The organism is Tardiphaga sp. GW822-FHT04G09, from assembly GCF_058800725.1.
The window spans coordinates 56561-112528 of sequence record NZ_JBXAMO010000004.1; the positions used below are offsets into that span (position 1 = coordinate 56561).

The window sequence follows — 55968 nt, forward strand, 5'->3', positions numbered from 1 at the left end:
AAATACTGGCCGTGACTCTCGGAATTTTTCACCGGCCCAACGCCGTCATCGGCGCCATGCAGCACAATGGTCGGGACATCGATCTTCGGCTGCGCTGCCAATTGCGTTTCCAGAAAAGCATAGTTTGGATCGCCGGCGACGCTGCCGGTCCGATGCATGTAGGAATGCACGACCACATCGACGAAATCGTCATTGTCGAAAGCCAGCGCCGACCGTTCGAAGGTTTCGTCGTCGAATGCCCAGCCGGGCGACCACATCTGCCACAACAGTTTCGCTAGTGCGTTGCGGTTCTGGACCAGACCGTTACGGCCGCGTTCGGTATGGAAATAATATTGATACCATTGCCGTGCTTCCTGCTCGGGCGCGAATGGTCGCGCTGCGTTCGTCAGGTCCTGGATGTTGTAGCCGGTGCAGCTGACGAGACCGTGCACGCGTTCGGGCCACAGCGCCGAGACGACGCAGGCCGCCCCAGTCGTAACCGGCGACCACGGCCTTGCCGATGCGCAGCGCGTCCATCAGCTCCAAAAGATCCTGCCCAAGCGCGGCCTGCTGTCCGGAGCGAATGGTCGCGCTGGAAAGAAACCGCGTTGGCCCATAGCCGCGCAGATAGGGCACGATGGTACGAAAGCCGGCGGCGTTGATGATGGCGACCGCGTCGTCATAGCCTCTGACGTCGTAGGGGAAACCGTGCATCAGCAGGACGGGCAGGCCGCCCTCCGGGCCGCTGTGTTCATAGGCGATGTCGAGAAGAGGAGTTTGGATGCGCGCCAGTTCAGCCAAGTTGCTCTCCCGCCGAAGTCTACCGCGCCGAATGCGCCCGATGACGCAGCCGCTGTACCAGCCGCATCCAACGGGATGATGAATTGGAGCGGAACATCGCCATCGTCGCCTTGATGCTTGCGGTAACAGGCGCGACCAGTTCGCCGGCACGGCGGCGGATGTCGAGAACGAATTCGTACAGCTTCCGAAACCAGTTCATCTGCAACAGCTTGGGTCGCGTCACATCGAAGATGAACGCGGCGACGCCGACGCCGAGAAACTTGCTGAATACGATGAGCGCGAAAGCGCTGATCCAATACTGATGCATGAGCAGCCAGGCGCCGGCCAGTTTCAGCGGAAACAGCAGGATCGCCGGAATAACAAACACGACCAGCGTTAACATCGGCGACAGCCGCGCGATTCGCGCGGCCAGCCATTCCTTGAAAGCGCGCAGCGGAATCGCAGCGACGATGCGAGCGACCACCGGTTCGAGATGATCCCACAGCCACGCCTCGATCAGGAAGATCAAAGCGAGGAGGAACCATAGCGGCTGCAGCACGCGTCGCATCATAACGCTCGTCTCCCAGCGGGCGTCGCGCCGGCCGTGACTCACATATGGATAGCGCGCTTGGCTACTGCAAATGCCGCTTCCTTTACCGCTTCGGAGCGGGTCGGATGGGCATGGCAGGTGCGGGCCAGGTCTTCCGCCGAACCGCCGAATTCCATCAGCACGCAGGCCTCGTGGATCATTTCGCCGACTTCGCGGCCGATCATGTGCACGCCGAGCACGCGGTCGGTCTTCGCATCTGCGAGAATCTTCACGAAACCATCGGTGGTCTGGTTGACCTTCGAACGACCATTGGCCGTGAACGGGAACTTGCCGACATTGTAAGCGACACCGGCAGCCTTGAGCTCTTCCTCTGTCTTGCCGACGGCAGCGACTTCCGGCGTGGTGTACACGACGCCCGGGATCACGTCATAGTTCACATGGCCAGCCTGACCTGCGAGAAGCTCGGCGCAGGCAACGCCCTCGTCTTCCGCCTTGTGTGCCAGCATCGGGCCGGCGACCACGTCGCCGATGGCATAGACACCCTTCACATTGCTTGAGAAGTGATGGTCGATCTTGACGCGGCCGCGCTCGTCGAGCTCGACGCCGGCTTCCTTGAGCCCGAGTGCTTCGGTGTAAGCCACGCGGCCGATCGCCACGAGAATCACGTCGGCCTCGAGCGCTTCAGCAGCGCCGCCTGCGGCCGGCTCGATCTGCGCCTTCAGCTTCTTGCCGGACGTATCGACGCCAGTGACCTTGGCGCCGAGCTTGAATGTCATGCCCTGCTTCTCGAGCATGCGCTGGAACTGCTTGGCGACTTCGCCATCCATGCCGGGCAGGATGCGGTCGAGGAATTCCACCACGGTGACTTCGGCGCCGAGGCGGCGCCACACCGAGCCGAGTTCGAGGCCGATCACGCCGGCGCCGACCACGATCATCTTTTCCGGCACCTTGTCGAGCGACAGCGCGCCGGTCGACGACACGATGCGCTTCTCGTCGATCTCGATGCCCTTCAGCTTGGCGACATCCGAGCCGGTGGCGATGACGATGTTCTTCGTCTCCAGCGTCTGGGCCTTGCCGTCGGCGCCAGTGACTTCGACCTTGCCGGTGCCGAGCACTTTGCCGGTGCCCATCACGACGTCGATCTTGTTCTTCTTCATCAGGAATTCGACGCCCTTGACGTTGCCGTCGATGCCCTGCTGCTTGAAGTTCATCAGCGCCGGCAGATCCAGCGTGGGCGCTGAGACCTTGATGCCCATTTTGGCGAAGGAGTGACCGGCTTCCTCAAAAAGCTCCGACGAATAGAGCAAGGCCTTCGAAGGCATGCAGCCGATGTTCAGGCAGGTGCCGCCCAGCGTGCTGTTCTTCTCGACGACGGCAACCTTCATGCCGAGCTGCGCCGCGCGAATCGCGCAGACATAGCCGCCGGGTCCGGTGCCGATAACAACGAGGTCGTAAGAGGCCATGATCAAGTCCTGTATTGTCTTCAGATGATTGGGGTGTCAGGGCCTCAGCGGCCACCGGACACGTCGAGAATGGTCGAGGTAACGTAAGAGGCCTCGTCCGACAGCAACCAGACGATGGCATTGGCAACTTCATCAGCAGTACCGACGCGCTTCATCGGCACGTTGACGGAAAGACGATGCGCGCGATCCGGTTCGCCGCCGCTGGCGTGAATTTCAGTATCGATCAAACCCGGCCGAATACCGGCGACGCGAATGCCTTCGGCTGCGACTTCATGTCCCAAGCCGATCGTGAAAGAATCGATCGCGCCCTTGGACGCAGCGTAGTCGACATAGGTGTTCGGCGCGCCCAGTTTGGCGGCCACCGATGACAGGTTGACGATGACACCGCCCTTGCCGCCGTGTCTGGTCGACATCCGCTTCACCGCCTCGCGAGCGCAGAGAATGCTGCCGGTGACGTTCACGGTCATCATGTTGGCGATGCGTTCGGCGGTCATCTGATCGACACGGATGGAAGGGCCGACGATGCCGGCATTGTTGACCAGCGCACCAAGCGGCCCGAAGGCATCGGCGGCCTTGAACAGCGAGAGAATGTCGGCCTCGGAGCCGACATCGCACTTCACCGCGATGGCCTTGCCATTGGTTGCCTCGATCTTCGAGACGACGTCGTTGGCAGCAGCTTCGTTGCTGGCATAGCCGACAACGACCTTGAAGCCACGCGCGGCCGCAGCAAGTGCGGTTGCCCGGCCGATACCGCGACTTCCGCCTGTGATGATGACGACGTTGTCGTTCATAACCTGCTCCAGCTTCGTTTGCGTCACTGAGGCTGCTTTTGCTCATGAACCGACGGCGTTGCCGCCGTCGGTTCATGAAGGGGATGCGGCGAGATCAGAGATCCAGAACGAGGCGGGCGGGATCTTCCAGGCTTTCCTTGACGCGGACCAGGAAGGTCACGGCTTCCTTGCCGTCGATCACGCGGTGATCGTAGGACACCGCCAGATACATCATCGGGCGGATTTCGATCTTGCCGCCGACCACGACCGGACGTTCCTGGATCTTGTGCATGCCGAGGATGGCCGACTGCGGTGCGTTCAGGATCGGCGTCGACATCAGCGAGCCGTAGATGCCGCCATTGGTGATGGTGAAGGTGCCGCCCTGCATTTCGTCGATCTTGAGCTGACCGTCACGGGCACGCTTGCCGAAATCTGCAATGGTCTTTTCGACGTCGGAGATCGACTTGGTATCGCAATCGCGCACCACGGGGACCACGAGGCCCTTGTCGGTGCCGACGGCCACGCCGACGTGATAGTAGTTCTTGTAGATCAGGTCGCTGCCGTCGATCTCGGCATTCACAGCCGGAATATCCTTCAGCGCCTGCACGCAGGCCTTGGTGAAGAAGCCCATGAAGCCGAGCTTGGTGCCGTGCTTCTTCTCGAACACGTCCTTGTACTGGCTGCGCAGCGCCATCACGTTGGTCATATCGACCTCGTTGAAGGTCGTGAGCATGGCGGCGGTGTTCTGCACGTCCTTGAGGCGGCGCGCGATGGTCTGACGCAGGCGCGTCATCTTCACGCGCTCTTCGCGGGCAGCATCGTCAGCGGGCGACGGCGCACGAACCTGTACGGCGGCGGCAGGCTGATTGATCGGCGTCGGTGCCGACGCAGCCTTCTCGATCGCAGCGAGCATGTCGCCCTTGGTCACGCGGCCATCCTTGCCCGAACCGGGCACGGTGGCGGCATCGATGCCGCTCTCGGCAGAGATCTTGCGGACCGACGGCGCCAGCGGCGCATCGACGGGGGCGGACTTCTGAGCGGGAGCAGGCGCAGCAGCGGCAGGAGCCGGGGCGGCGGGCTTGGCGGGAGCGGCAGCCGGCTTGGCGCCACCGGCGCCATCGGTGATCTGGCCGAGCAGCGCGCCGACGGCAACGGTCTCACCATCCTTGGCAACGATCTCGCCGAGCACGCCGGCGGAGGGCGCGGGGACTTCGATGGTCACCTTGTCGGTTTCGAGCTCAACCAACGGCTCGTCAACGGCGACGGCGTCGCCCGCCTTCTTGAACCAGCGGCCGATGGTGGCTTCCGTCACGGACTCGCCGAGCGTGGGAACGCGAATTTCAGTCATTGTCTGCTTCCTCTTGTGGCGTGGCGACCCGCTCGGTCATCCCTGCCTGAACTTGAAATCAATGCGGGTATGCGAACGCCCCGCGGGTGCGGGGCATTCGTCAACAGGATGGAGGCTTAGCCGAGCGCTTCGTCGAGGAAGGCCTTGAGCTGGGCGAGATGCTTGGACATCAGGCCGGTGGCGGTTGCCGCCGACGCTGCACGTCCGGCGTAACGCGGACGCTTGTGGGTGGCGTGGATCTGGTTGAGCACCCATTCGAGATACGGCTCGATGAAGTGCCAGCCGCCCATGTTGCGTGGCTCTTCCTGGCACCAGACGAATTCCGCGCCCTTGAAGCGGGTCAGCTCCTGCACCAGCGTCTTCAGCGGCACCGGATAGAGCTGCTCGATGCGCATCAGGTAGACATCGTCGATGCCGCGCTTCTCGCGCTCCTCGTAGAGATCGTAATAGACCTTGCCGGAGCACAGCACGACACGACGGATCTTGTTGTCGGGCACGAGCTTGATCTTCTCGTCCGGCAGCTTCTCGGCATCGTCGAACAGCACGCGGTGGAAGGTGGTGTCGGCGCCGAGCTCGCTCAGCTTCGATACCGCACGCTTGTTGCGCAGCAGCGACTTCGGCGTCATCACGATCAGCGGCTTGCGGATCTCGCGCTTGAGCTGGCGCCGCAGCATGTGGAAGTAGTTTGCCGGGGTGGTCGGATAGACCACCTGCATGTTGTCTTCCGCGCACATCTGCAGGAAGCGCTCAAGGCGCGCGGAGGAGTGCTCCGGTCCCTGGCCTTCATAGCCATGCGGCAGCAGGCAGATCAGGCCGGACATGCGCAGCCACTTGCGCTCGCCCGACGAGATGAACTGGTCGAACAGCACCTGGGCGCCGTTGGCGAAGTCGCCGAACTGCGCTTCCCAGATCGTCAGTGCCTTCGGTTCGGCCAGCGAGTAGCCGTATTCGAAGCCGAGCACGGCTTCTTCCGAGAGCAGCGAGTTGATGACTTCGTAGTGACCCTGATCGGGCTTCAGGTGGTTGAACGGCGTGTAGCGGCTTTCGTCTTCCTGATCGAACAGCACCGAGTGGCGCTGCGAGAAGGTGCCGCGCTCGCTGTCCTGGCCGGACAGGCGAACGTGGTGGCCCTCTTCCATCAGCGAACAGAAGGCCAGCGCTTCGCCGGTTGCCCAGTCGATGCCTTCGCCGGTGTCGATCGCCTTGGCGCGGGTATCGAGGAAGCGCTGCACGGTCCGGTGCACGCGGAAACCATCGGGCACCTTGGTGATCTTGGCACCGATGTCCTTCAGCGTCTCGACGTCGACGCCGGTGATGCCACGGCGCGGGTCTTCTTCCTGATCCGCATATTTGAAGCCGGCCCACTTGCCGTCGAGCCAGTCGGCCTTGTTCGGCTTGTAGCCCGCACCGGCCTCGAGCTCGGCATCGAGCCGGGCGCGCCAGTCGGCCTTGGCCTTGTCGATCTCGCCTTCGGTCATCACGCCGTCGGCGATCAGGCGCTTGGCATAGAGGTCCAGCGTCGACTGGTGGGCGCCGATCTTCTTGTACATCACCGGCTGGGTGAACGCCGGCTCGTCGCCTTCGTTGTGGCCATGGCGACGGTAGCAGAACATGTCGATGACGACAGGCTTGTGGAACTTCTGCCGGAATTCGATCGCGATCTTGGCCGCGAACACCACCGCTTCCGGATCGTCGCCGTTCACGTGGAAGATCGGCGCATCGATCATCTTCGCCACGTCGGACGGGTAGGGCGACGAGCGCGAATAGCGCGGATAGGTGGTGAAGCCGATCTGGTTGTTGACGATGAAGTGGATCGAACCGCCGGTGCGGTAGCCCTTCAGGTCCGACAGCGCGAAACATTCCGCGACAACGCCCTGGCCTGCGAAGGCCGCGTCGCCATGCATCAGCAGCGGCAGCACGGAAATGCGCTGGTCCGGCGGATCGCCGTTCTGGTCCTGCTTGGCGCGGACCTTGCCGAGCACCACGGGATCGACGATTTCGAGATGCGACGGGTTGGCGGTCAGCGACAGATGGATCTTGTTGTTGTCGAACTCGCGGTCCGACGAGGCGCCGAGGTGATACTTGACGTCGCCGGAGCCTTCGACTTCGTCCGGGTTGGCCGAGCCGCCCTTGAATTCATGGAACAGCGCGCGGTGCGGCTTGCCCATCACCTGGGTCAGCACGTTGAGGCGGCCACGATGCGGCATGCCGACGACGATATCGCGCACGCCGAGGCTGCCGCCGCGCTTGATGATCTGTTCGAGGGCCGGAATCAGCGATTCACCGCCGTCGAGGCCGAAGCGCTTGGTGCCGGTGAACTTGACGTCGCAGAACTTCTCGAAGCCGTCGGCCTCGACGAGCTTCATCAGGATGGCGCGGCGGCCTTCCGGGGTGAAGCTGATTTCCTTGTCCGGGCCTTCGATGCGTTCCTGGATCCAGGCCTTCTGCGCCCGGTTGGAAATGTGCATGAACTCGACGCCGAGGGTCTGGCAGTAGGTGCGCTGCAGGATCGCAACGATCTCGCGCAGCGTGCCGTATTCGAGGCCAATGACATTATCGAGGAAGATCTTGCGGTCGTAGTCGGCGTCGGTGAAGCCGTAGGAGCGCGGATCGAGTTCCTCGTGATCCTTCTGGCCTTCGATGCCGAGCGGATCGAGATTGGCGTGGAAGTGGCCGCGCATGCGGAACGCACGGATCAGCATCAGGGCGCGCACGGAGTCGCGGGTCGCCTGGTTGATGTCGCCGGTGGAGGCTTCGGCACCGGGCTTCTGTGCCTTGGCAGCGAGTTTGGCGCCCACGACCTTCTCGACCTGGGCCCAGTTGCCGTCCATCGCGGAGGTCAGGTCGTCCTTTGGCGTCAGCGGCCAGTTGGCCTTCTCCCAGGACGGGCCTTCGGCGTTCTTCTGAACGTCGGCCGGCGAGTCCTTCAGGCTTTTGAAGAACTCCTGCCACTCGGCATCCACCGAGGAGGGGTCCTTTTCGAAACGGGCGTAGAGTTCGTCGATGTAAGTGGCGTTTGCCCCCTGCAGAAATGAGGAGAGTGCAAAGGCGGCGTTCGCGTCCTGGCGAGACATGTTGGCGTCCTGATTTGGCGTCGCGCGGAAAGTGTTGGCGGGGGCCGACCCGTCGTTGGATCAGGCCTAAAGTCGAGCGACCTTCTAACCTATTTAGTACGAATGTGCGCCCTGAAAAACACGAAGAACTGAATATTTCGTCAACTCTTTGTGCGGTGCAATTTCAGTCGACCACGCTGAGGTCTTCCTTGGCCAGAGCGGCGGCGCCGCCCTGCAATCCGCTGCGCCGGGTCCGGCGCACGCGAATGGGCCCGCAGGCCTCGTCCAGCAGGGCGTTTGCGGCCATTCCGGCGGCGTCGGCCACACTGGGGTCGCGGGTCACCATGGCCGCGACGATGGCGCCGTCCATCAGCAGGCCGATCTGGTGGGCCAGGAACTCGGGTTTCTTGGCGCCCGCAGCGCGGGCCAGCCCTGCAATATGGGACAGGACGAACGACTTGTGGCGCATGGCGAGATCCCGCAGCCGGGTCTCGTCCTTGGGGTGTTCGCCGACCGCGTTGATGAACACGCAACCGGTGTAACCCTCTTCACCGAACCACTTTTTCAGCGCGGGGAAGATCGAATCCAGCTTTTCGCGGGGCGTCGCCGGGCGCTCGATGGCGGCGATAAACCAGCCGCGCCAGACCTTGCCTTCCGATTCCAGGACGGCCTCGACCAGCTCGTTCTTGGATTTGAAGTTCTTGTAGAGGGTGGTCTTGGCCGTGCCGGCCTCGCTGACGATGGCGTCGATCCCGGTGGCATTGATGCCGTTCTTGCAGAACAGCCGGGTCGCCGCATCCATCAGCCGGTCGCGCGGCGACACCTGCGGAACATTGCCTTCGACAGCCTGCGGGATCGCATCGGTCATGTCCTGTCATATGTCATGCCGCGCGCAGGGCGCAAGCGATCATCGGTTCCTGACCAATATTCGAGCGGGGAACCGGCGTTCTGGCGCGCTAAGTGGCAAAGCCGCCAGCGCCTCATTTTCGGCCATCGACCCAACCCACTGAAAATACGGCGCTTTCGCAATCTCCCCCGGCTGGCACGCATTCTGCAAAGCTACAGAACGTTCTGTATCATTCTAGCTTCCAAGGGAGAAAACCAAATGACCGCTGTTGCCGCCAAAACCGCCCTGACCGGCTGCCTCGCGCCGATCGATAAAGGCGGCCTCGAACAGCTCATCGCCAATGGCAAGGCCAATCCCAACGTCATCAAGACGCTGAAATGCAAGACCGTCGCCGAGGGCAAGTTCCGCCACGCCAACTACATCCGCAACCTGCCGCCTTACATCGTCGATGAGCCGCCGGCGCTGCTCGGCGACGACACCGCGCCCAATCCCTCGGAAGCCTCCCTGGCCGCGCTCGGCTCCTGCATCGCCGTCGGCCTGCACGCCAATGCCGTGCATCGCGGCTGGACCGTCAACAGGCTCGAACTGCAGCTCGAGGGCGATCTCAACATCACCGCGGTCTGGGGCACCGGCGATATCAGCGAGAAGCCGGTCGGCTTCACCGATGTGCGCATCAAGGTCGACATGGAATGCGAAGGCGTGCCGCAGGCCGAGATCGATGCGCTGATTGATCACGTCAAGAAGTGGTCGCCCGTCGCCAACACCTTCACGCGTCCGGTCAATCTCGAAGTGTCTGCCTGATCTGAGTTCGCGCGGCCGCAGCGATGCGGCCGCAACCTCTCTCTTCCTTGCGCGTGACGGAGATCGACATGACCACGATGGCGGTGCTGCGGAAATCTGACGACGTTGAGGTGACGGACGACTCATCATCTCTCATCGAACGGATCGCCGCCGTCGCGCGCACCGATCTGTCACCGATCGCCCTGGAGATCGATGAAGGCACGATCTATCCCGACCGGGCGCTGCGTCATCTCGGCGATGTCGGCGCCTGGTCCGCTCACGCCGATCTGCGCGACACCATTGCCGGCATCTCTGCCATCGGCGAGACCTGCGGCTCCACCGCCTTCATGGCGTGGTGCCAGAACACGCTGGTCTGGTACATCCTCAATTCCGATAACGCCGCGCTGAAGGCGAAATATCTCGGCGATGCCGCGAGCGGCCGGCTGCTCGGCGGCACCGGTCTGTCCAATCCCATGAAGAGCTTCTTCGGCATCGAGAAGCTCAAGCTGAAAGGCCGCAGGACCGACGGCGGCTATATCGTGCGCGGCGCTCTGCCGTGGGTGTCGAATCTCGGTCCCGACCACATGTTCGGAACGATCTTTGAGCTCGATGATGGTTCCGGCGAGAAGGTGATGTTCATCGCCGACTGCGCTGATGTGAATCTCTCGCTGACGCCGTGCAAGCCGTTCCTCGCCATGGATGGCACCGGCACCTATGCGGTGCAATTCCGCGACGTCTTCATCCCCGACGATCAGGTGCTGGCCGCGCCGGCGATGCCGTTCGTGAAGAACATCCGCGCCGGCTTCATCCTGATGCAGATGGGCATGGGCCTCGGTCTCATCAGGGATTGCGTCGCCATCATGGATAGCGTCAAGCCGTCGCTCGCCCACGTCAATTGTTTCCTGCCGCAACAGCCCGAGGATTTCGCCGGGCTTCTGGCGAAGATGGAAGCCGAGACGATGATGCTCGCGGCCACGCCCTATGAGACCGGCAATGCCTATTGGCGCAGTGTCGTCGAACTGCGCCTGCGCGCCGGCGATGCCGCGGTGGCCGCTGCCCATGCGGCGATGCTGCATTGTGGCGCGCGCGGCTATCTGAAATCGCACCGCGCCCAGCGGCGCCTGCGTGAATCCTACTTCGTGGCGATCGTCACCCCCGCCACCAAGCAACTCAGAAAAATGCTCGCAGACAATGCGCGCGAATATCCGGGAGACCAGGGCGGCGCGTGATCCCGATCATGCAAATGATCACGATCACGCAAGTGATCCATCAGACAACCTCACTTGCGTCACGGCGAAACCACAGGCGATCCAGCACAACGGTTCAACAACGACGGTTCAACACAGTGGAGGCTTTCAATGGCTGAAGTTCTGATATCCGCAGACGACCTCGTCACGTTCATGACATCCGAACCGTGTGTCATCATCGACACGCGCAATCCTGATGCCTATGCGGCGGGGCATATCCCCGGCGCCGTCAATCTCCATGAGATTTTCACGTTCCTCGCCACCTCGACGCCGGAAGGCATGGATGAGCTGAAGACAAAATTCGCTGCGGCCTTCGGCGGCGCAGGCCTCTCCGGCAGCGAGACCGCGGTGATCTACGAACAGTCGATGAATTCCGGCTTCGGCCAGTCCTGCCGCGGCTACTTCCTGCTGGAATTCCTGGGCTACCCGAAGATCAAGGTGCTGCATGGCGGCTATGAGGCCTGGACCATGAAGGGCCTGCCGACCACCACCGACGTGCCGGCGCCGAAGCCCGCGTCCTTCGCGGTCAGGCCGGAAGCCGGTTCGATCCTGATCGATGCCGCCACCATGCAGGCCGCGCTCGGCAATCCGTCGATCGCGCTGCTCGATGTGCGCGATGTCGACGAATGGATCGGCGAAAGCTCCTCGCCCTATGGCCGCGATTTCTGCCCGCGCATGGGCCGCATTCCCGGCGCCGTCTGGATCGAGTGGTACCGCATGATGAAGCCGACACCGGAAGGCCCGCGCTTCAAGTCGAAGAACGAGATCCTCGCCGAATGCGCCACCGTCGGCATCACGCCGTCGACGACTGTCTATCTCTACTGCTTCAAGGGCGCGCGTGCGTCCAACACGTTCCTGGCGCTGAAGAATGCTGGCGTCGCCGATGTGCGGATGTATTTCGGCTCGTGGAACGAATGGTCGCGCGATCCGAAATATCCCATCGAGGAAGGCTTGCCGCTGCTGGGCGAGAAGCAAATGCAGGCGGCGTAGAACTCCAGTATCGTCGCCCGGCCGGTCGCGCACTTGGACCGGGCGATCCAGTCAGAGTGTCAAAACAAAAGGCCCGCTCTCGCGAGCGGGCCTTTGCTTTTTCGATCCGACGCGGTCTGGCATTCGCCCTTCACCACGCACTACTCAAGCATGCGAAACATCCCACAACTTAGTCATCGACCGTTGACTGAAACGTAAGAGGCCACGAATCCAGCGCCATCCCATTTGAGCCGAGCCAAATTGACTCAGCTATGCGTGAGGAAACTTCGAGACTTCACAGCGGTGCTACGAGGCCAGTGAGAGTAGGGGTGGAGGACTGTGGTGACCAATGAGTTGACGTCGCGCTTGCGGGATCCATGCAAGTATCTGCCGGCGCATTTCCTTAGTGGCGCTCAAGCTGCGGCACTAGGTGCCCCTTGCGATCCTCGTCAAAACGAGGGCAGTAGCTTATTAGGGTGGGGTCGGACGCAAAACTTCACCAACAGCGAAGCCATCTTCAACAATTGAGCAACTGTACTGAAAGGCAAGACAATGCTGGACGCAGAGGCGAAAAGAGTCGCTCAAATCCTTGCAGAGTATGCGTCGAAGAAGTCCAGAACGACCTATCCCATATTGGCCGATCGCATCAGTTGGTACAATAAAACTGGCCAAGGGCTCGGTGTACCACTAACGAAAGTTTTGGAATTCTGTAAAGCCCGCGAGTTGCCGATCATAACGACGATAGTTTGTAAGACAGGAACAGACTCGCCATCTGCAGGCGGCATTGACGCTATACGTAAGGTGTTCGGTGAGTTCGATCTGCGAGGGGAGCAAGCTAAAGTCCGGCAGTTCGATTGGGGATCTGTCGATGAGCTAGAGCTTCCAAAAAAGGCCGTACCGGAGATCGACTTTACTCGAATCTTTGCGACCCGAGGGTTTGGTTTCGACCCCGATAGATGGGGAATGCTTGGGTTTGGAAGGCAAGGTAGCCGCGACAGAATTTTAGACGAGATGGGCGAGCTGCCAATCTACGTTTTGCAATTCTGTAGCCCGAACCAGCAAATCAACGATGCAGAATCCGAGGCGATAGCTCCAGAAAATTTGGGACGTGTGTTGGGGCTGCTGAAGGTGCTACCGAACGCGGTTCTTTCCGACACTCATGTCGAGCCCGAGTTTAAGGCGCTGTCGATCGCAAAATGGGGCAAAGATAAGTGGCCCTTCGGGCTTGAAGTCGACAGGGCGTGGGTCTTCCCCGAGCGGCCGTTTGCACGGGACATGTTGTCCACAACTTCGCGAGCCGGTTGGGAAGCGACCAACTCCATTGTGAAAATCACACCAGATGAACTAGCTGCATTTGCTCAATTCAAACTTGAAGAAGTTTCTGTTTATCTTAGGTCGCAAAAACTGATCAAACAGTTTGAGCAAGAGCCTGCAACTAAGACTTATCTAGCTGTCTGTGCTGACACGCCCGCTTTCGGGCTGACAACTGCTCCGTCGGATACGTTCCTAGTTAAGATCGGTGTCACGAACGACGAGAAACGCAGATTGCTAGAACTTTCGGGCAACCATATTGCAGTGATCTTTGGTTTAAAGTTCGCAATACGAGCCGTGGGGAAATGGTTTGATCAAGACCACGCATTGCGCATTGAAGCGTTAGCTCACGAATGGGCGTATCGCCACACCAAGCACGCTTCAGGCGAATACTTCTTTATGACCAGAGCGCAAATAGAGAAAGCGTCCAACTTAGTGATGCTGGGGTACTGACTGGCGCGACCTTCTGGATCGTTCAATTCACGAAATTGCATTCAACGCTTGGGCTTGCGAGCCGACTTGCTCCTGCCGGTCTTCTTCTTGGGAGTTTTGGCCCGCGCGGGGTCTCGGTTGTTTTGCTTCGCCTTTTTCGATTCGGTCTTCTCCAAATCAGCGGCGGTCGCGAATATCGAATCTACAAGACGTGTCGCTGTTGATGTGGCGCGAGCTAGCGCCTTTATCTGCTCTCGACAAGCAACGCTTTCGGCTTGTTTGGGGTAGTTGAGGAGGTGGTCAACCTCTCCCCAGACCTCTTCCATCAACGTCCTGACTTGAATCTCACAATTAATCGTAGTTTCTGATCCCGACGCGATTACGTAATGTACGCTCGTATACATATTGGGGCTTGGCTGCGGCTCGACGTTCAACCCCCGAAAATAGTCTCTATATTCGTCGTCCCACGTTCTAGCGAACGGACCTTCGGCAAGCGTGAACTTCTGCTCTTTTATGATGTTTCGTAGCTCTTGATCGATAGCAGCGAACTGACTTGTGTGCAGATGAAGTATACGGATGCCGGCTAAATCAGTCACTCGATCGAGCAAGTTTGCAGGTGTGATGTCGAACTTTCGCTTCTCGTCAGCGGCCTTGCCCTTCTTTCTCAGCAACTTGTCTTCGAGGCGGTCCAATGATTTGACGCGATATTTAATTGAATGAACGAGCGGCTTAAGAGCTTTGGATTCATCGATGAAGCCCACAACGGCCTTCATGAAACCATTGATGTATGGCTCCTTCTCGACGAAGTGAGAGAGGAGTTTAGTGATATCCTTGCTGGGGCCCCGTCCAGGCATGATACCTACCCTGCTCTTTCGATTATGCGCTTAGCAATGGCTCGAAATACGCTCCGCGCCTCGTCACCGCCGTCGCAATCCTTTCCTGGGCACCAGTCGTTTCCCTCCCCAATTGATATCAAGTGTCCCGAAAGCAAAAGGCCCGCTCTGACGAGCGGGCCTTTCTCATTCTTAACTCTGCCGAGCTCAGCTTAGCCCTTCAGCACATCCACCAGCGTGGTGCCGAGGCGTGCCGGAGACGGCGAGACGCGGATGCCGGCGGCTTCCATGGCTGCGATCTTCGACTGGGCATCGCCCTTGCCGCCCGACACGATGGCGCCGGCATGGCCCATGCGGCGTCCGGGAGGGGCGGTGACGCCGCCGATGAAGCCGACCATCGGCTTCTTGCGGCCGCGCTTGGCTTCGTCACGGATGAACTGCGCCGCGTCTTCTTCTGCCGAGCCGCCGATTTCGCCGATCATGATGATCGAGGTGGTCTTGGGGTCGGCCAGGAACATCTCGAGCACGTCGATGAATTCGGTGCCCTTGACCGGATCGCCGCCGATGCCGACGGCCGAGCTCTGGCCGAGGCCCGCCTGGGTGGTCTGGAACACGGCTTCATAGGTCAGCGTGCCGGAGCGCGACAGGATGCCGACGCTGCCGGGCTTGAAGATGTTGGCCGGCATGATGCCGATCTTCGATTCACCGGCGGTGACGACGCCCGGGCAGTTCGGCCCGATCAGGCGCGACTTGGAGCCGGACAGCGACCGCTTCACGCGCACCATGTCGAGCACCGGAATGCCTTCGGTGATGCAGACGATCAGCGGGATTTCCGCGTCGATGGCTTCGCAGATCGCGTCTGCGGCGCCCGGCGGCGGGACATAGATCACCGACGCATCGGCGCCCGTTTTGTCGCGGGCTTCGGCCACGGTGTCGAACACCGGCAGGCCGATATGGGTGGAGCCGCCTTTGCCCGGCGAGGTGCCGCCGACCATCTTGGTGCCATAGGCAATCGCCTGCTCCGAGTGGAAGGTGCCGTTCTTGCCGGTGAAGCCCTGGCAGATGACCTTGGTGTTCTTGTCGATCAGGACGGACATCTACTTACTTTCCCTTCACAGCGTTGACGATCTTCTGCGCGGCGTCGTCGAGATCGTCGGCGGGCAGCACGTTGAGACCGGATTCGCGGATGATCTTCTTGCCTTCCTCGACATTGGTGCCTTCGAGGCGGACGACGAGTGGCACCTGCAGGCCGACGGCCTTCACCGCGGCAACCACGCCGGCAGCGATGACGTCGCACTTCATGATGCCGCCGAAGATATTGACCAGGATGCCCTTCACGTTCGGATCGGCAGTGATGATCTTGAACGCCGCGGTCACCTTCTCTTCGGAAGCACCGCCGCCGACATCGAGGAAGTTCGCCGGGCTTTCGCCATACAGCTTGATGATGTCGAGGGTGGCCATTGCGAGGCCGGCGCCGTTGACCATGCAGCCGATGGTGCCGTCGAGGGCGATGTAAGCGAGGTCATATTTCGACGCCTCGATTTCCTTGGCGTCTTCTTCCGTGGTGTCGCGCAGCGCGACGATTTCCGGGTGACGATACAGCGCGTTCGAGTCGAACGACATCTTGGCGTCGAGGCACTTCAGCTCGCCCTGCTTGGAGATGATCAGCGGATTGATCTCCAGCATGTCCATGTCCTTGGCGATGAAGGCGGTGTAGAGCTGCGACACCAGCTTCTCGGCCTGCTTGGCGAGATCGCCCTTGAGGCCCAGCGCCTGCGCCACCGTGCGGCCGTGATGGCCCATGACGCCGGTGGCCGGATCGACCGAGAAGGTGACGATCTTTTCCGGGGTGTTGTGCGCGACGTCCTCGATATTCATGCCGCCTTCGGTGGAGACCACGAAAGCAACGCGCGAGGTTTCACGGTCGACCAGCAGCGAGAGGTAGAATTCCTTCTCGATGTCCGAGCCGTCTTCCAGATAGATCCGGTTGACCTGCTTGCCGGCGGGGCCGGTCTGTTCGGTGACCAGGGTCGCGCCGAGCATTTCCTTGACGAACTGCTTGGTCTCGTCGATCGACTTGGCGAGGCGGACGCCGCCCTTGTCGCCGGCCGAGGCTTCCTTGAACTTGCCCTTGCCGCGGCCGCCGGCATGGATCTGGCTCTTCACCACCCACAACGGACCGCCGAGCTGCTTGGCGGCAGCTTCGGCTTCCTCGGCCTTGAGGATCGGCACGCCCTTGGAAACGGGCACGCCGAATTCCTTCAGCACGGCCTTCGCCTGATATTCATGGATATTCATAAGTCGCTCCCGAACCCCGGTTGGTGAACTTGGAATTCACGTCGTTTTCTTTGAACTGGCATACCGTATACCAAGCATGCGGCAAGTCAAAGTGACGATAATTCCGCGTGACGGACGAATTGGCTGAGGGGTTCGTTGCAGTGTTTGCCAATGTCGTCAAATGCAAAACCGGCACCCCTAGGGTGCCGGTGAGGTGAGCCTGATCTTAGCCGAGCAGGTCGGGTGCGATCTTCTTGCAGGCGTCCATCAGGCCGACCACCGACGCCACCGACTTGTCGAAGCCTTCCTTGTCCTTGCCGAGGAGTTCGATCTCGACGATGCGCTCGACGCCCTTGGCGCCGATCACGACGGGAACGCCCACATACATGTCCTTGACGCCGTATTCACCGTTGAGGTGCACGGCGCAGGGCAGCACGCGCTTCTTGTCCTTGAGGTAGCTCTCGGCCATGGCGATGGCCGAGGCGGCCGGCGCGTAGAAGGCCGAGCCGGTCTTGAGCAGGTTGACGATCTCGGCGCCGCCGTTGCGGGTGCGGTCGACGATCTCGTCGATACGGGCCTGCGAGGTCCAGCCCATCTTCACCAGATCTGGTAGCGGGATGCCGGCAACGGTCGAATACTTGACCAGCGGAACCATGGTGTCGCCATGGCCGCCGAGCACGAAGGCGGTGACGTCCTCGACCGACACGTTGAATTCATCGGCCAGGAAGTAGCGAAAGCGCGCCGAGTCCAGCACGCCCGCCATCCCCACCACCTTCTTCGCCGGAAGACCGCAGGCCTTCTGCAGCGCCCAGACCATCGCGTCGAGTGGGTTGGTGATGCAGATCACGAAGGCGTTCGGGGCGTACTTCTTGATGCCCGCACCGACCTGCTCCATCACCTTGAGGTTGATCGAGAGCAAGTCGTCGCGGCTCATGCCCGGCTTGCGCGGCACGCCGGCAGTGACGATGATGACGTCCGAACCTTCGATCGCCTCATAGGAGTTGGCGCCGGTCAGCTTGGAGTCGAAGCCGTCAACCGGCGAGGACTGTGCGAGGTCGAGCGATTTGCCCTGCGGCACACCTTCCGCAATGTCGAACATCACGACGTCGCCGAGTTCTTTCAGGCCAACGAGGTGAGCGAGCGTTCCGCCGATCTGACCAGAACCAATCAATGCGATTTTGTTACGCGCCATGGGAAATCTATCCTTTAAGCCCGAAGGGGTAGGGAGGGAGCAGGAAATGCTGACAGGCTGGTTATCCCTTTCGCGGACACCGTTCAAGTCGGGGCCTGCCCAATTGTCGAGCGCCGGCCTGCAATGCAAATTATTATGAGCAAACCGGAAATTGGAATCGCTTGCGAAAGTACCGATTTCGCTTTGATATCGATCTGATCGCGCGTCAGGTTTCGACCAGGCCCGTGGTGGCGCCTGACGCCGTGGAATCGCTGCGGCCATGGGGCAGGGCCAGATATGTTTCCGAGCCCATCTCGAACAGGCGCGACGCGGTCCGCGCGAACTCCATGGCTTCGAACCCTTCACTCGCCAGATAGAGCGCGTGCGGTTCACCGGCCGCCGAGGCCATCAGCTTCACGGCATTGTCATAGAGCGTGTCAATCAGTGCAATGAAGCGCTTGGCGGCGTTGCGGTCGCCATAGTCCATCATCGGAATATGTTCGATGAAGAGCGTGTGATAGTCGTGCGCCAGTTTCAGATAGTCGGACGCGCCGAGCGGCCTCTCGCAGAGGTCGCCGAATGAAAAGCGTGCAACGCCCTGGGCCTCCAGGGGAACATGCAGCGTGCGTCCCTTGATCGAAATGTCGCGCGACCTGGCGGGTGCGCCGCCCGTGAGCTTCGCCCAGGCTTTGTCGAGTGCGGCCTTTGCTGCATCATCGTCCGGCACCAGCCAGCTCTTTACGCCGGCCAGTTTTTCCAATCGATAGTCGGTGCGCGAATCCAGCTTGCGCACTTCCATGTGATCTTCGATCTGTTTGATGAACGGCAAAAACAGTGCGCGGTTGAGACCGCCCTTGTAGAGATTGACCGGTTCGACATTGGATGTTGCGAAGACGACGGTACCGAGTTCGAACAGTCGCGCAAACAGACGGCCGAGGATCATCGCATCGGCGATATCGGTGACATGAAATTCGTCGAAGCACAAAAGCCACGCTTCGTCGAAGATCGAATTCGCCGTCAGCGCGATGACATCGCCTTCCGGGATCTCGCCGCTCGCGATTTTCTGGCGGAAACTGTAGATGCGCTCATGGGTGTCGGCCATGAATTCGTGAAAATGCGCGCGACGCTTGTGCGAGACCGAGCTGGCTTCGAAGAACAGGTCCATCAGCATGGTCTTGCCGCGACCGACCTCGCCGTGGACGTAAAGTCCGCGCGGTGCCTGCGCATCCTTGTCGCCAAACAGGCGTCCGAAGAAGCCTTGCTTGCGCGCTGGCCTGTAGGTGGATAGCGCGGCATCGAGCGCGGCAATGGCCTCGACGGCGCCGGCCTGCGCCGGGTCGGCCTCAATGGCGCCGGAGGCTACGAGGGCTTGATATTGTTCGCGGAAGGATTGCGGAGGGCTGGACGACATGGGGCCCTAACGGCCCCATGTGTCCGGAAAATGCAAGATGCGAATTGGTCGATGCGGATATGCGCTCATGCGCAGAGCGCGTAGGAATCCTCGACCAGATAAGGTCCGCCGCCCGTGGAGGCCCGCGAGGAGAACAGCACGAAGCGCGAGGCGGTGAAAATCTTCGTCGGGAAGTAGCCGCGCACCGAAAGATAGTCGGCGACGTCGCGGTCGCAGGAATCGCGCAGCCGGGCCAGCGTGACATGCGGCGTGAATTTACGGCCCTCGGGCTCGAGCCCGCAGCGGCGCACCAGCCGTTCCAGTTCGGATTGCAGTTCAAGCAGTGGACGACTCGGATCCACCGAGGCGACGACAGCGCGGGGCTTCTTGCCGCCGAAGCTGGACAGGCCGCGGACCGCGACTTCGAACGGCCTGCGCTCCACACGGGACATCAGATCGGCGATCTCGTTGGCGGAGACGCCATCGATGTCGCCGATGAAGCGTAACGTGACATGATAATTTTCAGGATCGATCCAGCGTGCGCCTGGCAGGCCGCCACGCAAATTGGCCAATGTCTGGCCGATCTCGGCTGGTATCTCCAGTCCGGCGAACAAACGCGGCATAGTCAGCTCCTCTTTGCCGGGGCGCGATTTTCGCCGAAAGGTGGGGCACTAAGTGTCCTGCACCCCTCGGCGAAAATCATGCCCGAACAAACGAGCCGGTGACGAATCACCGATGTCTTTTTTTACCCGACTTCTGTGACTCTGCGAAGCAGATGCCGCGCTCGGTGCATGAAGGTTCCGTGAAAAACCGTCATTAAGGTCGAGGCTGCCTGTTTCTCAACTGCGTTGCCTGGCGATCGTGCCGACAAATGCCTCGACGCTGGGCAGGATGTTTTTCACGACGATGTCGACGCCCTCCGCTGTCGGATGCATCGCATCGGCCTGGTTGAGTCTGCTGTTCCCGGCGACGCCTTCAAGAAAGAACGGATAGAGCGGCACGCCAAATTGCCTGGCGAGATCCGGATAGATCGAATTGAACTTTTCCGCATAATCGGCGCCGTAGTTCGGCGGTGCCACCATGCCGCAGATAAGCACTGCGATGTTTCGGGCCTTCAGCCGCGTCAATATCTCGGTGAGTGCCGCACGCGGGATCTTCGGATCGGTGCCGCGGAGCGCGTCGTTGGCGCCGAGCTCGATGATCACACCTTGCGTCCCCTCGGGCACCGACCAGTCGAGCCGCCCGAGGCCGCCTGAGGTGGTATCCCCGGATACGCCGGCATTGATCATGTCGACCTCTATCGCCTTGTCCTTCAGGGCCTTTTGTAGCCGGACCGGAAATGCAGCCGCGGCCGGGAGCCCGTAACCGGCGCTCAGTGAATCGCCCAGCACCACCAGTTTGACCGGTTTGGCGGCGCCGGCGACAGCCGCCTGTGCCGTGGCGCTGGGGATCGGAAGTGCGACCATTAGACCTGCCGCGAGAAGCCACATAAACGTGCGCAGCAGCCCCTCGACCGCCGCAAACGAAGTGCCATATGAAGCTGGCATGGATACTTTCATTGAAGCCTCATCATCGGCCGGCGTTTCGCCGGACACCATTTCAATCTCGAACATCAACCTCTCGCTCGGCACCGGCGCCGCGCGCGTGCATATCCTCAAGGATATCAGCCTGCGCGTCGGATCTGGTGAAGCGATCGGGCTGATTGGCCCGTCGGGCTCCGGCAAGTCCACGCTGCTGATGGTGATGGCGGGGCTGGAGCGTCCTGACTCAGGTCAGGTGGTGGTCAACGGTACCTCTTTCAATGATCTCGATGAGGACGGATTGGCGCGGTTTCGTGGCCGCCACGTCGGCATCGTCTTCCAGTCCTTTCACCTGATCCCGACCATGACGGCGCTGGAGAATGTCGCGGTACCGCTGGAGCTGGCGGGTCATCCGGATCCGACCGGCCGTGCGGCGCGCGAGCTGGAAGCAGTCGGTCTTGGCGCCCGTCTGCATCACTATCCAACCCAGCTCTCCGGCGGTGAACAGCAGCGCGTTGCGTTGGCCCGCGCATTGGCGCCGGACCCTGCGATCCTGGTTGCCGACGAGCCCACCGGCAATCTCGATGAATCCACTGGCGGCCAGATCGTTGATCTCCTGTTCGCGCAGCACGCCCAGCGCGGCATGACGTTGGTGCTGGTGACCCACGACCATACGCTGGCGCATCGCTGCGACCGCGTGGTGCGGCTGCGCTCCGGCCGGATCGATGGGCCCGCCACCGAGCGCAGCTGGGTCGAGACGGCCTGATCGCATGACCGTCATCACCGATACTGTTCCAAATAGTCGAGGCCCGTCGCTGGCGCTGCGTTACGCTTTCCGCGAGATGCGCAGTGGCCTGCGCGGCTTCTACGTTTTCATCGCCTGCATCGCGCTGGGCGTGATGGCCATCGCCGGCGTCGGCTCGGTCGCGGCAAGTCTCGGCGAGGGCGTGGCGCGCGAAGGCCGTACGCTGCTCGGCGGCGACGTGGCATTCTCGCTGATGCAGCGTGAGGCCAAGCCGGAAGAGCTCGCCTTCTTGCGCGCGCGCGGTGCAGTGTCGGTTGCAGCAACGCTGCGCGGCATGGCACGTGCGCCGGACGGCAATCTCGCGCTTATCGAGATCAAGGCCGTCGATAGCAGCTATCCCTTGCTCGGCAAGGCGACCCTGGCGCCGGACATGCCGATGAGCGATCTGCTCGCCGAACGCGACGGCGCCTATGGCGCCGCGACGGATACGACATTGATGGCCCGGCTCGGCCTCAAGGTCGGTGACCGCCTCACGGTCGGTAATGCGACGTTCCAGATTCGCAGCGAAATTTCAGCGGAGCCTGACAAGCTCGCGGGCGGTGTCGGTTTCGCGCCGCGGTTCCTCACCGGCGAGGACGCCCTGCGCGCCACCCAGCTTCTGCAGCCGGGCAGTCTGGTACGCTGGATCTATCGTGTTCGCCTGCCGGACACGGTTTCCGGCGATCGCGCTGCCAAGGCGCTGGCCGACGATGCGCGTGCCCAATTGCCGCAAGCCGGCTGGGAAATCCGTTCGCGCGACAACGCTTCGCCGCAGCTTGAGCGCACCATCACGCGATTCACCCAGTTCCTGACGCTGGTCGGCCTCGCGTCACTGCTGGTCGGCGGCGTCGGTGTCGCCAATGCCGTGAAGAGCCATATCGATCGCCGCCGCGACGTCATCGCGTCGTTGAAAGCGCTTGGCGCGACCGGCCGTGACGTGTTCGCGATCTATCTCACGCAGGTGCTGGTGCTGGCGGTGATCGGCTCGCTGATCGGCCTGGTGGTCGGTGCGTCCCTGCCGTTTGTCATTGTCGGCCTGTTCGGCAAGCTGCTGCCGCTGCCGGTGGTGCCGGCGCTTCATCTCGATGAGCTGGCGCTGTCGCTGCTGTACGGGCTGCTGACGGCGCTGGCCTTCGGCCTGTGGCCCCTGGCCCGCGTACACGACGTGCCGGTTGCGGCGCTGTTTCGTGATGCGGCGCTGACGGAATCGCACCGGCCGAAGCTGCGCTACATGCTCTGGATGGCTCTCGTGGTCGGGCTGCTGATTGCGGTGGTGGTCGGGCTCGCTTACGACAAGCGTGTCGCTGCCGTATTCGTGGTGTCGTCAATGGTCGTGTTCGCCTTGCTGCGCGGTATCGCCGGCGCATTGATGGGGTTTGCGCGCAAATTACCGCGGCCGAGTATGACCATGCTGCGGCTGGCCATTGCCAATATCTACCGGCCGGGCGCGCTGACGCCGTCGGTGGTGATGTCGCTCGGACTGGGCCTGACGGTGCTGGTGACCGTCACCCAGATCGACGGCAATCTGCGCCGGCAGTTCATGGCGGCGTTGCCGGAAAAGGCGCCTTCGTTCTATTTCATTGATATTCCCTCAACCGATGCCGACCGCTTCAGCGCGTTTCTCAAGGAGAAGCAGCCGCAGTCGATCGTCGAGGACGTGCCGATGTTGCGCGGCCGGATCGTCGCCGCACGCGGCGTCAAGGCGGAAGACCTCAAGCCTTCGTCCGACGCCGAATGGGTGCTGCAGAGCGACCGCGGCCTCAGTTACACCAATGAGGTGCCGCGCGGCTCCAAGCTGGTCGAAGGCGAATGGTGGGGGGCCGGCTATAGCGGGCCGCCACTGGTGTCGTTCGAGAAGAAGCTGGCCGATGGGCTCGGGCTCAAACTCGGCGACGAGGTCGTGGTCAACGTGCTCGGCCGCGATATTACCGCCAGGATCGGCAACATGCGGTCTGTCGACTGGCAGAGCCTCGGCATCAATTTCGTGCTGGTGTTCTCGCCCAATACCTTCCGCGGTGCGCCGCATACCCATATCGCCACGCTGACGGAACCGAAGTCCGATCCGTCCCAGGATGCCGGTCTGGTCAAGGCGGTCGCCGACGCATTCCCGATGATCACCACCGTGCGGGTCCGGGAAGCGCTCGATACCGTGGGATCGGTTGTCACAAACCTTGTACTGGCGATCCGGGGTACCAGCGCAGTGACGTTGCTGTCGGCGATCCTTGTGCTCGGTGGCGCGCTGGCCGCCGGCCACCGGCATCGCGTTTACGACGCTGTGATCCTCAAGACCCTCGGTGCCACGCGCGCGCGGCTGTTGGGTGCCTATGCACTTGAATATCTCATGATTGGCCTGGCCACGGCGGTGTTTGGCGTCATCGCCGGCTCAGTGGCGGCGTGGCTGATCGTCACGCGTCTTATGACGCTGAGTTTCGTCTGGCAGGCAGGTAGCGCGGCAGGTGTGGTTCTGGCGGCGCTAATTGTCACAGTCGGGCTGGGTCTGGCGGGTACGCTGGTAGCCTTGAATCAGAAGCCTGCCACCGTGTTGCGTAATTTGTGACCCGTTTTGACACGAAGCAGCCCTTTGGGCGGGCTGATTCGTGCAGAAAGGCTGCGAAACCGCCAAGCTTGCGTCAGGCTGAAAGTTTAGCGGGATGCCTGAATGCAAATCGGAGCGACATTCCGCCACGCGTGGAAGCTTGCAGCGAATGTGTTAGTTTACCACATACCCTTTGGGTCAGACGTCGAACGCAGATGACATCGATTTTTTATGAAATCGAATTTAGTGTCAGGGGCGTAGATATCTGGGATACAATTCGAACCGGCGACGCGAACCCTTTGCGATCAGCCGGACAACATCGAGGTTTCGACCATGTCGGATCTAGACCGTAACTATGCTTCCCCCTTCGGCCGGGTCGGCGCGCGCGATGCCGCTGCCGTGGACGCCGGACTGCGCTCCTACATGCTGCGCATCTACAACTACATGTCGATCGGTCTGGCCATCACCGGCCTGGCTGCTCTTGGTGTATACATGGCAGCCGTGACCACGGACCCCTCGGGCGCCGCGGCCCGGATCGGTAGCTCCTACCTGACACCGTTCGGCTACGCGATGTTCGTGAGCCCCCTGAAGTGGGTGTTCATCCTGGCGCCGCTGGTCATGGTGTTCGCCATCTCGTTCGGCATCAACCGGCTGAAGCCGGCCACCGCGCAGTTGCTGTTCTGGGCTTTCTCGGCTCTGATGGGCATCTCGCTGTCGTCGATCTTCCTGGTGTACACGCACACCTCGATCGTGCGGGTGTTCTTCATCACCGCAGCCTCGTTCGGTGCGCTGAGCCTCTATGGCTACACCACCAAGCGTGACATGACGGGCATGGGCTCGTTCCTGCTGATGGGCCTGTTCGGCATCATCATCGCGAGCCTCGTGAATGTCTTCGTGGCGTCGTCGATGCTGCAGTTCATCGTGTCGGTTGTCGGCGTGCTGATCTTCGCCGGCCTCACCGCCTACGATACCCAGCGCCTGAAGAACGACTACATCTACGGTTACGCCTCGCAGGGCGGCGATATTGCCGAGCGCGCGGCGATCACCGGCGCCCTGTCGCTCTACCTGAACTTCATCAACCTGTTCACGCTGCTGCTGCAGCTGCTCGGACAGCGCGAATAAGCCTCGGAACATAGAGGAGATCTTAGCCCCGGCCGAAAGGTCGGGGCTTTTCTTTTGGACGGAGCAAAAATAGTCTTCGTGCCATGTCCGATATCGAAATCAGGCCCGCCACGGCGGCAGATCTGCCCGCAATCACTGCGATCTATGACGAAGCGGTGCAATTCGGCACGGCCACCTTCGAACTGCTCTCGCCAGATCTGGCCGAGATGACGCGCCGTTTCGAGGCGCTGATCGACGGTGGCTATCCCTATCTGGTGGCTGCACAGGAGAACCAGATCGTCGGCTATGCCTATGCCAGCGCGCATCGCCCACGACCGGCCTATCGCTTCACCGTCGAGAATTCGATCTATCTCGATCCGAAAGCCCAGCGGCGGGGCATTGGCGGCAAGCTACTGGCGCGGCTGATTGCCGAATGCGAGAGCCGCGGCTATCGCCAGATGGTCGCCGTGATCGGCGACAGCGCCAATGCCGGCTCCATCGCGGTTCACCGCAATGCCGGCTTCCAGATGATCGGAGTGCATCCCGACGTCGGCTTCAAATTCGACCGCTGGCTCGACACCGTCTCGATGCAGCTTGCGCTGGGCGACGGAGCCCGCACGCTACCTTGACGATTCGCGAATCGATTTAGACCACCGCCAGCTTGCGGTCGATCACCAGCAGCACGCGGTCGAGTTCGTGCCCCCGGCGCAGAATCAGGCCACCAGCTGAAATCACGCTGTACATGCCCTGCTTGCGCGCCAATCGCGGATCTTTCTCGATGCGGTATAGCGGCACTTCCGACGAGCGGCGAAACACCGAGAACACCGCGCGGTCGCGCAGGAAGTCGATGGCGTAATCGCGCCACTCGCCGTCAGAGACCATACGGCCATACAGGTTGAGGATGCGGCTGAGCTCAAGGCGATTGAAGCTGACGACGGGCGCGGCGGCGGCAGGGCCCGTCGCCGCGCGATTCTCGCTGGGGTCGGTATCTCCCGGAATCACAGTCATGCGGCGCCTCCTGTCACATCCCCGACATGATCGCGCTGACCGCAGTCCTCTGCAAGGGCCGATCCGCGAGCTTGATGGTAGAAATTTGCCGTCACGGGAACGTCAGTCGAATCTTATTGCCGCCAAACTTTGGCCCATCGGGCGCCCTTCTGGATTGCGACAAGAAGCTACTGCGTCGGGTCCGGTTCTTCCGGTCTCGGATTCCTCAGCCCCCAGCCCCCCGCGGTCGTTGGGATCGGACCCTGCGCAGGAAGTTAATCCCCACTGGGCCAACGCAAGTTGGTCCTTTTCTTTTTGGTGGATGCACTCTGTTATTTCCGGGGCGCGGTGTGGTCAGCAAGGGCGACGAAAGCGCGAACCCGGCCAATCGTCTGGAGCCCGACACGTCTGATGCCGTCCTGCGCCAAGCGGGACTATGGTGCGATGCCGATTCTATTACTTCGAGATTCCGGGGTAGCGCGCAGCCGTCGCTGCGTTCACCCTTGGACACTCCAGTAGGAGCGTCGGGGAATGACGAGATCGTTGATGACGAGAGATTACAACTACTGCAGCGACGTATAGGCTGCGCCGCGCATCGCGCCGGGCTTGTCGCGCGTGCCGTCCTGCACATAGACGACGGCAGCATCGACGCCATCCCTGGAGATGTTCTCCAGCGGCAGCGTCCAGTTGGCGGCGTTGCCCGTCCAGTCGCCGACCTTCAGCCAGTTTCGAACGACGTTGTAATAGGTTAGTTGCTTGCCGCGATTCTCGCCGCGACCGATCGTGATCGGCACGGCTTTCGACACCGAGCAAATCCAGACTTCGCCATGCGCCGTATCCGACGCAGTGGTCGATGCGGCAACAGACACGTTGACGTGTTTGCCCGAGACCGACATCGACACCGGCACCGTCATCACGGTGCCTCTCTTGGTTTCGCTGATCGCGCCCTGGATACGATCGACATCGCTGCCGATCACCTGAGTGGCGCCGTTGACGACGACTTGTGGCGTGTAGACGTCGCGATCGCCGCGCATCTGCGAATAGGCTTTTTGACGCGCACTGAAACGCGAGTCGGCCAGTGTGTCCTTCCAGCCCAAGTAGTCCCAGTAATCGATCGGCATACTCAATGCGATCACGGACGGGTCCTTGGAAAGGTCACCGATGATCTTGTCTGCGGGCGGGCAGGACGAGCAACCTTGCGAGGTAAACAGCTCCAGCACAGCCCGGGGCTGGGCCAGCGCGCTACCGCTTGCTGCAATGGCAGCGCACACGCCAAGTGCGCCGGTCCACTGCGATATGCCGCCAAAGGGTTTCATGAGGTTTTGCCACGCTCGAGGTGGGACACATAACAGGCGGTGTCGCACATTGGTGTCGCTAACACATTCATGCCCTCAAACACCAGAAGGCGGCCTTTCATAGGCCGCCTTCTGTTCACTAGCCACTCACTTCGCAGTGAGGCACTACGTCACACCCACGTGCGGGCGTCAGGCTGCGAGTTGACGCAGCACGTAATGCAGAATGCCGCCGTTGCGGTAGTATTCGAGTTCGTCGAGCGTATCGATGCGGCAGAGCAGGGTTTCCTTGTGCAGCGAGCCGTCGGCCGACACGATTTCAGCGGTGAGCTGCTGGCGGGGCTTCAGGTCGCCCTGGAGGCCACGGATGGTGACCTTCTCATCGCCCTTGAGACCCAGCTTCTTCCACGACGAACCGTTCTCGAAGGTCAGTGGCAGAATGCCCATGCCGACGAGGTTGGAGCGATGGATGCGCTCGAAGCTCTCGGTAATCACGGCGCGAACGCCGAGGAGACGCGTGCCCTTGGCTGCCCAGTCGCGCGACGAACCGTTGCCGTATTCGGCGCCGCCGAACACGACCAGCGGCACCTGCTCGGCCTGGTACTTCATCGCGGCGTCGTAGATCGACATCGACTCGCCGTCGGGCCAGTGCTTGGTCATGCCGCCTTCCGGGACGTTGCCGTCGGCGCCCTGCATCATGAAGTTCTTGATGCGGATGTTGGCGAAGGTGCCGCGCATCATGACTTCGTGGTTGCCACGGCGCGTGCCGTACTGGTTGAAGTCGGCCGGGCGCACCTGGTGCTCCGACAGATACTTGCCAGCGGGTGAGGTCAGCTTGATCGAGCCGGCCGGCGAGATGTGGTCGGTGGTGATCTTGTCGCCGAACAGCGCGAGAATCCGTGCATCGACGACATCGACGATCGGTTCCGGCTGCTGCTTCATGCCTTCAAAATAGGGTGGGTTCTGCACATAGGTCGAACCCATGTTCCACTTGTAGGTCTCGCTCTCGACCGTCTTGATCTTGCGCCAGTTGGTGTCGCCCTTGAACACGTCGGCATACTTCTTCTTGAAGATCGTCGAGGTGACGTATTTCTTGATGAAGGCGTTCACTTCCTTCGTGGTGGGCCAGATGTCCTTCAGATAGACCGGCTTTCCGTCCTTGCCTTCGCCGATAGGCTCGACCGCGAGGTTCCTGGTCACGGTGCCCGCGAGCGCATGGGCAACGACCAGCGGCGGTGAGGCGAGATAGTTCGCCTGGACGTCCGGCGAAACGCGGCCTTCGAAGTTGCGGTTACCCGACAGCACGGCGGCGCCGATGATGCCGTTGTCGTTGATCGACTTCGAGATCTCGGGCGGCAGTGGGCCGGAATTGCCGATGCAGGTGGTGCAGCCGAATCCGACCAGGTTGAATCCGACCTTGTCGAGGTCGAGCTGCAGGCCCGAATTTGCGAGATACTCGGCGACGACCTGGGAGCCGGGAGCCAGCGAGGTCTTCACCCACGGCTTGGCCTTGAGGCCCTTGGCGACCGCGTTACGCGCCAGCAGGCCGGCGGCGATCAGCACCGAGGGATTCGAAGTGTTGGTGCAGGAGGTGATGGCGGCGATGACCACGTCGCCATGGCCAAGATCGAAGTTCTTGCCTTCAACTGCGAAGCGACCCGAGGTGTCGCCGGTCTTCTTGTATTCGCTGGTCATGGCAGCAGCGAAGCCATCGGCGATCGCGGGCAGTGCGACGCGGCCTTCCGGACGCTTTGGGCCGGCCATCGACGGCACGACGTCGCCGAGGTCGAGGGTCAGGGTCTCGGTGAACACCGGATCGGGCGACTTGGCTGTGCGATAGAGGCCCTGCGCCTTGGCATAGGCGGACACGAGCGCGACGCGCGGGGTCTTGCGGCCGGTGGTCTTGAGGAAGTCGATGGTTTCGGAATCGACCGGGAAGAAGCCGCAGGTCGCGCCGTATTCCGGAGCCATGTTGGCGATGGTCGCCTTGTCGGCAACCGACAGATAATCGAGGCCGGGGCCGTAGAATTCGACGAACTTGCCGACCACGCCCTGCTTGCGCAGCATCTGGGTGACGGTGAGCACGAGGTCAGTGGCGGTGACGCCTTCCTTCAGCGCGCCCTTCAGCTTGAAGCCGACCACGTCGGGCAGCAGCATCGACTGCGGCTGGCCGAGCATCGCGGCTTCCGCCTCGATACCGCCGACGCCCCAGCCGAGTACGGCGAGACCGTTGACCATCGTAGTGTGCGAATCGGTACCGACCAGCGTGTCAGGGTATGCGACTTCGAAGGTGCCGGTCTTCCTGCCGACCGTCATCTTCTGCTTCTTGGTCCAGACGGTCTGGGCGAGATATTCGAGATTGACCTGGTGGCAGATACCAGTGCCGGGCGGCACGACGGAGAAGTTCGAGAAGGCGCTCTGGCCCCACTTCAGGAATTCGTAGCGTTCCTTGTTCTGCTTGTACTCTTCGGCAACGTTCTTGCCGAACGCCTTGTTGTCACCGAAGAAGTTCACGATCACCGAGTGATCGATGACCAGATCGACCGGGACCAGCGGGTTGATCTTCTTGGGGTCGCCTTTCAGCGCCTGCATCGCGTTGCGCATCGCCGCAAGATCGACCACCGCTGGGACGCCGGTGAAGTCCTGCATCAGCACGCGGGCCGGGCGGAACGAGATTTCATGCTCAAGCTTGCGCTTCTTCAGCCACTTCGAGAAGGCGAGGATGTCGTCTTTCTTGACGCTACGACCGTCTTCATTGCGCAGCAGGTTTTCGAGCAGCACCTTCATGGAGTAAGGCAGCTTCGAAATGCCCTTTAGACCGTTTTTTTCGGCTAGCGGCAGGCTGTAGTAAACATACGTCTTGGCGCCAACCTTGAGGGTCTTCTGGCATTTGAAACTGTCGAGCGAGGTCATGTGAAGGGGTCCCAATTCAGTTAACGGATACCCGGTAGGAGGTATCAAAACACCGTGGGCGAGGAGGCCGGTTTGCTTGAGGCGCCGATTGTGTGCTGCATCAAGTTCCGGCTTATAGAATCTTTCTAGAGACGCCGCCACACCGACAATCGTTTGCAGCCCTGCGAAATAGTGCAACAACGCGGCGGCGACTTCTGAACCAAATCAGATGGTCATGGAAGGGTTAAGATGCGGCTCTCGGGGCGCAATTTGAGATGCCTGCGGGGTGGCCGCGAAGTCTTCGCCGGACTGGACTTCGATGCCGCGGCAGGCGAGGCCGTGGCGGTCGTTGGCCCCAACGGGGCAGGCAAAACCTCATTGCTGCGGTTGATAGCCGATCTGCTGGTGCCGGCTGCGGGCATCATCACCCTTGAGGGCGGCGACAGCGAAATGACCCTCGCCGAACAAGCCCATTATCTGGGTCACCGCGACGCCATGAAGCCGGCTTTAACGGTGACGGAGAACCTGACCTTCTGGGCGGAATTTCTCGGTGGTACGCCGACCGATCCCGCCGCGTGTATTGCAGCGGTGGGTCTCTCTCATGCCGCAGCGCTGCCTGCGGGGTTCCTGTCGGCTGGCCAGCGCCGCCGGCTGTCGATTGCGCGATTGCTGACCGTCCGCCGGCCGATCTGGCTGCTCGACGAACCGACTGCAGCGCTTGATCTCGCCAGCCAGCGTGTGTTTGCAGGGCTGATGGCCGATCATTTGGCCACTGGTGGCTTGATCATCGCCGCGACCCACGGCCCGCTCGGCATCCCCGCGCGGGAACTGCGCATCGGGGGCGAGGCGTGAGCGCTCTCGGCGCGTTGATTCGCCGCGACATTCGCATTGCCGTCCGCGTCGGCGGCGGGGCGCTGATCGGCGTACTGTTTTTCCTCACGGTTGTGGTGCTGATGCCGTTCGCGCTGGGCCCCGATCTGGCGCTGCTGGCGCGGTTGGGGCCGGCAATCTTGTGGCTCGGGGCGCTGCTGGCCAGCCTGCTCACCCTCGATCGGCTGTTCACCGCCGATCATGACGATGGCTCGCTGGATCTCATCCTGATGAGCCGGACGCCGCTGGAACTGGCCTGCGCCGCCAAGGCCCTCGCACACTGGCTGGCCGCCGGCGTGCCGCTGATTGTCGCCACGCCAGTGCTGGGACTACTGCTCAATCTCGACGGTCCGGCGACGCTGGCGGTGGCGGTGACGCTGCTGGCGGGCACGCCGGCGCTGACCTTCACGGGCATGATCGGTGCTGCCCTGGCAGTGACGTTGCAGCGCGGAGGCCTGCTGCTGGCCGTCCTGGTGCTGCCACTCTCGATCCCCGTGCTGATCTTCGGCGTCGCCGCCTCAAATGCGGCCATCGCCGCGCCCGAGGGCGGCATGTCATTCTCGACGCCGTTCTCGATCCTCTGCGCGCTGTCGCTGGCGAGCCTTGTGATCGGGCCTTTTGCGGCGGCGGCGAGCCTGCGACATGGACTGGATTGAGACGGTTGGAATAATCACGAGAGGCTGAGACACTGGATTGACCTGGGTCAACTCGTCGCGAGCTGTGTTGAACGAGAATAAGTTGCATTGATCGCGGACAGAGCCGCGACTATTGGAAATGCCATGACGTTGACCGAACTCGCCAATCCCACCCGGTTCCTGTCGCTCGCCACCCGCATCCTGCCGTGGCTGGCGATGGCGACGGGCATTCTGCTTGCGATCGGCCTGTATCAGTCGGCGATGGCGCCGGACGACTATCAGCAGGGCGCCACCGTCAAGATCATGTTCATCCATGTGCCGAATGCCTGGCTCTCGATGTTCGTCTGGGGCGTCATGAGCGTGGCCTCGCTGGGCACGCTGGTGTGGCGGCATCCGCTCGCCGATGTCGCAGCAAAGGCGGCGGCGCCGATCGGTGCCGCCTTCACCTTTCTCGCGCTGGTTACCGGATCGCTATGGGGCCGGCCGATGTGGGGCACCTATTGGGAATGGGACGCCCGACTGACCTCGGTGCTCATTCTGTTTCTGATGTATCTCGGCCTGATCGCGCTGTGGCGCGCGGTGGAAGATCCATCGCGTGCGGCGCGCGCTGCAGCGGTGCTGACGCTGGTGGGTGCGATCAATATTCCGATCATCAAGTTCTCCGTGGACTGGTGGAATACGCTGCATCAGCCAGCGTCGGTGATGAAGATGGGTGGTTCGTCGCTCGACAAGTCGTTTCTGATCCCGCTGCTGGTGATGGCGGTGGCGTTCTCGCTGCTGTTCATCACGTTGCATCTCGCCGCGATGCGTAACGAGATTCTGCGGCGTCGATTGCGTGCGCTGCAGATGCTGCAGGCCTCGAAGCCGGTGGCACTCCCGTGATGGCGCTCGGTCCGTACGCATCCTTCATCGTTACGTCCTACGTGCTGGTCGCTGCTGTAGTGCTGATCCTGATCGTCTGGATCGACATCGATCATCGCCGCGTCCGCGCGCGGCTGCATGAGCTAGAGTCTTCGGGGGTGGCGCGGCGTTCGGGCCGCGGCGCGGCGGATCTCACATGACGTCGCAAGCCGCTCCGAAGCGCCGCTGGGTGCTGGCGCTGCCTCTGCTGATCTTTGCTGCTTTGGCGGCGCTGTTCTGGTTTCGGCTCGGAGCCGATCCGGCGAAACTTCCCTCGGCGCTGATCGGCCGCGCCGCGCCGCAGACGACCTTGCCGGCGCTGGAAGGCCTCAAGGAGCGCGGTGCGCCTGTGCCCGGTCTCGATCCGGCAGCATTTAAGGGCAAGGTCAGTCTCGTCAATGTCTGGGCATCGTGGTGCGTGCCATGCCATGACGAGGCGCCGCTGCTGACGGAGCTCGGCAAGGACAAGCGGCTGCAGCTGGTTGGCATCAACTACAAGGATTCGCCGGATAATGCCCGGCGCTTCCTCGGCCGCTATGGCAATCCGTTCGGCATCGTCGGCGTCGATGGCAATGGCCGCGCCGCGATCGAATGGGGTGTGTATGGCGTGCCCGAGACCTTCATCGTCGGCCGTGATGGCCGCATCGCCTACAAGATGGTCGGCGGCATCACGCAGGAGAATTACGAGCGCGTGCTGAAAGTCGAGATCGACAAGGCGCTGCAGGCGGGGTCGTAAGTACAGTCTTCATCTGAAGAAGCCACCTCAACTACCAAAACACTACCAAAATAAATTTCAGCTTTTATCTGCGGTTCATTTTCGCGCCATGGCGTCGCCATGAATCCGCAGCTAGCTTGGTTGCGTTACTTAACCGTCCTTGGAGGGACAAACCGATGCGCCATTTCAGATTTGCTACTTTGACCGCTGCCGCTCTCACTCTGGGTCTGCTCGCATCCGCGCCGTCGATGGCGCAGTCGCCGCAGCCCGCTGCTCCCGCCGGCAAGATGGCGCCTGCTGATTCCAAGATGGCACCCGCGGCGACCAAGACGTCCCCGACGGCGGGCGCGAAGGTTGAACTGCTCGATCTCAACTCCGCCAGTGTCGAGGCACTCGAGGCACTGCCGGGTATCGGCAAGGCCTATTCTGCAGCGATCGTCAAAGGCCGCCCGTATAAGGGTAAGGACGAACTCGTGCAGAAGAAGATCGTGCCCGAGAAGACCTATGAAGGCATCAAGGACAAGGTGATCGCCAAGCAGAAGAGCTGAGCGCGAGCGCCTCACTCATCCGAAAACGCATCGGCGCAGCCGCACCGGTGCGTTTTCTTTTGCGGCCGATCTCGGTCAGCCGATAACGCTGTCCTTCACCACATCGCCCAATGCGGCGAAGTCCGCCTTGCGCGGCGACGTTCGGCGAAACGCCAGGCCGATGGTGCGGCCCGGCTGCGGATTCTCCAGCCGCAGGAATTTAACGCGCTGGTCGCGCTGCTCGACGTCGGCGGCGATTTGCGGGATCAGCGTGACGCCATAGCCGCTGGCAACCATCTGCATCACCGTGGAGAGGCTGGACGCGGCGAAGGCCATGCCGTTGCCGCCGGACTGATGGCCGCGCGCTGCGGTGGCGCAGAAGGCCAGCGCCTGGTCGCGCAGGCAGTGGCCGTCTTCCAGCAGGATCAGCCGGCTCTGGTCGATCTCCATCGCCTTGATGCGTTTGTCGGCAGGGCGGGGGTCGTCTGCGGGCACCGCCAGCAGGAACAGATCGTCGAATAGCTTGGCCGTGTCGATCTCGGACTCCCCAAGCGGCAGCGCCAGCATCGCGGCATCGAGTGCGCCTGACTTGATATCGTCGACCAGTTGCTTGGTTTGCGTCTCGCGCAGCTCCAGCCGCAATTCCGGAAACTGTTTCTGCAGCACCGGCAGAATCCGCGGCAGCAGATACGGCGCCAGCGACGGAATCACGCCGAGCGTCAGCCGTCCGGTCAGCAACCCGCCGCGGTGCCGTGCAAAGTCGACCAGATCGCGCGAAGCCGCGAGCACGTCTTCACCGCGTCGCGCTACTTCGCGCCCCACATCGGTCAGCATCACCTCGCCAGGCCGGCGCTCCACCACCTGCACGCCCAGTGTCCGTTCGAGATCGCGTATCTGCATCGACAGCGCAGGCTGGGTGACGTTGCAGGCCTCGGCCGCGCGGCCGAAATGGCCATGTTTGGCGAGAGCGGCGAGATAACGGAGTTGGCGGAGCGTAATCATGAATCATCAGATAAACTGATCGAGGGGCGAAGACAATTCGACTGGACCTGATCTGAGAATTCTTCCAATCTCCCGTCACGAAGTCCGACTAGGATAAGCGCCAGGCTTGCCAAGGAATTCGGCAGATAATTGAAATTAAACAGCTTTTGGAAAGTTTGAGAGGTCCTTTGGTGGCAATCCGGCGTGCCGGTGCCCGGGATGGCTTATGTTCCAAACGGCCAGAAGGAGAGACTGATGGACACGACGAATGAGAACGGCGCCGGCAAGTGCCCGGTTGCGCACGCCCCCGCTGTCAGGACTAACCGTGACTGGTGGCCGAACAAGCTGGACCTGTCGATTCTCCACCAACACTCGTCGCTGTCCGATCCGATGGGCGATGCGTTCGACTACGCCGAGGAATTCAAGAAGCTCGACTACGAGGCACTCAAGAATGACCTGCGTAAGCTGATGACCGATTCGCAGGACTGGTGGCCCGCCGATTTCGGCAATTACGGTCCGCAGTTCATCCGCATGTCGTGGCACGCCGCCGGCACCTACCGCCTGAGCGACGGCCGCGGCGGCGGCGGTCGCGGTCAGCAGCGTTTCGCTCCGCTCAATTCCTGGCCGGACAACGTCAACATCGACAAGTCGCGCCGCCTCCTGTGGCCGATCAAACAGAAATACGGCAACAAGATCTCCTGGGCCGACCTGCTGATCCTGACCGGCAATGTCGCGCTGGAGACCATGGGTTTCCGCACCTTCGGCTTCGCGGGTGGTCGTGCCGACGTCTGGGAGCCTGATCAGGACGTGAACTGGGGTCCCGAATCCAAGTGGCTCACTCACCGACCGCTCGACAAGTTCGAAGCTCCACTCAGCGCCACGGAAATGGGTCTGATCTACGTCAATCCAGAAGGCCCCGGTGCCAATGGCGACCCGGTGTCTGCCGCCGCCTTCATCCGCGAGACCTTCAAGCGCATGGCGATGAACGACGAGGAAACCGTGGCGCTGATCGCCGGCGGTCATACCTTCGGCAAGACCCATGGCGCTGCGCCTGAGTCTCACAAGGGTCCGGAGCCTGAAGCTGCCGGCCTGGAAGCGCAGGGCCTGGGCTGGGCGAGCAACTACGGCACCGGACACGGCGCAGACGCGGTCGGCAGCGGCATCGAAGTCACCTGGACGCAGACGCCGGCGCAGTGGAGCAACTTCTTCTTCGAGAACCTGTTCAAATATGAATGGGTGCAGACCCGCAGCCCCGGCGGGGCGATCCAGTGGGAAGCCAAGGACGCCGAGGAAGTGATCCCCGACGCGCATGATCCGTCGAAGAAGCGCAAGCCAACCATGCTGACGACGGATCTATCCCTGCGTCTGGACCCGGCCTATGAGAAAATCTCACGCCGCTTCCTGCAGAATCCGCAGGCCTTCGCCGAAGCTTTCGCCCGTGCCTGGTTCAAGCTGACCCATCGCGACATGGGTCCGCGCGCGCGTTATCTCGGTCCGGAAGTGCCCAAGGAAGAGTTGATCTGGCAGGATCCGATCCCCGCGGTCGATTATCCGTTGGTCGATGATGCCGACGTCTCTGCGCTCAAGGCCAAGCTCCTGGCCTCGGGTCTGACCGTATCGGAATTGGTCAGCACGGCCTGGGCTTCGGCCTCCACCTTCCGTGGCGGCGACAAGCGTGGCGGTGCCAACGGCGCACGCATCCGTCTGGCCCCCCAGAAGGACTGGGAGGTCAACCAGCCGGCTCAACTGGCCAAGGTGTTGCAGGTGCTCGATGGAATCCGGAAGGAGTTCAACGCAGCGCAATCCGGTGACAAGCAGGTTTCGCTTGCCGACCTGATCGTCCTCGGCGGCAGCGCGGCGGTCGAGAAAGCCGCGAAGGATGCTGGCCTTGATGTGACCGTCCCGTTCTCTCCGGGACGCGGCGACGCTTCGCAAGCACAAACCGACGTCGAATCCTTCGAAGTCATGGAGCCGGTCGCGGACGGGTTCCGTAACTACCTCAAGGGCACGTCGGCCGTGCCGGCCGAAGTATCCTTGGTGGATCGTGCGCAATTGCTGACGCTGACCGCTCCTGAGATGACGGTTCTCGTCGGCGGCCTGCGCGTACTCGGTGCGAATTCCGGGCAGTCCCTGCGTGGTGTCTTCACCAGGACGCCGGAGACGCTGACCAATGACTTCTTCGTCAACCTGCTCGACATGGGCACGGAGTGGAAGGCGGTCGACGGCTCCAGCGATGTGTATGAGGGACGCGATCGCAAGAGCGGGGAAATCAAGTGGACCGGCACGCGCGCCGATCTGGTCTTTGGTTCGCACTCGCAGCTTCGTGCCCTTGCGGAAGTCTATGCGAGTGCCGACGCCAAGCAGAAATTCGCCAAGGATTTCGCGGCGGCCTGGACCAAGGTCATGAACGCCGATCGCTTCGATCTGGTGTGATAGATACCTGACCGTAAAGTCGAAGCCCTCGCGACATCGTCGCGGGGGCTTTTTCTTTTCAGGGAACGTGGTCGAATGCGGGACAGACCGTCAGCGCAGCCCTTGCACCCTCATCCGAATCTGCGCAAAAAGGCAAATAATTCTGCCTAGGGAGAATTTGCGATGATGAAGCTCTACTGGTCGCCACGTTCGCGCTCGTTTACCGCATTGTGGCTGATGGAAGAGACGGGCGTCAGCTATGAGCGTGTGCTGACCGACATCACCACCGGTGCGCAGCGCACGCTGGAATTCCTGACGGTCAATCCGATGGGGAAGGTACCGGCGCTGCAGGACGGCGAAGCGACCATGGCGGAAGCTGCCGCGATCTGCACTTACGTGGCTGAGCGTTACCCGGAAGCCAGGCTGGCGCCGCCGGTCGGTGACCCGCATCGTGCAAAATATCTCTATTGGCTGTTCTTCGCGCCGAGCTGTATCGAACCGGCAATCGCGCAGATCGCAACCAAGATGGAATTGAGTTCGGTGGCGGCCGGCTGGGGCGACGCACAACGCGTTTTCGATGTGCTCGAAGCGGCGCTGGAAACCGGCCCCTGGATTCTCGGCGAGAAGTTTTCCGCAGCCGATATCGCCATCGGCTCCGGACTGAATTTTGCGGTACGCACCTTCAAGATGGTGCCGTCGCGCCCGGCTTTCGATCGTTACCTCGATCGCTGCAGTGCGCGTCCGGCATTCCAGCGCGCGATGGAATTCGCATCGGGGGAGAAGACTTAAGGCGAATTACTCGCCTGCGTCTGCCTTCAAAGCGTCCGGATGCGGCATCGAGATGATGTTGTAGCCGGAGTCCACAAAATGCGTTTCGCCGGTGACACCGCCGGACAGCTCGGACAACAGATACAGCGCGGTGCCGCCGAGTTCATCGAGGGTGACGCCGCGGCCGAGGGGCGAATGCTTCTGCTGGAACGCGAACATCGCGCGGGAATCGCCGATGCCAGAGCCGGCAAGCGTGCGCACAGGGCCGGCCGACACCGCGTTGACGCGAATGCCCTGGCGGCCGAAGTCTGACGCGAGATAGCGCACCGAGGCTTCGAGCGCGGCCTTGGCAACACCCATGACATTGTAGTTCGGCATCACGCGGGTCGAGCCGCCGAAGGTCAGCGTGATCATTGCGCTGCCGGGCTTCATGATCTCCGCAGCGCGCTTGGCGACTTCGGTGAAGGAGAAGCACGAGATCACCATGGTGCGCGAGAAGTTCGCGCGCGTGGTGTCGGCGTAGCGGCCCTTGAGTTCATTCTTGTCGGAGAAGCCGATGGCGTGCACCAGAAAATCCAGCCCGCCCCACTTTTCCTTGATTGCTGCGAAGGTCGCATCGACGCTGGCGATATCCTCGACGTCGCAGGGCAGGATCAGGCCGGCGTCGAGCGATTCCGCCAGCGGCTTGACCCGCTTGCCGAGCGCATCGCCCTGATAGGTGAAAGCCAGTTCAGCACCCTGCGCATGCAGTGCCTTGGCGATTCCCCAAGCGATCGAATGATCATTGGCCACGCCCATGATCAGTCCGCGCTTACCCTGCATCAGTCCTTGCATATCGATCTAGCTCCAATGGTGCTCTGCCGCTGCGGCGAACGCAGTAAGCCCCCTCGCCCCGCGCTTGCGGGGAGAGGAGTAGGGTGGGGGCGCTTTCAATCCGCGAATATCATTGATGAGGTGATTGGGTGCCCTGCCCCTCACCCGCCGCCAGGAAGCGGCGACCTCTCCCGCCTAGCGAAGCTTCGCTTTGCCGGGAGAGCTTAAAAAGTTCACGCATCCATCCGTTTGAACACCAGCGTCGCGTTGGTGCCGCCGAAGCCGAACGAGTTCGACAGCACGGTGCCGACCTTCACATTGTCGACGCGCTTGCGCACGATCGGCATGTCGGCGAACACCGGATCGAGTTCGGTGATGTTGCCGCTCTCGCAGATAAAACCGTTCTGCATCATGAGCAGTGAGTAGATCGCTTCCTGCACGCCGGTGGCGCCGAGCGAATGGCCGGTCAGGGCCTTGGTCGCCGAAATCGGCGGGCACTTCTCGCCGGTGCCGAATACGTTGCGGATCGCCTGCATTTCCGGAGGATCGCCGGCGGGCGTCGAGGTCGCATGTGGGTTGATGTAGTCGATCTTGATGCCGCCGGTGGTGGCCAGCGCCATCTTCATGCAACGCTCTGCGCCTTCGCCGGATGGAGCGACCATGTCGTAGCCGTCCGAGGTGGCGCCGTAGCCGATGATTTCGCCGTAGATCTTGGCGCCGCGTGCTTTCGCGTGTTCGAGTTCTTCGACGACGACAACGCCCGCACCGCCGGCGATGACGAAGCCGTCACGGCTGACGTCATAGGGGCGCGAGGCGGTCGATGGCGTGTCGTTATACTTCGATGACATTGCGCCCATGGCGTCGAACAGCACCGAGAGCGACCAGTCAAGCTCTTCGCAGCCGCCGGCAAACACGACGTCCTGCTTGCCCCACTGGATCATCTCATAGGCATTGCCGATGCAATGGTTCGAGGTCGCGCAGGCCGACGAGATCGAATAGTTCACGCCCTTGATCTTGAACCAGGTGGCGAGCGTCGCGGAGGCTGTCGAGGACATCGCCTTCGGCACCGCGAACGGACCAACGCGCTTCGGACCCTTCGTTCGCGTGATGTCCGCGGCTTCGACGATGGTGCGTGCGGAAGGTCCGCCCGAGCCCATGATGATGCCGGTGCGCTCGTTCGAGATGTCCGACTCTTCGAGGCCGGAGTCCTGGATCGCCTGCTCCATGGCGATGTGATTCCATGCGGCGCCTTCGCCGAGAAAGCGCATCGCGCGGCGGTCGATCACATCGGCCGGATTGATGGTCGGTGCGCCTTGCACCTGCGAACGGAAACCGAGCTCTGCGTATTTGTCGGCGCGTGTGATGCCCGACTTTGCCTCATGGAGGCTCGCAAGCACTTCCTGAGTGTTGTTTCCGATAGATGAGACAATGCCCATCCCCGTGACGACAACCCGCCTCATGATCGCCTCGCCCTTTGAACTACGTTGTTGTGGAACTGACGGTCGCCCCCTCGGAGACCGCCGTTGAATAGCACCCGGTAGATCACGTTCCCGGCTGCAATGCGGCAGGTGCTTCCTGCTTGAACAGGCCGACCTTCAGGTCCTTGGCGCGATAGATAATCTCGCCATCGGCCGAAAGCGAGCCATCGGCAATCCCCAACCACAATTTTGAACGCATCACGCGTTTGATATCGATGGTGTACACGACCTTCTTGATGTTCGGGAGAACCTGGCCGGAAAACTTCAGGTCGCCGAGGCCGAGCGCGCGGCCGGGGCCGATGCCGCCGGACCAGCCCAGAAAGAATCCGACCATCTGCCACATGGCATCGAGACCGAGACAGCCCGGCATCACCGGGTCACCCTTGAAGTGACAGGCGAAGAACCAGAGATCCGATGTGACGTCGAGTTCGGCGCGCACGAGACCTTTTCCGAATTCGCCGCCATTGGCCGTGATCTCGGTGATACGATCGAACATCAACATTGGCGGCAGCGGTAATTGTGCGTTCCCGGGCCCGAACAGCTCGCCGCGGCCGCAGGCCAGCAGGTCTTCATATGCGTAGCTGTTGCGTTGTTCCTGGATCATGCCGGCTTTCTGGGTCCATTGATGGTCGTGGCAACCCCGGAGTGGAGTCGCCACATATAGAATTGTTCCAAATGTCGCGGGAACTTGCCCGGTTGGGCGCTCTCTATCATAGGCTTATGAGGTGGCAAAGCGGGGGATCGCCCGCTTTTGGCGGGTTATTGACCATGTTGCGATGCACTGCATAAGCATCCCTTCTGATGCATGGCTCCTAGTTGCGAAAACCTTGCATCTGAGGCCTCGACTTTCTATAATAGAAGCTAATTCAGTGTTCTTTTTGAGTGTAAACGGCAGGATTACTGACGTGGATATGAGCGACAGCATTTCAGTTATGGATGACGCAGCTGCGGTTGCGGAAATCAATCATGGCCGTCAGCCGGCTTTGACTGGTTGCCCGTGGCATGACGTCAACGAGATGCTGCAGTCGGTCGGCCTGCGTCCCACCCGTCAGCGCATGGCGCTGGGTTGGCTGCTGTTCGGCAAGGGCGCGCGTCATCTCACCGCGGAAATGCTTTACGAGGAAGCAACCCTCGCCAAGGTGCCGGTGTCGCTGGCAACCGTCTACAATACGCTCAATCAGCTCACGGATTCCGGCCTGCTCCGTCAGGTCAGCGTCGATGGTACCAAGACCTATTTCGATACCAACGTGACCTCGCATCACCACTACTATCTCGAGAACAACCACGAGCTGGTCGATATTCCGGACCAGAACCTCGTGCTGACCAAGATGCCGGAAGTCCCCGAGGGCTTCGAGATCAGCCGCATCGATATGGTCGTTCGTCTGCGCAAGAAGCGCTAACGGCTTCATCCAAAATTCTGAAGTTATTTGCGCCGCCGCACCGTTTTCGGCGGCGTTTGTACGCCAGTTGCAGCCGTCGTCATGATAGCGCGGGCGAGGGCGCGGCCGGTGCATTCGTAGCCGGCTGCGGAATTGTGCAGTCCGTCCCAGGCGGTCAGCGCACCCATGGAGAGCCCTGCGTCCATTGCACGGCGCATCAGCTCGAAGCGCGAGAACAGCGGCACGCGTTCCTGCCGGGCGGCGTCAGCTATGCTTCTCTGCATCTTGGAATATTGCGATGCGAGAATCACCGGCGCGTATTGCTGATCCATCAGGATCACGTCGGCGCCATCAGCCTTAAGCAGCCGGATACCTTCGGTGATCCTGCCGGTCAGGCCGTCCGGGCTTTGCAGCCAGGTCACGTCATTGGTGCCGATCTGCCAGATCACGAGATCCGGGCGATGCGCCAGCACATCGCGGTCAAATCGCGCGATATTGCCGGGAATCGTGTCGGCGTTCCGCCCGCTATTGACGACATCCAGCCGCAGGTCCGGTTTCAGGCGCTTAAGCTCGCTCAGCAGTCTGCCGGGATAGGTCATGGCGGGATCGGACTGCCACAGGCCGAGCGTCGAGGACGAGCCTATGGCGACGATCTTGAGCGGGCCATTGGCTTTCAGCGCAGCCGCGGTGCGCGGAAGGGTCGCATCACCAGACAGCCGTTGATCCACCGCCAGGCAGGTTTCCGTGGCGGATTGCGCGTGAGCCGGGCTGGACCATGACAGCGCTGCAACGGCCATCACTGCGCCGGCGCAGGCCAGGTTCTTGATGCGGGATGCGCTCAGTTCACCTTCTCGTCGGCATAGACGCCCCATAGCCGCTGCTGTTCGATCCAGCCGTCGAAGCCGTTGCCAATCACCCGGCACCAGCCATTGTTGCAGCGCTTCACCTGCGCCACCACGCCGGCCTGCAGCCGCGCTGCGACGGCGCTGGTGGCATCAGGATTGTCATAAATTGAGGCGAGCTCGTCCTTGGATTTCATGGTCACGACCGCGGTACGGCGGCCGGACAGCAGCGAATGATAGACCCAGCCCTCGGCGCCCTCGGAATCGCGCACACGGCGCCAGTTCTCGTATTCGGCGGTGATCTCCACCGGCAGGCCGGAGCGGGTATAGACCCAGGCGACATCATTGTCCTTGGTGGGGCCGGCGCGGACATTGACGTGATCCGACTTGAGGCTGACGTAGCGCGGCACCGGCAGCCCGCTGGCGCCCAGCGGCGTGTCCTTGGCGGCCAGAACCGGATCAATGGCCGCAACGATCAGGGTAACCGCCGTCAACACCGCATACGCAAACCGCCGGAACGCCATCAACCCCACCTCAACCCATTCCAAAGAACGCAACTGTCGCCGCGCCGCACGCGCCTGTTGGGTTCTTGTTTTGGCTTGGTCTTCTGCTAGAGAGGACCCAAGGCCAAGGCACCTAAAAGGGTGTCGGGGAACCCGAGGAAACGGTGAATTCGCGGCTGCGGCAGTTTCGAACAACCGGGTTAATGCGGACTGAACGGATTAGCCAAAGCGCGAGTGAGCAGGACATGTCGGTCAAGAAAAAGCCTCTCGTCATCGTCACGCGCAAGCTGCCGGATTCCGTCGAGACCCGCATGCGCGAATTGTTCGACGCGCGCATCAATGTCGACGACATACCTCTGACGCCGGAGCAACTGGCCGAAGCGACCCGTACCGCCGATGTGCTGGTGCCCACCGTCACCGACGAAATCACCAAGGAACTGCTCGAGCATCCCGACTGCAAGCTCAAGCTGATCGCCAATTTCGGCAACGGCGTCGACAATATCGACGTCGTCGCCGCCCACGCCCGCGGCATCACCGTCACCAACACGCCGAAGGTGCTCACCGAGGACACCGCCGACATGACCATGTCGATGATCCTCGCGGTGCCGCGCCGGCTCATCGAGGGCGCCTCGATTCTCACCGAGGGCAAGGACTGGCAAGGCTGGTCGCCGACCTGGATGCTGGGCAAGCGGCTCGGCGGCAAGCGGCTCGGCATCATCGGCATGGGGCGCATCGGCCAGGCCGTGGCGCGCCGCGCCCGCGCCTTCGGGCTGCAGATCCACTATCACAACCGCAAACCCGTGGCGCCGAAGATCGCCGAAGAACTCGGCGCGACCTATTGGGATTCGCTCGACCAGATGCTGGCGCGCATGGACATCATCTCGGTGAACTGCCCGCATACGCCGGCAACGTTCCACCTGTTGTCAGCACGCCGCCTCAAGCTGATCCGCAAGGACGCCTATATCGTCAATACCGCGCGCGGCGAGGTGATTGACGAAGAGACGATGATCAAGCTGATCGAGTCCGGCGACATCGCGGGTGCCGCGCTCGACGTGTTCGAACATGAGCCCGCAGTGAGTCCGAAGCTGGTGCGGCTCGCGCGCGCGGGCAAGGTGGTATTGTTGCCGCATATGGGTTCGGCGACCATCGAAGGCCGTGTCGAGATGGGCGAGAAGGTCATCATCAACATCCGCGCCTTCCTCGACAATCACAAGCCGCCGGATCGTGTGCTTCCGAACATGCTGTGAGTCTTCGTCGTCCGTAGCCGGATGGAGGGCTCCTCATAGGACGGGCAAAGTGCAGCGCGCCCTACCTGCGGCTTCTAGCTTTTTCGAAAAATCAAATACGCCGCGATGCGGCCCTCACGCGTGGCTTTGCGGCCATAGCGCGTCATGGTGTAGTTCGGCCATGGCAAACGCCAGTCGTCAGCGCGCTCTGCGGTCCAGACGAAATCCGGCGACCGTGACACATGCCAAAGCGTCCACGCGACGTAATCCGGAATGTCATGCACAAAACGAAATTCGCCTGACGGTTTCAGCACGCGCGCCATCGCAGCCAGTGTCGCATCCTGCACGAAGCGGCGCTTCCAGTGACGCTTCTTCGGCCACGGATCCGGATGGATCAGGTCGATGCGTGACAGCGATTGCGCCGGCGCCCATGTGAGAAGTTCAGCGGCATCGCCGGCGACGAGGCGAATATTGCCGATGTTCTGCGCTTCGATCTGCGTCAGAATCTTCGCCATGCCGTTGATATAGGGCTCGCAGCCGATGAAGCCGATATGCGGATGCGCCAGCGCTTCAGCAACCAGATGCTCGCCGCCGCCGAAGCCGATCTCCAGACGTACGGTCTCGACTTCAGTACTGAACAATGTGCGGATATCGTCTGGCGCCGGATGGGCGATGTCGACCGTGAGTGCCGGCAACAGCGTCGCCATCAGGTCGGCCTGATGGTCGCGCAGCTTGTGGCCCTTGCGGCGCCCGAAGAACGAGCCGGCGTAATGGCCGCTCTCGGCAGGCGTGGACGCACCCGCATCAGCGGGGGCGTCGTGATTATTGGTGCTGGAACTGGCTGTGGTCATCGCGCGCGAGTGATACAGCCGAAACGCCATTGGCGCCATCAGGCGCGACGACGAATTTCCGTTGAAATACCGTGATTCTAGCGTTGATCCGGGGCTTCGCGCGAAGCGATCTGCTCGACCAGGTCGACAATGCTGCGGCGGAGCTTGGCATCGGTGATGCGCGTGAACGCGCGGGTCAGAGCGAGGCCTTCGGAGGTGGCGAGGAAGTCGGAGACATAGGCAGGCGAGGACGCTTCAGCGAAGCCTTCGCCGTTATGGATCGCGCCGGGGCCGCCTTCGAACAGGAACGAGACGGGGACCTGCAGGATTTCCGAAATCTGCTGCAGCCGGCTGGCGCCGACGCGGTTGGTGCCCTTCTCGTATTTCTGAACTTGCTGAAACGTCAGACCGAGGGCTTCGCCCAGCTTTTCCTGACTCATGCCGAGCATAATGCGCCGCATGCGCACACGGCTGCCGACATATTTGTCAACAGGATTGGGCGCTTTCGTCGACATCTCAATTACTCCTGGATCACATCAAGGGAGACGGATCATGCGTGGCAATCCGTCATTTAGGGCGGCTTCGGTTGTAACCAAAGGTATCCTGGGGATTATAACAACCGCACAAATTTTCCTAAGCGGAAAATTTAAGCCACGACGCTCAAATTCTCAGTATTTGAGAAATAAAGCTTACAAAGCTAGCTTAAAAAGCAATCACATCGAGAGGGTTGTTCGGTAGGCGGCGAAAGCTAGCTCGCAAACTATATCAAATGCTTCAAGCATCAAGCTAGTGGCGTGCGCCGCCGAACGGCGAAAATGATCGCCAGCGCGACAAACATCGCGGCCGGAATATCGCCGATTTTCGAGTAGACCGTCGGCGAAATGGCCGCTGGCAACCCCGAATCCAGCACGCCTTCGACACCGAGATCGAGCCGCGCGATCAGCCGGCCGACAGGGTCGACCACGACGGAAATTCCGGTATTCGCAGCGCGAACCAGTGGCAGGCCTTCCTCGATGGCGCGGACGCGGCTTTGCTGCAGGTGCTGATAGGGGCCTGTGGAAATCCCGAACCAGCCATCATTGGTGAGATTGACGATCCAGCCCGGCCGATCGTTACGCGTGGTGATGTCGTCCGGGAAAACCGCCTCGTAGCAGATCAGCGGCAGCATGCGCGGCGCGCCCGGAATGTCCATCGGCTTGCGACGGGTGCCGGGAATGAAGCCACCATGGACTTTGGTCAATTGCTGGAAGCCGATCTTCTCCATGAAGCTCTGGAACGGCAGATACTCGCCGAACGGCACCAGATGAAGTTTGTCGTAGGTCGAAAGAATGCTGCCGTCGTGGTCGATCACATAGATCGAATTATAGGCCTGCGTGATGCGTACGCCGAGCGGCGCATCGGGCGGGCGCACGGCGCCGGTGACCAGCACGGTGCCCTTTGGCAGCAGGTTGGCAATCTGCGCCATCGCATCGGGTTCGCGGGACAGGAAGAACGGGAATGCCGATTCCGGCCAGATCAGGATATTGGCTGCGCCGACGCCTGAATTCTGCGGACCGGTCGCGCGGTCCGACAGCGCAAGATATCTGCTCATGACATCCGCCTTGGCGGAATAGTTGAAGCGCGTGTCCTGCGACAGGTTCGGCTGCATGATGCGCAGCTTCACATCGGCGACGAACTGCGTCGGTGTGCGCGACAGCCGGGCCGTGCCATAGGCTCCCATCACGACGAGCAGCACCAGTGCAAGCGCTGGCGCCAGCCACGGCCGCTGCGTGCGCGCGCGTGCGTCGATCAGCACCGCAGGCGATGCAAAGATCGCCACGGTGACAAATGTCAGTCCCCACAGGCCAATCAGCGATGCGCTCTGCGCCAGCGCGAGCGGTTCGGTGAGTGCGTAGCCGAAGGCATTCCAGGGAAAGCCCGTCAGCACATGGCCGCGCAGCCATTCGCCAATCGTCAGGCTGGCGGCGAGCGCGAGGATGCGGCTGGCATCCTTGGTCCAGAGCAGGCGGGCCAGCGCGAAACCGATCGCGGTAAACAGCGCGAGATAGGCCGGGAGGCCGCCGATCGCGGCAGGCAGCAACCATGCAAAGGTCTGTGCGTCGACGAGGAAGGCGTAGCCGATCCAGTACAGACCCGGCACGAAATAGCCGAAGCCGAACCACCAGCCCGCTATGGCGGCGGCGGGAATGCCGCGCATCTTGCCGGCCGCAGCGCCGTCGATCAGCCAGACCACGACGGGGAAGGTGAGAAACAGTACCGGCCACGCGTTGAACGGCGCCATCGCCAGCGACGACACAGCGCCCGCCAGCAGGGCGATACCTGCGCGTTTCCAACCCCATGCGAGAATGATGCTGAGTGCGACAGAGCGCAGGCTGCGTGATGTCACGGTGTACCCGCGCTGTCGCCTGACGGAGGCGTATTCAGATTGTCATTGGACGGGGCCGTGCCAGGCTCCGGCGGTGCGTCGCGGCGTCGCGGTTCGCGGGCGCGCGGCGCAGGCCGCTCCTTGCGGGGGCCGACGCGCAGTCGTTTGACGCGGCGCGGATCGGCATCGAGCACTTCAATCTCGAAATTGCCGGGGCCGGAGATCACTTCGCCGCGGACGGGCAAGCGGCCGACATGGGTGACGAGATAGCCGCCGAGTGTCTCGACTTCCTCGCCGTCCTCGCCGGTCTCGAATTCCTCACCGATCATGGCGCGCACATCATCAAGGCTGGCGCGTGCATCGGCGATGAAGCTATCGCCCTGCCTGACGATGGACGGCGGTTCGTCGCTGTCATGTTCGTCATCGATCTCGCCGACGATCTGCTCAACGATGTCCTCGATGGAAACGAGGCCGTCGGTGCCGCCATATTCGTCGACGACGAGTGCCAGATGGATGCGTGCCGCCTGCATCTGCGCGAGCAGATCGATAGCGCGCATCGATGGCGGCACGTAAAGCAGCTTGCGGATGATGCCGGTCTCAACGACGGTTTGCGCAAGATCGACAGAGCGAAGGTCGAGGCCTGCGGGTAGCACCTTCTTGCGCTTGGCCTTGGATGGCACCTCGATGCGTGCACGTGCGGTCATGTAGGCCAGCAGGTCGCGGATGTGGACGATGCCGACGGGATCGTCGAGGGTTTCGTTGAAGACGACGAGGCGCGAATGGGCTGCGCTCTCGAACAGGCCCATGAGTTCGCCGAGCGAGATGTCCTGCTTCACCGCGACGATATCGGCACGATGTATCATAACATCGGCGATGCGGCGCTCGTTGAGGCCGAGAATGTTGCGCAACATCGTGCGCTCGATGGCGGAGAAGCCGGTCTCGTCCGGCGCGGAGGCGTCGAGCACGACTTGCAGGTCGGCGCGCACGGAGCCTGGCTTCCAGCCGAACAGCGAGCGGATCGCGCGGGTCAGCCAGGTCTCCGACGTCGGGCGCATGACCTCGCCGTCGTGAACCACCGCAGGCAGGTTGCTTGAGGTCTTTGAATGATCGCTTCTAGTGTCGCCGTCCGGCATCTCAGGTCACCCGATCCTGATCTGCATAGGGGTCCGGGATTCCCAGCGTCGCCAGGATCTCGCGTTCCAGCGCTTCCATCTCTTCGGCTTCATCGTCCTTCTCATGGTCGTAGCCGACCAGATGCAGGAAGCCGTGAATGGCGAGATGGCTGAGATGGTTGGCGAAAGTCTTGTCTTCCTCGTCAGCCTCGCGGCGCGTGGTCTCGTAGGCGATCGCAATGTCGCCGAGCATGCGCGGCATGTCGTCGGGCTCGTTTGCGCCTTCCGGTGGCTGCAGCGCCGGGAATGACAGGACATTGGTCGGTTTGTCGATGCCGCGCCAGTTCTGGTTCAGGGTGCGAATGCCGGCGTCGTCGGTGAGCATGATGGCGAGTTCGGCGTCGGCCGTATCGGTATCGACCATGGCGGCGGCGGCTTCGATGGCGCGGTGAATCACGGCGTCGGCATCGGCCTCCGCGGACCAGCAATCGGCGACAACAAGAACCTCTGTCGCGGGAGATGAATAGGTCGGCATCGGTATCGAACTTCTTTCGCGAACGGACCCGATCCCGGCTCCGTCGTCAGCGTATGAGTGTGTCATCAGGTCTTGGCGGCAGCCGCCTTCTGCGGCGTTCCTTCGTAAGCAGCAACGATGCGAGCCACGAGTTCATGGCGGACCACGTCTTCGCCGGTGAATTTCACCTGCGAGATGCCCTGCACGCCGTCGAGCAGACGCGCGGCCTCGGCAAGACCCGAGGTCTGGCCGTTGGGCAAATCGACCTGCGAGGGATCGCCGGTGATGATCATGCGGCTGTTTTCGCCGAGGCGCGTAAGAAACATCTTCATCTGCATCGATGTGGTGTTCTGCGCTTCGTCGAGGATGATCGCGGCATTGGTCAGCGTGCGGCCGCGCATGAATGCGAGCGGTGCGATTTCGATTTCGCCGGTCTGCAACGCGCGCTCGACAATGCGCCCGTCCATCAGGTCATACAGTGCGTCGTAGATCGGGCGCAGATAGGGATCCACCTTCTCGCGCATGTCGCCGGGTAGAAAGCCGAGACGTTCGCCGGCTTCCACTGCGGGGCGCGACAGGATGATGCGATCAACTTCCTTGCGTTCGAAAAGCATCGCGGCCTGAGCGACCGCGAGCCAGGTCTTGCCGGTGCCGGCGGGCCCGATGCCGAAAACCAACTCGTTGCTTCTCAGTGCGCGAATATAGGCATCCTGCGTCGCGGTGCGGGCACGCACCGGACGCTTGCGCAGATTGATGGTGTCGAAATTCGAGGCCGCCGTCTTCGAGCCCTTGGGGTCGAACGGGAACAGCGTGCCTTGTGCCAGCGTAGCGCGGATCGTGCCCTCGACATCGCCGGGGGCAAGATCCTGGCCCTGCACGGCTTGCGCATAGAGTGTTTCGAGCACACGCCGGGCTGCATCGCAGGCGTCGCGGGTGCCGGTGAGGGTGATGTGGTTGCCACGGGAGTCGACGACGACATTCAGTCGGCGTTCGATGATCGCGAGGTTCTGCCCGTAGGGGCCGACCAGCGAGGAGGCCGCCCGGTTGTCATCAAAGTCGATGACGACCTGCGTCTCGGCCTGCGGTGGAGTATCGAGTTTGCGAACAGCGAGCGTAGACGAATCCGATGCGCTTTTGGCCAAGAATTCAAGCTCCCGTGACGGTGTGAGAACGGACTGGCTGCAACACTGGTGGTACTGGAGAATGAGCAACTGGAGGTGATGTGAGCGGATCTCTCGCAAGCGAGCCGAGCAGGCTGTAGCGCTCGAGGCTTTCAATCGTGACCGGAAGCACCTGGCCGATGATGTCGTCAGAGGCCATCACATGGGTCGGCTGCAGGTAAGCGGTGCGGCCGACGATCTGGCCGGGATTGCGCGCCTTGCGTTCGAACAGCACATCCACAGTGCGTCCAATCGTGGCCGCGTTGAAGGCCGATTGCTGGCTGTCGATCAGGTTCTGAAGCCTCACCAATCGCTCGTCCATGTCAGCCTGTGACACCGTCTCCTGCAAATCCGCGGCCGGCGTTCCCGGACGCGGCGAATACTTGAACGAATATGCGCCAGCGTATCCGATTTGTGTGACGAGCGCGAGCGTGGCCGCAAAATCTTCCTCGGTCTCGCCCGGGAAGCCCACGATGAAATCGGAAGTAAAAGCAATGTCTTGCCGCGCGTCGCGAAAACGGTCGATGACGCGGCGATAATCTTCGGCTGTATGTTTCCGGTTCATGGCCGCCAGAATGCGGTCCGAGCCCGACTGCACGGGGAGATGCACGAAGGGCATCAGCTCCGGCAAATCGCGATGCGCTGCTATCAGCGTATCCTCGACGTCGCGGGGATGGCTGGTCGAATAGCGCAGCCGGTCGATGCCGGAAATCTCGGCGAGGCGATAGAGCAGCGTGCCCAGCGCCCACGGGCGGCCGTCGGGACCCTCGCCATGATAGCCGTTGACGTTCTGGCCGATCAGCGTGATCTCGCGCACGCCGTTGTCGGCAAGCCGCTGCACGTCGTCGATGATTTTCGCGACCGGGCGTGAAACCTCGGAGCCGCGGGTGTAGGGCACCACGCAGAAGGTGCAGAACTTGTCGCAGCCTTCCTGCACGGTGACGAAGGAGGAAATGCCACGGGCGCGAATCGCTGCCGGCTTCGGCGGCGGCAGGAAGCTGAACTTGTCCTCGACGGGAAATTCCGTGTCCAGCGCGCGGCCGCCGGCTTTCGCCTGTTTCAGCAGCGCGGGCAGGTTGTGATAGCTCTGCGGCCCGACCACGACATCGACCACCGGCGCGCGGCGAATGATCTCGTTGCCCTCGGCCTGCGCAACGCAGCCGGCGACGACCACGTTCATCGTGCGTCCGGCCTGCGCGGCATCGGCCTTGGCGACGCGCAGCTTGCCGAGCTCCGAATAGACCTTCTCGGAGGCCTTCTCGCGGATGTGGCAGGTGTTGAGAATCACCAGATCCGCGTCGTCGGCGCTGGCCGTCTCGACGAAGCCTTCCGGCGCCAGCGTGTCCACCATGCGCTGGGCATCGTAGACGTTCATCTGGCAGCCGTAGGATTTGATATGCAGCTTACGCGGCGCGGTCATGGAACCTGCAAGGTTTGGGAACCTGAATGGGCTGGAAAATGCGCTTGCTGCGCAGCGCTCAATTATAGACTAATGCCCGGAAAATCCAGCGTTTCTGCAAAATATAAGTGCTTGCAATGGCTTAGGCCAGGCCGACGGGTTCGCCAGCCCGTGCGCCCAAGGTCACGAGGCCCGGGAGCTGCCGCATATCGTCGAAGACGAGATGGGCGCCAGCGGCCGTCAGGGCTGCTGCGGTGGCCGGGCTGCAGTGGCCGCCGCCGTGATAGCCGAACACGGTCATGCCGGCGGCGATGCCCGCCGTAACGCCGGGAATACTGTCCTCGATCACCACGCAGCGCTGCGGCACGACATTCATCTGCGCGGCAGCAAACAGAAAGAGATCGGGCTGCGGCTTGCCGCGCTCGACCTGCAGGGCTGAAAACAGATGCGGATCGAAACGGTCGAGCAGCCCGGTGGTGGTGAGGCTGCTGCGAATGCGCGTCGGCGTGCCCGAGGATGCCACGCAAATCGGGTGTGACAATATCGCGAGCGTCTCGGCGATATGCGGGATCGGCTGCAACTTCGCGCCAAACACCTCGTCGATCGTGGCTTTCAGCGTCGTGGTATAGTCATCGGGCAGAACGCGGCCGAGCTCGGTCTCGATTTCCCGGCGGGCTTCGCGCGCGGACCGGCCGAGGAAACGCTCATGCACCTGAGCGGCGGTGATGGGATAACCGAATTGCGTCAGCACATCCGCGTGGACGACGCAGGCGAGGGACTCGCTGTCGACGAGCACACCGTCACAATCAAAGATGACGAGATCGAAACTCATAGTTTACCGAAAACTCTTCCGTCATTGCGAGGAGCACTTGCGACAAAGCAATCCGGACTTTCCTTGCTGAAACAAAGAACTGGATTGTCGCGTCGCTTCGTTCCCCGCAACGCCGGGGAGGGAGCGGCGGCAGGCGTTCAGGACTTGTTGTCCTCATCGAGGGGCACGCAGTACAGCTCCAGCCGGTGGTCGACCAGCTTGTAACCGAGCTTCGCAGCGACTTCAGCCTGCAATTTCTCGATTTCTTCAGACGTGAATTCGATGACGGTGCCGTCACGCAAGTTGATCAGATGGTCGTGATGGCTGTCGCGCATCGTCTCGTAACGCGCGCGACCTTCGCGAAAATCGTGACGCTCGATGATGCCGGCGTCTTCGAACAGCTTCACTGTGCGATATACCGTCGAGATCGAGATCTTGTCATCCACCGCAACGCAGCGGCGATACAGTTCTTCGACATCGGGATGATCGTCGGCTTCCGCCAGAACGCGCGCAATCACGCGGCGCTGTTCCGTCATGCGCATGCCGGTCGCGGCGCAGCGCGCCTCGATACCAGCAGACTTCATTGCAGATGATTTCAGTGCAGTCATGATCCGGGTCCCATCGTGGCTTCTTTTGCCACTCCGCAGGCGTCAGGACAAGTCGCGCCGCATCACCAGCGCGTTCAATTCCACTCCATCCGCTTCCTTGTAGTAGCGCTCCCGGCGCCCCGCGACTGCGAAGCCGGTTCTGTCATAGAGTCGCCGCGCCGGTTGATTGTTTTCCTCAACTTCGAGGAAAACCGTACGGACGCCGCGACCGGCCAGATGGCCGAGATGGGTAAGGAACAGGTCGCGTGACAGGCCGCGGCCGCGATAAGCGGGCGATACGGCGATGGACAGAATCTCGGCCTCGTCGGCTGCGATTCGCGATACGGCGAAACCGATGAGGTGGCCGCGCAGTTTCAGCCGATGCACGAGGGTGTTTTGTTCGCGCAGCATCTGTTCGAACTCCCCGGCACCCCAGCCGCGATGGAAGGACGCCGCATGCAACTGCGCGAGTTGTCGCGCGTCGCGCAATGTCGCGGGCTCGACCACAGCATCACCGCGTCCGAACAGGCGCGACCACCAGGCCGGCATCATGATGCGGCTAATGCGGCCTGCTGCATCAGGCTGCTTTGCGGCTTCGCGTCGGGCGCGCGCAGATAATAGGGACGCGCCAGTGCGGTCTCCGGATTCACAGCCGCACCGAGCCATGCCACCCATGAGATTTCGGGAGCAGGTTGCATATCGACGCGCAGCGGCGTCGGCGCATCGGACGGCCAGCGCGCCGCCAGGATCTCTGCGGCATTGCCGACCAGATACGGTGCGCCGAACTGTGCGGCCTCAAGGGCCTCCTCGATGGGAATGACGCCTGGCCGCACCAGCGAGGTGCCGTTACCACTGACGACCTGGAAATAGACATGGTCATGCCGGGCGTCGATGGCGGCAATGACCGGTGCGTCCATGTTCTCACTGACGACGGGCGCTGCATAGGCCGTCAGCGTGGTGATGCCGACCACCGGCTTGCTCGCTGCCAGGCCAATACCGCGCGCCGCCGACAGGCCGACGCGCAGGCCGGTGAAGCTGCCAGGGCCAGTGGTGACGGCAATGCGGTCGAGGTCGGCGAAGGCGATACCAGAGCCCGCCATGACGCGCCCGAGCAACGGCATCAGCGCCTCGGCATGACCGCGCTTCATCGGAATGGACTCATGCGCAATGAGCTTGCTGGTGCGGGTATCGAGGATGCCTGCGGCGCAGGCGTCGAGGGCGGTATCAATGGCAAGGATCAGCATAAAGGAGACGCTACCACGGCTTGCGAGGCGGAGACCAGCGGCGCGACCGCTGAGTGTAGTTCATTCGTAGTTATAAGACGCCTCATATCCGGCCAACGCGCGAGGCGCGGCTCCGCGAGGTGTGCGGGCATCTACGTCTTGGCTGCAGTAAAAACGTAGATGGCCGGGACAAGCCCGGCCATGACGAGTTCTAACGATTGATTGCGGTTGTTCCTGTGGGACAACCCTTACATCGGACGGACTTCGACCACTTCCGGCACGAAGTGCTTCAGCAGGTTCTGGATGCCGTGCTGCAGGGTTGCCGTCGATGACGGGCAGCCCGCGCAAGAACCCTTCATGTTGAGATAGACGATGCCGTCCTTGAAGCCGCGGAAGGTGATGTCGCCGCCGTCATTGGCCACGGCCGGGCGCACGCGGGTCTCGATCAGGTCCTTGATGGTATCGACGGTCTCGGCATCGGCCTCATTGAAGAATTCGGCTTCGTCGTCGGAGATCACGTCGCCCTTCACGCTGCCGTCGGCCATTAATGGCGCACCGGACATGTAGTGCTCCATAATGGCGCCGAGGATTGCCGGCTTGAGGTGCTGCCAGTCGCTGTCATCCTTGGTCACGGTGACGAAATCGGAGCCGTAGAACACGCTGGTGACGCCCTTCACGGCGAACAGCTTTTCGGCCAGCGGCGAGCGCGTGGCGGCCTCCGGAGAGGTAAATTCCATGGTGCCGCTGTCCAGTACGTCGCGGCCAGGAATGAACTTCAGGGTGGCGGGATTGGGGGTAGCTTCGGTCTGGATGAACATCGGTCTCTCCTGCGTCGCCGGTTCAAGGCCGGCGCGTGGGTGTCCCCTAGCAGATGGCGACGGAAAACGCACGGTCAAGGGATGAAATAGGGCTGAAGTCTCATTCTTGGATCAGACCTCATCCCAGCCTGAACGCAGTTGCGTTCGGGCGAGAGGAGCGGCCTCCTGGCCGCGTCTCGAAGGATGTGCCCCCGATCATGGTTCGAGACGGCACCAAGAGGCGCCTCCTCACCATGAGGTTCGACGTTTGGCCCTAGGACAACGCGTCGATATCCAGGTCGGTCATGGCGCCGGATACGATGGTCACCGGCACCGGGAACGAGCCGACCAGCTTGGCCATCATGGTGACGATCGGACCGGGGCCCTCCGCACCGGCGGATGCGGCCAGCACCAGCATGGCGATGTCGACGTCCTTGTCGATCACGTCGAGAATCTGCTCGGTGGGGTCGCCTTCGCGGATCACCCGCTCCGGCGTGATCGCGGCGATGCCGTTGGCACGGCCCGCCGCGCGGTCCAGTGCGGCATTGGCGCCTTCTTCGGCTTCCGCTTTCATGACATCGGCTACGCCCAGCCATTGCTGGTTACGGTCTTCGGTGTCGATGATGCGCAGCATCACCACGCCGCCACCGACACGGACGGCCCAGCGGCTCGCATAGTACACAGCGCGGTCCCACTCCTCGCTGTCATCGACGACAACAAGGCATTTCGGCTTGTGGCCGCTCTCGTAGCTTCGTCGTTGGGTGCTCATGCATGTCCCGATGCTGTGGCGCGTCTGAGGCGCCAGAATG

General features: G+C 61.9%; 53 protein-coding genes and 1 pseudogene (1 of these 54 running past the window's edge). 18 read left to right on the forward strand and 36 right to left on the reverse strand.

The features are described 5' to 3' along the window. The 7 genes and pseudogenes from AC1RLZ_RS09410 to AC1RLZ_RS09440 all read right to left on the reverse strand — a co-directional run. A pseudogene (locus AC1RLZ_RS09410) lies at positions 1 to 771 on the reverse strand (alpha/beta fold hydrolase) (it extends 115 nt beyond the left edge of the window). A gap of 28 nt (positions 772 to 799) precedes the next feature. Next, complete coding sequence (locus AC1RLZ_RS09415; protein ID WP_493188433.1) at positions 800 to 1330, reverse strand: hypothetical protein; 531 nt, start codon at positions 1328 to 1330, stop codon at positions 800 to 802. 38 nt (positions 1331 to 1368) lie between these two features. Next, complete coding sequence (gene lpdA, locus AC1RLZ_RS09420) at positions 1369 to 2772, reverse strand: dihydrolipoyl dehydrogenase (protein ID WP_493188434.1); 1404 nt, start codon at positions 2770 to 2772, stop codon at positions 1369 to 1371. A gap of 44 nt (positions 2773 to 2816) precedes the next feature. Then, on the reverse strand, positions 2817 to 3563 hold the full coding sequence (locus AC1RLZ_RS09425; protein ID WP_493188435.1) for an SDR family oxidoreductase: 747 nt from the start codon (positions 3561 to 3563) through the stop codon (positions 2817 to 2819). A 94-nt stretch (positions 3564 to 3657) separates the two neighbouring features. Beyond that, positions 3658 to 4890, reverse strand: a complete 1233-nt coding sequence (gene odhB, locus AC1RLZ_RS09430) for a 2-oxoglutarate dehydrogenase complex dihydrolipoyllysine-residue succinyltransferase (protein ID WP_493188436.1) — start codon at positions 4888 to 4890, stop codon at positions 3658 to 3660. A gap of 116 nt (positions 4891 to 5006) precedes the next feature. Continuing rightward, positions 5007 to 7964 (reverse strand): 2-oxoglutarate dehydrogenase E1 component, encoded by a 2958-nt coding sequence (locus tag AC1RLZ_RS09435; protein ID WP_493188437.1) that lies wholly within the window; start codon positions 7962 to 7964, stop codon positions 5007 to 5009. 163 nt (positions 7965 to 8127) lie between these two features. After that, positions 8128 to 8811, reverse strand: a complete 684-nt coding sequence (locus AC1RLZ_RS09440) for a TetR/AcrR family transcriptional regulator (RefSeq protein WP_493188438.1) — start codon at positions 8809 to 8811, stop codon at positions 8128 to 8130. Positions 8812 to 9048: 237 nt separating this feature from the next. On the opposite strand from AC1RLZ_RS09440, the gene AC1RLZ_RS09445 reads away from it, so the two are divergent. The 4 genes from AC1RLZ_RS09445 (at position 9049) to AC1RLZ_RS09460 (ending at position 13550) form a co-directional block, all read left to right on the forward strand. Then, on the forward strand, positions 9049 to 9591 hold the full coding sequence (locus tag AC1RLZ_RS09445) for an OsmC family protein (protein ID WP_493188439.1): 543 nt from the start codon (positions 9049 to 9051) through the stop codon (positions 9589 to 9591). A gap of 77 nt (positions 9592 to 9668) precedes the next feature. Continuing rightward, positions 9669 to 10799 (forward strand): acyl-CoA dehydrogenase family protein, encoded by a 1131-nt coding sequence (locus AC1RLZ_RS09450; RefSeq protein ID WP_493188680.1) that lies wholly within the window; start codon positions 9669 to 9671, stop codon positions 10797 to 10799. A gap of 129 nt (positions 10800 to 10928) precedes the next feature. Beyond that, positions 10929 to 11807: a sulfurtransferase gene (locus AC1RLZ_RS09455; protein ID WP_493188440.1), complete on the forward strand. Its 879-nt coding sequence runs from the start codon at positions 10929 to 10931 to the stop codon at positions 11805 to 11807. Between the two features lie 531 nt (positions 11808 to 12338). Further along, positions 12339 to 13550: a GIY-YIG nuclease family protein gene (locus AC1RLZ_RS09460; protein ID WP_493188441.1), complete on the forward strand. Its 1212-nt coding sequence runs from the start codon at positions 12339 to 12341 to the stop codon at positions 13548 to 13550. Positions 13551 to 13591: 41 nt separating this feature from the next. Here the strand turns inward: AC1RLZ_RS09460 and AC1RLZ_RS09465 are convergent, their stop codons facing one another. From AC1RLZ_RS09465 to AC1RLZ_RS09495, 7 genes are all read right to left on the reverse strand, one after another. Then, a complete protein-coding gene (locus AC1RLZ_RS09465) occupies positions 13592 to 14383 on the reverse strand; it encodes a RelA/SpoT-related domain-containing protein (RefSeq protein WP_493188442.1) in 792 nt (263 codons plus the stop codon). Positions 14384 to 14574: 191 nt separating this feature from the next. Further along, complete coding sequence (gene sucD / locus AC1RLZ_RS09470; RefSeq protein ID WP_371426037.1) at positions 14575 to 15459, reverse strand: succinate--CoA ligase subunit alpha; 885 nt, start codon at positions 15457 to 15459, stop codon at positions 14575 to 14577. A 4-nt stretch (positions 15460 to 15463) separates the two neighbouring features. Next, complete coding sequence (gene sucC / locus AC1RLZ_RS09475) at positions 15464 to 16660, reverse strand: ADP-forming succinate--CoA ligase subunit beta (RefSeq protein WP_493188443.1); 1197 nt, start codon at positions 16658 to 16660, stop codon at positions 15464 to 15466. 205 nt (positions 16661 to 16865) lie between these two features. Continuing rightward, a complete protein-coding gene (mdh, locus tag AC1RLZ_RS09480; protein WP_493188444.1) occupies positions 16866 to 17831 on the reverse strand; it encodes a malate dehydrogenase in 966 nt (321 codons plus the stop codon). 205 nt (positions 17832 to 18036) lie between these two features. Next, the gene (gene zapE / locus AC1RLZ_RS09485; RefSeq protein ID WP_493188445.1) at positions 18037 to 19221 is read right to left on the reverse strand and encodes a cell division protein ZapE; all 1185 of its coding nucleotides are present in this window, start codon (positions 19219 to 19221) and stop codon (positions 18037 to 18039) included. Positions 19222 to 19286: 65 nt separating this feature from the next. Next, the gene (gene thpR / locus AC1RLZ_RS09490; RefSeq protein WP_231078692.1) at positions 19287 to 19823 is read right to left on the reverse strand and encodes an RNA 2',3'-cyclic phosphodiesterase; all 537 of its coding nucleotides are present in this window, start codon (positions 19821 to 19823) and stop codon (positions 19287 to 19289) included. A 216-nt stretch (positions 19824 to 20039) separates the two neighbouring features. Beyond that, positions 20040 to 20747: an arylesterase gene (locus AC1RLZ_RS09495; protein ID WP_493188446.1), complete on the reverse strand. Its 708-nt coding sequence runs from the start codon at positions 20745 to 20747 to the stop codon at positions 20040 to 20042. On the opposite strand from AC1RLZ_RS09495, the gene AC1RLZ_RS09500 reads away from it, so the two are divergent. The 4 genes from AC1RLZ_RS09500 (at position 20746) to AC1RLZ_RS09515 (ending at position 25770) form a co-directional block, all read left to right on the forward strand. Next, positions 20746 to 21486 (forward strand): ABC transporter ATP-binding protein, encoded by a 741-nt coding sequence (locus tag AC1RLZ_RS09500; RefSeq protein ID WP_493188447.1) that lies wholly within the window; start codon positions 20746 to 20748, stop codon positions 21484 to 21486. The two genes, AC1RLZ_RS09495 and AC1RLZ_RS09500, sit on opposite strands and share 2 nt — an antisense overlap. A 4-nt stretch (positions 21487 to 21490) precedes the next feature. Continuing rightward, complete coding sequence (locus AC1RLZ_RS09505; protein WP_493188448.1) at positions 21491 to 24061, forward strand: ABC transporter permease; 2571 nt, start codon at positions 21491 to 21493, stop codon at positions 24059 to 24061. Positions 24062 to 24373: 312 nt separating this feature from the next. Further along, complete coding sequence (locus AC1RLZ_RS09510) at positions 24374 to 25162, forward strand: Bax inhibitor-1/YccA family protein (protein WP_371426026.1); 789 nt, start codon at positions 24374 to 24376, stop codon at positions 25160 to 25162. Between the two features lie 83 nt (positions 25163 to 25245). Beyond that, positions 25246 to 25770: a GNAT family N-acetyltransferase gene (locus AC1RLZ_RS09515; protein WP_493188449.1), complete on the forward strand. Its 525-nt coding sequence runs from the start codon at positions 25246 to 25248 to the stop codon at positions 25768 to 25770. A gap of 16 nt (positions 25771 to 25786) precedes the next feature. Here the strand turns inward: AC1RLZ_RS09515 and AC1RLZ_RS09520 are convergent, their stop codons facing one another. The 3 genes from AC1RLZ_RS09520 to acnA all read right to left on the reverse strand — a co-directional run bounded on the left by AC1RLZ_RS09520 (position 25787) and on the right by acnA (position 30333). Beyond that, positions 25787 to 26149 (reverse strand): DUF2794 domain-containing protein, encoded by a 363-nt coding sequence (locus AC1RLZ_RS09520; protein WP_493188450.1) that lies wholly within the window; start codon positions 26147 to 26149, stop codon positions 25787 to 25789. A 542-nt stretch (positions 26150 to 26691) separates the two neighbouring features. After that, complete coding sequence (locus AC1RLZ_RS09525; RefSeq protein ID WP_493188451.1) at positions 26692 to 27444, reverse strand: DUF1223 domain-containing protein; 753 nt, start codon at positions 27442 to 27444, stop codon at positions 26692 to 26694. 168 nt (positions 27445 to 27612) lie between these two features. Then, the gene (gene acnA / locus AC1RLZ_RS09530) at positions 27613 to 30333 is read right to left on the reverse strand and encodes an aconitate hydratase AcnA (RefSeq protein ID WP_493188452.1); all 2721 of its coding nucleotides are present in this window, start codon (positions 30331 to 30333) and stop codon (positions 27613 to 27615) included. A gap of 228 nt (positions 30334 to 30561) precedes the next feature. On the opposite strand from acnA, the gene ccmA reads away from it, so the two are divergent. The 6 genes from ccmA (at position 30562) to AC1RLZ_RS09560 (ending at position 33980) form a co-directional block, all read left to right on the forward strand. Further along, positions 30562 to 31164 carry a heme ABC exporter ATP-binding protein CcmA gene (gene ccmA, locus AC1RLZ_RS09535; protein ID WP_493188453.1) on the forward strand — a complete coding sequence of 201 codons (603 nt, stop codon included), beginning with the start codon at positions 30562 to 30564 and terminating at the stop codon, positions 31162 to 31164. Beyond that, entirely contained in the window at positions 31161 to 31838 is a 678-nt protein-coding gene (gene ccmB / locus AC1RLZ_RS09540; RefSeq protein WP_371420411.1) for a heme exporter protein CcmB, read from the forward strand. Before ccmA ends, ccmB begins: the two co-directional genes overlap by 4 nt. Positions 31839 to 31961: 123 nt before the next feature. Continuing rightward, positions 31962 to 32699, forward strand: coding sequence for a heme ABC transporter permease (locus tag AC1RLZ_RS09545; RefSeq protein WP_175369272.1), 738 nt, complete (start codon positions 31962 to 31964; stop codon positions 32697 to 32699). After that, positions 32699 to 32878 (forward strand): heme exporter protein CcmD, encoded by a 180-nt coding sequence (gene ccmD, locus AC1RLZ_RS09550; protein WP_371420410.1) that lies wholly within the window; start codon positions 32699 to 32701, stop codon positions 32876 to 32878. The genes AC1RLZ_RS09545 and ccmD overlap by 1 nt, the downstream gene beginning before the upstream one ends. Next, the gene (locus tag AC1RLZ_RS09555) at positions 32875 to 33453 is read left to right on the forward strand and encodes a DsbE family thiol:disulfide interchange protein (RefSeq protein ID WP_493188454.1); all 579 of its coding nucleotides are present in this window, start codon (positions 32875 to 32877) and stop codon (positions 33451 to 33453) included. Before ccmD ends, AC1RLZ_RS09555 begins: the two co-directional genes overlap by 4 nt. Positions 33454 to 33608: 155 nt before the next feature. Further along, positions 33609 to 33980 carry a ComEA family DNA-binding protein gene (locus AC1RLZ_RS09560; RefSeq protein ID WP_493188455.1) on the forward strand — a complete coding sequence of 124 codons (372 nt, stop codon included), beginning with the start codon at positions 33609 to 33611 and terminating at the stop codon, positions 33978 to 33980. Between the two features lie 75 nt (positions 33981 to 34055). Here the strand turns inward: AC1RLZ_RS09560 and AC1RLZ_RS09565 are convergent, their stop codons facing one another. Further along, positions 34056 to 34961, reverse strand: coding sequence for a LysR substrate-binding domain-containing protein (locus tag AC1RLZ_RS09565; protein ID WP_371420407.1), 906 nt, complete (start codon positions 34959 to 34961; stop codon positions 34056 to 34058). A gap of 234 nt (positions 34962 to 35195) precedes the next feature. Between AC1RLZ_RS09565 and katG the strand changes: the two genes are divergently transcribed. Together katG and AC1RLZ_RS09575 are read left to right on the forward strand one after the other, a co-directional pair. Then, a complete protein-coding gene (gene katG / locus AC1RLZ_RS09570; RefSeq protein ID WP_493188456.1) occupies positions 35196 to 37373 on the forward strand; it encodes a catalase/peroxidase HPI in 2178 nt (725 codons plus the stop codon). A 162-nt stretch (positions 37374 to 37535) separates the two neighbouring features. Continuing rightward, positions 37536 to 38141: a glutathione S-transferase family protein gene (locus tag AC1RLZ_RS09575; RefSeq protein WP_493188457.1), complete on the forward strand. Its 606-nt coding sequence runs from the start codon at positions 37536 to 37538 to the stop codon at positions 38139 to 38141. Between the two features lie 6 nt (positions 38142 to 38147). Here the strand turns inward: AC1RLZ_RS09575 and fabI are convergent, their stop codons facing one another. The 3 genes from fabI to fabA all read right to left on the reverse strand — a co-directional run bounded on the left by fabI (position 38148) and on the right by fabA (position 41015). Continuing rightward, positions 38148 to 38954 (reverse strand): enoyl-ACP reductase FabI, encoded by an 807-nt coding sequence (gene fabI / locus AC1RLZ_RS09580; RefSeq protein ID WP_493188458.1) that lies wholly within the window; start codon positions 38952 to 38954, stop codon positions 38148 to 38150. Between the two features lie 212 nt (positions 38955 to 39166). Continuing rightward, the gene (fabB, locus tag AC1RLZ_RS09585) at positions 39167 to 40393 is read right to left on the reverse strand and encodes a beta-ketoacyl-ACP synthase I (RefSeq protein ID WP_493188459.1); all 1227 of its coding nucleotides are present in this window, start codon (positions 40391 to 40393) and stop codon (positions 39167 to 39169) included. Between the two features lie 82 nt (positions 40394 to 40475). After that, the gene (gene fabA / locus AC1RLZ_RS09590) at positions 40476 to 41015 is read right to left on the reverse strand and encodes a 3-hydroxyacyl-[acyl-carrier-protein] dehydratase FabA (protein WP_493188460.1); all 540 of its coding nucleotides are present in this window, start codon (positions 41013 to 41015) and stop codon (positions 40476 to 40478) included. Between the two features lie 328 nt (positions 41016 to 41343). Here fabA and irrA point away from each other — a divergent pair, with 328 nt between their 5' ends. Continuing rightward, on the forward strand, positions 41344 to 41811 hold the full coding sequence (gene irrA / locus AC1RLZ_RS09595; protein WP_371420422.1) for an iron response transcriptional regulator IrrA: 468 nt from the start codon (positions 41344 to 41346) through the stop codon (positions 41809 to 41811). A 23-nt stretch (positions 41812 to 41834) separates the two neighbouring features. Here the strand turns inward: irrA and AC1RLZ_RS09600 are convergent, their stop codons facing one another. Both AC1RLZ_RS09600 and AC1RLZ_RS09605 read right to left on the reverse strand, forming a co-directional pair. Further along, positions 41835 to 42587, reverse strand: coding sequence for an SGNH/GDSL hydrolase family protein (locus AC1RLZ_RS09600; RefSeq protein WP_493188461.1), 753 nt, complete (start codon positions 42585 to 42587; stop codon positions 41835 to 41837). A 41-nt stretch (positions 42588 to 42628) separates the two neighbouring features. Then, positions 42629 to 43156: an SH3 domain-containing protein gene (locus tag AC1RLZ_RS09605; RefSeq protein ID WP_371420400.1), complete on the reverse strand. Its 528-nt coding sequence runs from the start codon at positions 43154 to 43156 to the stop codon at positions 42629 to 42631. Positions 43157 to 43380: 224 nt separating this feature from the next. Here AC1RLZ_RS09605 and AC1RLZ_RS09610 point away from each other — a divergent pair, with 224 nt between their 5' ends. After that, on the forward strand, positions 43381 to 44382 hold the full coding sequence (locus tag AC1RLZ_RS09610) for a 2-hydroxyacid dehydrogenase (RefSeq protein ID WP_493188462.1): 1002 nt from the start codon (positions 43381 to 43383) through the stop codon (positions 44380 to 44382). Between the two features lie 74 nt (positions 44383 to 44456). Here AC1RLZ_RS09610 and AC1RLZ_RS09615 read toward each other — a convergent pair whose 3' ends face one another. The 13 genes from AC1RLZ_RS09615 to AC1RLZ_RS09675 form a co-directional block, all read right to left on the reverse strand. Then, the gene (locus AC1RLZ_RS09615; protein WP_493188681.1) at positions 44457 to 45212 is read right to left on the reverse strand and encodes a tRNA (guanine(46)-N(7))-methyltransferase TrmB; all 756 of its coding nucleotides are present in this window, start codon (positions 45210 to 45212) and stop codon (positions 44457 to 44459) included. Positions 45213 to 45289: 77 nt separating this feature from the next. After that, positions 45290 to 45706 carry a helix-turn-helix domain-containing protein gene (locus AC1RLZ_RS09620; RefSeq protein ID WP_068730045.1) on the reverse strand — a complete coding sequence of 139 codons (417 nt, stop codon included), beginning with the start codon at positions 45704 to 45706 and terminating at the stop codon, positions 45290 to 45292. 266 nt (positions 45707 to 45972) lie between these two features. Next, positions 45973 to 47577 (reverse strand): apolipoprotein N-acyltransferase, encoded by a 1605-nt coding sequence (lnt, locus tag AC1RLZ_RS09625; protein WP_493188463.1) that lies wholly within the window; start codon positions 47575 to 47577, stop codon positions 45973 to 45975. After that, positions 47574 to 48689 carry a hemolysin family protein gene (locus tag AC1RLZ_RS09630; RefSeq protein ID WP_493188464.1) on the reverse strand — a complete coding sequence of 372 codons (1116 nt, stop codon included), beginning with the start codon at positions 48687 to 48689 and terminating at the stop codon, positions 47574 to 47576. The genes lnt and AC1RLZ_RS09630 overlap by 4 nt, the downstream gene beginning before the upstream one ends. Before the next feature lies 1 nt (position 48690). Continuing rightward, entirely contained in the window at positions 48691 to 49203 is a 513-nt protein-coding gene (gene ybeY, locus AC1RLZ_RS09635) for an rRNA maturation RNase YbeY (RefSeq protein WP_493188465.1), read from the reverse strand. A gap of 65 nt (positions 49204 to 49268) precedes the next feature. Next, complete coding sequence (locus AC1RLZ_RS09640) at positions 49269 to 50324, reverse strand: PhoH family protein (RefSeq protein WP_493188466.1); 1056 nt, start codon at positions 50322 to 50324, stop codon at positions 49269 to 49271. 4 nt (positions 50325 to 50328) lie between these two features. Further along, positions 50329 to 51762, reverse strand: coding sequence for a tRNA (N6-isopentenyl adenosine(37)-C2)-methylthiotransferase MiaB (gene miaB / locus AC1RLZ_RS09645; RefSeq protein WP_493188467.1), 1434 nt, complete (start codon positions 51760 to 51762; stop codon positions 50329 to 50331). 121 nt (positions 51763 to 51883) lie between these two features. Further along, positions 51884 to 52573, reverse strand: coding sequence for an HAD family hydrolase (locus AC1RLZ_RS09650; RefSeq protein WP_493188468.1), 690 nt, complete (start codon positions 52571 to 52573; stop codon positions 51884 to 51886). Between the two features lie 137 nt (positions 52574 to 52710). After that, complete coding sequence (locus AC1RLZ_RS09655) at positions 52711 to 53160, reverse strand: Fur family transcriptional regulator (RefSeq protein ID WP_371420392.1); 450 nt, start codon at positions 53158 to 53160, stop codon at positions 52711 to 52713. 42 nt (positions 53161 to 53202) lie between these two features. Continuing rightward, the gene (rimI, locus tag AC1RLZ_RS09660; protein WP_493188682.1) at positions 53203 to 53688 is read right to left on the reverse strand and encodes a ribosomal protein S18-alanine N-acetyltransferase; all 486 of its coding nucleotides are present in this window, start codon (positions 53686 to 53688) and stop codon (positions 53203 to 53205) included. After that, entirely contained in the window at positions 53688 to 54383 is a 696-nt protein-coding gene (tsaB, locus tag AC1RLZ_RS09665) for a tRNA (adenosine(37)-N6)-threonylcarbamoyltransferase complex dimerization subunit type 1 TsaB (protein ID WP_493188469.1), read from the reverse strand. Before tsaB ends, rimI begins: the two co-directional genes overlap by 1 nt. A 227-nt stretch (positions 54384 to 54610) precedes the next feature. Then, entirely contained in the window at positions 54611 to 55180 is a 570-nt protein-coding gene (locus AC1RLZ_RS09670) for a NifU family protein (protein ID WP_493188470.1), read from the reverse strand. A gap of 253 nt (positions 55181 to 55433) precedes the next feature. Further along, a complete protein-coding gene (locus tag AC1RLZ_RS09675; RefSeq protein ID WP_371420389.1) occupies positions 55434 to 55928 on the reverse strand; it encodes a universal stress protein in 495 nt (164 codons plus the stop codon). Between the last annotated feature and the right edge of the window lie 40 nt (positions 55929 to 55968).

What these genes read in the sequence shown, in the direction of transcription:
- AC1RLZ_RS09415 (WP_493188433.1), bottom strand. Translation starts at nt 1,330, where the DNA reads ATGATGCGACGCGTGCTGCAGCCGCTATGGTTCCTCCTCGCTTTGATC.
- lpdA (WP_493188434.1), bottom strand. Translation starts at nt 2,772, where the DNA reads ATGGCCTCTTACGACCTCGTTGTTATCGGCACCGGACCCGGCGGCTAT.
- AC1RLZ_RS09425 (WP_493188435.1), bottom strand. Translation starts at nt 3,563, where the DNA reads ATGAACGACAACGTCGTCATCATCACAGGCGGAAGTCGCGGTATCGGC.
- odhB (WP_493188436.1), bottom strand. Translation starts at nt 4,890, where the DNA reads ATGACTGAAATTCGCGTTCCCACGCTCGGCGAGTCCGTGACGGAAGCC.
- AC1RLZ_RS09435 (WP_493188437.1), bottom strand. Translation starts at nt 7,964, where the DNA reads ATGTCTCGCCAGGACGCGAACGCCGCCTTTGCACTCTCCTCATTTCTG.
- AC1RLZ_RS09440 (WP_493188438.1), bottom strand. Translation starts at nt 8,811, where the DNA reads ATGACCGATGCGATCCCGCAGGCTGTCGAAGGCAATGTTCCGCAGGTG.
- AC1RLZ_RS09445 (WP_493188439.1), top strand. Translation starts at nt 9,049, where the DNA reads ATGACCGCTGTTGCCGCCAAAACCGCCCTGACCGGCTGCCTCGCGCCG.
- AC1RLZ_RS09450 (WP_493188680.1), top strand. Translation starts at nt 9,669, where the DNA reads ATGGCGGTGCTGCGGAAATCTGACGACGTTGAGGTGACGGACGACTCA.
- AC1RLZ_RS09455 (WP_493188440.1), top strand. Translation starts at nt 10,929, where the DNA reads ATGGCTGAAGTTCTGATATCCGCAGACGACCTCGTCACGTTCATGACA.
- AC1RLZ_RS09460 (WP_493188441.1), top strand. Translation starts at nt 12,339, where the DNA reads ATGCTGGACGCAGAGGCGAAAAGAGTCGCTCAAATCCTTGCAGAGTAT.
- AC1RLZ_RS09465 (WP_493188442.1), bottom strand. Translation starts at nt 14,383, where the DNA reads ATGCCTGGACGGGGCCCCAGCAAGGATATCACTAAACTCCTCTCTCAC.
- sucD (WP_371426037.1), bottom strand. Translation starts at nt 15,459, where the DNA reads ATGTCCGTCCTGATCGACAAGAACACCAAGGTCATCTGCCAGGGCTTC.
- sucC (WP_493188443.1), bottom strand. Translation starts at nt 16,660, where the DNA reads ATGAATATCCATGAATATCAGGCGAAGGCCGTGCTGAAGGAATTCGGC.
- mdh (WP_493188444.1), bottom strand. Translation starts at nt 17,831, where the DNA reads ATGGCGCGTAACAAAATCGCATTGATTGGTTCTGGTCAGATCGGCGGA.
- zapE (WP_493188445.1), bottom strand. Translation starts at nt 19,221, where the DNA reads ATGTCGTCCAGCCCTCCGCAATCCTTCCGCGAACAATATCAAGCCCTC.
- thpR (WP_231078692.1), bottom strand. Translation starts at nt 19,823, where the DNA reads ATGCCGCGTTTGTTCGCCGGACTGGAGATACCAGCCGAGATCGGCCAG.
- AC1RLZ_RS09500 (WP_493188447.1), top strand. Translation starts at nt 20,746, where the DNA reads ATGGATACTTTCATTGAAGCCTCATCATCGGCCGGCGTTTCGCCGGAC.
- AC1RLZ_RS09495 (WP_493188446.1), bottom strand. Translation starts at nt 20,747, where the DNA reads ATGCCAGCTTCATATGGCACTTCGTTTGCGGCGGTCGAGGGGCTGCTG.
- AC1RLZ_RS09505 (WP_493188448.1), top strand. Translation starts at nt 21,491, where the DNA reads ATGACCGTCATCACCGATACTGTTCCAAATAGTCGAGGCCCGTCGCTG.
- AC1RLZ_RS09510 (WP_371426026.1), top strand. Translation starts at nt 24,374, where the DNA reads ATGTCGGATCTAGACCGTAACTATGCTTCCCCCTTCGGCCGGGTCGGC.
- AC1RLZ_RS09515 (WP_493188449.1), top strand. Translation starts at nt 25,246, where the DNA reads ATGTCCGATATCGAAATCAGGCCCGCCACGGCGGCAGATCTGCCCGCA.
- AC1RLZ_RS09520 (WP_493188450.1), bottom strand. Translation starts at nt 26,149, where the DNA reads ATGACTGTGATTCCGGGAGATACCGACCCCAGCGAGAATCGCGCGGCG.
- AC1RLZ_RS09525 (WP_493188451.1), bottom strand. Translation starts at nt 27,444, where the DNA reads ATGAAACCCTTTGGCGGCATATCGCAGTGGACCGGCGCACTTGGCGTG.
- acnA (WP_493188452.1), bottom strand. Translation starts at nt 30,333, where the DNA reads ATGACCTCGCTCGACAGTTTCAAATGCCAGAAGACCCTCAAGGTTGGC.
- ccmA (WP_493188453.1), top strand. Translation starts at nt 30,562, where the DNA reads ATGCGGCTCTCGGGGCGCAATTTGAGATGCCTGCGGGGTGGCCGCGAA.
- AC1RLZ_RS09545 (WP_175369272.1), top strand. Translation starts at nt 31,962, where the DNA reads ATGACGTTGACCGAACTCGCCAATCCCACCCGGTTCCTGTCGCTCGCC.
- ccmD (WP_371420410.1), top strand. Translation starts at nt 32,699, where the DNA reads ATGGCGCTCGGTCCGTACGCATCCTTCATCGTTACGTCCTACGTGCTG.
- AC1RLZ_RS09555 (WP_493188454.1), top strand. Translation starts at nt 32,875, where the DNA reads ATGACGTCGCAAGCCGCTCCGAAGCGCCGCTGGGTGCTGGCGCTGCCT.
- AC1RLZ_RS09560 (WP_493188455.1), top strand. Translation starts at nt 33,609, where the DNA reads ATGCGCCATTTCAGATTTGCTACTTTGACCGCTGCCGCTCTCACTCTG.
- AC1RLZ_RS09565 (WP_371420407.1), bottom strand. Translation starts at nt 34,961, where the DNA reads ATGATTACGCTCCGCCAACTCCGTTATCTCGCCGCTCTCGCCAAACAT.
- katG (WP_493188456.1), top strand. Translation starts at nt 35,196, where the DNA reads ATGGACACGACGAATGAGAACGGCGCCGGCAAGTGCCCGGTTGCGCAC.
- AC1RLZ_RS09575 (WP_493188457.1), top strand. Translation starts at nt 37,536, where the DNA reads ATGATGAAGCTCTACTGGTCGCCACGTTCGCGCTCGTTTACCGCATTG.
- fabI (WP_493188458.1), bottom strand. Translation starts at nt 38,954, where the DNA reads ATGCAAGGACTGATGCAGGGTAAGCGCGGACTGATCATGGGCGTGGCC.
- fabB (WP_493188459.1), bottom strand. Translation starts at nt 40,393, where the DNA reads ATGAGGCGGGTTGTCGTCACGGGGATGGGCATTGTCTCATCTATCGGA.
- fabA (WP_493188460.1), bottom strand. Translation starts at nt 41,015, where the DNA reads ATGATCCAGGAACAACGCAACAGCTACGCATATGAAGACCTGCTGGCC.
- irrA (WP_371420422.1), top strand. Translation starts at nt 41,344, where the DNA reads ATGGATGACGCAGCTGCGGTTGCGGAAATCAATCATGGCCGTCAGCCG.
- AC1RLZ_RS09600 (WP_493188461.1), bottom strand. Translation starts at nt 42,587, where the DNA reads ATGGCCGTTGCAGCGCTGTCATGGTCCAGCCCGGCTCACGCGCAATCC.
- AC1RLZ_RS09605 (WP_371420400.1), bottom strand. Translation starts at nt 43,156, where the DNA reads ATGGCGTTCCGGCGGTTTGCGTATGCGGTGTTGACGGCGGTTACCCTG.
- AC1RLZ_RS09610 (WP_493188462.1), top strand. Translation starts at nt 43,381, where the DNA reads ATGTCGGTCAAGAAAAAGCCTCTCGTCATCGTCACGCGCAAGCTGCCG.
- AC1RLZ_RS09615 (WP_493188681.1), bottom strand. Translation starts at nt 45,212, where the DNA reads ATGACCACAGCCAGTTCCAGCACCAATAATCACGACGCCCCCGCTGAT.
- AC1RLZ_RS09620 (WP_068730045.1), bottom strand. Translation starts at nt 45,706, where the DNA reads ATGTCGACGAAAGCGCCCAATCCTGTTGACAAATATGTCGGCAGCCGT.
- AC1RLZ_RS09630 (WP_493188464.1), bottom strand. Translation starts at nt 48,689, where the DNA reads ATGCCGGACGGCGACACTAGAAGCGATCATTCAAAGACCTCAAGCAAC.
- ybeY (WP_493188465.1), bottom strand. Translation starts at nt 49,203, where the DNA reads ATGCCGACCTATTCATCTCCCGCGACAGAGGTTCTTGTTGTCGCCGAT.
- miaB (WP_493188467.1), bottom strand. Translation starts at nt 51,762, where the DNA reads ATGACCGCGCCGCGTAAGCTGCATATCAAATCCTACGGCTGCCAGATG.
- AC1RLZ_RS09650 (WP_493188468.1), bottom strand. Translation starts at nt 52,573, where the DNA reads ATGAGTTTCGATCTCGTCATCTTTGATTGTGACGGTGTGCTCGTCGAC.
- AC1RLZ_RS09655 (WP_371420392.1), bottom strand. Translation starts at nt 53,160, where the DNA reads ATGACTGCACTGAAATCATCTGCAATGAAGTCTGCTGGTATCGAGGCG.
- rimI (WP_493188682.1), bottom strand. Translation starts at nt 53,688, where the DNA reads ATGCCGGCCTGGTGGTCGCGCCTGTTCGGACGCGGTGATGCTGTGGTC.
- tsaB (WP_493188469.1), bottom strand. Translation starts at nt 54,383, where the DNA reads ATGCTGATCCTTGCCATTGATACCGCCCTCGACGCCTGCGCCGCAGGC.
- AC1RLZ_RS09670 (WP_493188470.1), bottom strand. Translation starts at nt 55,180, where the DNA reads ATGTTCATCCAGACCGAAGCTACCCCCAATCCCGCCACCCTGAAGTTC.
- AC1RLZ_RS09675 (WP_371420389.1), bottom strand. Translation starts at nt 55,928, where the DNA reads ATGAGCACCCAACGACGAAGCTACGAGAGCGGCCACAAGCCGAAATGC.